Source organism: Mariniflexile sp. (assembly GCF_052728615.1).
In genome coordinates this window covers 1-57,671 of sequence record NZ_JBFVFE010000016.1, presented here as the reverse complement: position 1 = coordinate 57,671, position 57,671 = coordinate 1, and the positions used below count along the sequence as shown (strand labels likewise).

The following is a 57,671-nucleotide window of genomic DNA, read 5'->3' as shown; positions in this document are numbered from 1 at the left end:
GCTGCCCTTACATTCGGTATATGTCATAAGTATATTTAGGAAAAAAAAGAAACAGGACATCAAGATATCCGCAAGCGATATTAAGCCCCAAAAATCAACTACCTATACCCTGCTGATAATTGGTCATAAGCCCATGTCCAAAGGATTGGGAGACTTCATGGACGACCTCTACAACAAGATGCACCAGCGGTGCAGGGTCTATGTAATTTATTATACCTTGGCAAATACCATTAAAAAACTGGATTTTGGGGACAGCTTTTTAAAACGCACCATACATGAAGCATCATGTCTTTATAAAGAGACCAAAGCCTTGTCAAGGTTCATGAACTCCGAGTTGTTCACCCATGAGACTGTCTATACGGAAATCCAGAAAGCGTGGAAGACACGCATGGATCGGGCCGGGTACCTGCTCTCCATTTTGGACAGCATAGAGCCCAAGGAAGATACCATTTCCAGATTATCGACCATGCACCATGCCATGGAACAGATATGCTTGGGGCTGTTATACATATATTGGGAATTCAAGCCACACCATTATTCACTGTCCTATATGTTGCACCTGTGCAGCCACTTTACCAATTTGCCAGAGACCATGTTCCCAAAAAAGAACTATGGGCAGCACCGCATCCACTATATGCTCTGCAATGCGCACCATATCATGCGCTTCAAGACCAGAAACGAGTTCTCGGACAGGGAGGCGGAAAGAGCCTTTGACCGATGCGAACGGTTCTTTTAAGAAGCCAGAATTTTGGGGGATAACCAACTTGAAGTACTTAAAAAAATCCATTGCAAACCCGTTGAACCAATAAAAACTTAAACACAACAAGTCAATGAAAAAAAGAAAACATAAAAATAAAAGCAATAAAGAAACTAATAATTAGCTTTTCAGATGTACAAACCAAACTTCATAGGGATGGATAAAGAAAAACCATTGGTTTATAGATATTTAAAAACGAAGATATCATGAGCAGTATATCAACTCTAATATAAGTGTGCCATTATCCATTGTATGGTAGCAGTAGTTTTGTAACGCCAAAGCATGAAAATATAACCCTAATATCAAGTGTAATAAAAGCATTGGAAATGGTTATTGATATTTTGCAACTGGACTAAATGTATTGCAAAAAAAGCATTACTAAAATAATATCTAAAGATTAAAAAGGTTGCTATTGAAAAGAAAAAAACGTTTTTAAAGGGATGGATTTAGAGGCTGGCTTTTTAAAAATGGTTTTTCTTTTAATTCTACATTGAGCGTTGAGAATCTATCGCTTTAAAAATGAAGCAAGCTCGTCCTAAGCGAGCGCGGTAGATCAAAGAGCATTTTTTTTTCTAATTTTATATTTTATGATGTTGTATACCACAATAGTAATTTAAGAGACTAGTGATTAGATCCAAAAAGCTTTTTTGACCAACCTCATGTCTTCAAGTTCGTATCAAAGATGGGGTCATTTCGTGTTTGATTATGTTAATAGATTCTAGTGTTTATAGGCGTTTTCAAGGGCATTAACATAATATGGTGTTTACAGAATGTAACAAACATGTTTCATGATATTTTAACTAACTGAAATACAGTTGTTTTAAATATATTAAATAACGCAACGCCGCGACAGCGCGTTGCCCTCTTGCTATTCCCTTAGATTCGCAATGTTATTTACATATAGCTTTCTTTCAATAGAAGTTAAGTTATATTAATTAAATTTAGCATATCCAAAGTAGGATTTTAAATGAAAGTCGGGATTTTCAGATTTTATATTGTTCCAAGTGATATAATGAGGTTTAGATAGGTCGTCACCACATTTGTAAAAATTTGCCCTTGCTTTAATGTTTTCAAGAGATTTTATATTACTGTAATAAAAAGTCTTTAACGGAATTTTTATAAATATTTTCCAATTAAATGTCGTTAACTCTTTTTTGTGTACTCGTTTTATTTTAGTTTTAACTTTAATTAAATTTATTATTTGACTGTCTATAGATTGTCTATTATGTCTATCGGGTCCCCATTTAAGGCAACATGTTCCTATGCAATTGAATTCAAAATTATAATAGTTCGTGTCTTCTTCAAAAGCTATGAAAAATTCTACGCAACTGTCTTTACAAACGGGATCGTTGTGTTTTGAATATCTCGCAATTATTTCGGGTTCAATAATATTATAATGTAAATAAATATTATTATTATCGTGAGCAATTTTAAAACGTATTTTTTGGTATCCATCAGTTTTTCCCCATGGATATTGATCTAAATTGTTATAATTGAACAATTTAAAAACCTTTTTAAAGCCTTTTTCTTTGGTTGAAGATTTAGTTGTATTCGGGATTGTTATTTTTTTCACAAAATATTTTTATTCTTATTAATACTTAAATTTGGGGCTTTTATGTTTTTTATTGTTAGAATTGAGTTTCGTTACCGTAAATATAATTAAATTTAATGTTTTAAATTAATCTCATAGAGATAATTAATTATATAATGATTAATTTTCGGGTTAAAAGTAAATTTTACAATCAATTTAAAGCTTTAAATTAATTTAATGAAACATCTGTGTGATTTATTTGTGGTCTAACATAATACAAGTTTTTAAGATGTGTCTAGTCTGTTTGTTTTAACAGATAAAATGAATTCAGTATGGATAATGATGAACGAATAATTGGAATTAAAGATGTCGCTAAAGCAGCAAATGTTGCCTTGGCAACGGTAGATCGTGTAATTCATAATCGATCAGGGGTAAGTAAAAAAACAAAAGATAAAGTCCTAAAAGTGATAGAAAAAATGGGTTATCAGCCTAATATAATGGCTAGTAGCCTTTCAAAAAGCAAAAAAATTGTTTTAGGTGTTTTGTTACCTAGCATTTCAGAAGGATCTGGGTATTGGGAGTTTCCTATGAAAGGCATTATAAAAGCCCAAAGGGAATTAGCACAATATCGTATCAAAATTAAAACTTACACCTTTAAACAAGATAATAACAAAGAAATTAGAAAGAAGATACTTGAATTGATCAATAGCGATATTCACGGGTTGGTTTTGACTTCTAAATTTGCTGATGAGACAGAAATTTTATTGGAGGATTGTAAAGATAAGAATCGTCCCTATGTTTTTATAGATTCAAACGTACGGAAAATAGATTCATTGTGTAGTATCCAGCAACCACTATTTGAAAGCGGAGAACTGGCTGCTCAATTATTTAATTATTGTTTTAATTCAGGTGAAATTCTAATTCTACATTTAAAAGACACTATGGATACAGAAGATATCATAGGGTTGAAAGAAAAGGGAATGAATGCTTACTTGAAGGATAAAAATAATGCCATCGTTACTAAGTCTTTAGTTGTAACCGATTTTAGTAAAAATGGTTTCGAAAGTATTTTAACTCGAACTTTAAAAAATAACCCGAAGATTAAGGGTGTTTTTATACCCAATTCCAAAGTCGCTTATATCGCAAAGTATTTTGATAAAAGAGAGGCTGATAAAATATACCTTATTGGATATGATTTTTTTAATGATGATATAGAATATCTTGAAAAAGACATTATAGATTTTTTAATTTGTCAACGCCCTGAAGAACAAGGGTATCAAGCTATTTTTAAGCTATTTGAGCACCTCGTGCTTAAAAAGGAGGTTGAAAAAGAAATTATCATGCCTTTAGATATAATAACCAAGAAGAATTATAAATATTATTAGCTGTTTTTTTTAAAATTAAATTAGGTTAGTATCTTTTTTTTTATATTTTTGAGGTACGTTACCGTAATTTAGCAACTTAAATAGAGAACAACATGACACTGCAACTATTAGATTGGATTGTAATTATTATATTTTTTTTACTTATGTTAGTTATTGGGGTTTGGGCACATTATAAAAATAAAGACTCTGATGATTATTTTACTGCTGGAGGTAATTTGCCATGGTGGTTGTCTGGTATTTCCCATCATGTGTCGGGTTACAGTGGTGCTGTATTTGTTGCTTATGCCGGATTAGCTTATACACATGGGTTTTCTATATATGTTTGGTGGGCGATGACGGTTGGTATTTCAATTTTAGTGACCATTAATATATTTCCAGTACGATGGGTGCGATTGCGAAAAAAAATAGGGATTCAATCGCCTTTAGAATACCTTTCCATACGATATGGTATAAAAACACAACAAGTTATAGCTTGGAGTGGTGTTATTCTAAAACTATTTGATGTAGCTGCTAAATGGGCAGCCATTGCTATTTTATTAAAAGTGTTTACTGGAATTCCTATACTTTATGGCGTGCTTTTTTCTGGAGGTATTTCCATTGTTTACATAACAATAGGAGGATTGTGGGCGGTAACAGTAAGTGATTTTATACAGTTTATTGTCCAAATAGGGGCAGGTACTGCTATGTTTTTTGCCGCTACGTCCAAATTGGGTGGTTTAGATTCTGTTTTTACCATTTGGGATCAATTACCTGCTAAAAATAGTGAACCTTTTACAGATCCTTATACAGTTGGTTTTGCCTTAGCTTTCTTATTTATAAATATGTTGAGTTATAATGGAGGTACTTGGAATTTAGCAACAAAGTATATTTCTTCGCCTAATGAGTTAAATACAAAAAGGGCCGCCATATTATCGGGTGTTTTATACTTAGTCTGGCCATTAATATTATTTTTCCCAATGTGGGCAGCACCTATTTTATTGCCCAATTTGGAAGACCCCACAGAGTCTTACGGACTTTTAACAATCACCCTCTTGCCTAAAGGGATGATAGGATTAGTATTGGCTTCCATGTTTGCAACCACTATGTCTATGACATCTAGTGATGCTAATACCATTTCAGCAGTAATAACCAGAGATATATTACCACTTCACTTTAAAAGATTTAATGTTTCTAACTCAATAAATCCATTAATAGTAGCACGTAAAGTTACTTTTATTTTCATTTTTTTTACGATAGTTATAGCAACCCAATATGAATCTTTTGGTGGTATTTTAGGTCTCATTGTGGCGTGGTTTGCAGCCTTGGTAGGACCTATTGCGGTGCCTATGTTATTAGGAATGCTTCCTTTATTTAAAAGAAGTGGTTCAACTGCGGCATTGGTTTCTATTTTTGGAGGTTTGATAAGTTTTGCTTTAATTAAAATTTTCTCTTTCAGTCTGCCTTTTGCACTGGAGATAAGTTTGCCTTTAATCGTTTCTGTTTTTTTATACATCTTTTTTGGTTTTATAAATCGAAAAAAAAATGTGTCTCCAGAGGTTTTAGAGTTGCTAGAGGCTATTGATAAAAAATCTGACCATTAATTTTATAATATTGAAATAGAGTAGAATGAAAGAAATAATTAATTGTGTGGACTGTATTTCAAACGAATTAATTCAAATAGTAATTGATGATGATTTAGTAGTCTCAAGAAAAGAGATGGGCATTAAAGATAATGAAACAGTTTTTGTCGGCCCTGGTTTATTAGATCTTCAGATAAATGGTTTTTCTGGAGTCGATTTTAATACGTTTCCCATCATTGAAAACGATTTCCTTAAGGTTATCAATAATTTATCAAAAGAAGGGGTGTTGTCCTTTTTTCCAACGGTTATTACAAATTCAGACGACAATATTATAAATCTTCTGAAAAATATAAATGAACTGTGTTTACAAAATCCTTTAATTGATTCTTATGTAAGTGGTATTCATTTGGAAGGCCCGTTTATTTCACCAGTAAATGAAGCTTCGGGTGCACATTCTAAAGATTACATTAAAGCACCCGACTGGCAATTGTTCAAAATATTTCAAGAAGCATCAGGAAATAGAATCAAAATCATTACAATAAGTCCAGAGTGGGATAATTCTATAGATTTTATTGCTAAGTGTGCTGCCAATGATATTATTGTTTCAATTGGGCATACTGTGGCAAGTAGCGAGCAAATAAATGCTGCAGTTAACGCAGGTGCTAAAATGTCCACACACTTAGGAAATGGTGCACCTTTATCGCTTCATAGAAATTCAAATATTATTTTTGATCAATTAGCTAATAACGATTTAACGCCAAGTATTATAGCTGATGGCTTTCATTTACCTGATAATTTTTTAAAAATAGTACTTGAGGTTAAAAAAAAGAATCTTATTCTAGTTAGTGATTCTACCATGTTTGCTGGAATGGAAGCAGGTGTTTACCAATCTCACATTGGTGGAAAAGTAAAATTAGAAAAAGGAGGAAGGCTTTCTACCTATAACAATGAGAATGTGTTAGCAGGATCGGCTGTTTCTTTGCTGGATTGTGTTAACAAACTTTATTCAAGTAATATGTTGAGTTTAATTGAAGTTTGGTCTTTGGCCTCCATAAAACCCCAGGAATTGGTAAACTTATCAAGTAATCATGATGATTTTGTTTTGTTTAAATTAAAAAAAAATTCCATATATATTTTAAGAGCTTTCAAATCTGGGAAACAGATATATACGACTAACAAAAAATCACATAATACGATATGACAACCGCATCTACCAGCAAGAACAATCTAGTCCCTATAATAATTATAGCCAGTTTATTTTTCATATTCGGGTTTGTCACTTGGATTAACGGCGCGCTGATTCCATTCATGAAAACCATCAATGAGCTAACAGACGCCCAATCTTACCTGGTTGCTTCTGCCTCATATATTTCGTTTGTGGTAATGGCGTTGCCAGCTTCTTATATCTTAAATAAGATCGGTTACCGAAAAGGGATGTCATTAGGGCTTATTGTCATGTCGGTTGGTGCTTTGGTATTTATCCCAGCGGCTGAGGCAAGAACGTATTGGGTATTTTTATCTGGAATTTTCATTCAGGGTATCGGCATGACTATTTTACAAACAGCTGCAAATCCATATATTACCATTTTAGGCCCTATTGAAAGTGGGGCAAAGCGTATCGCCATTATGGGCATTGCCAATAAAACGGCAGGAGCTCTGGGGTCTTTGATATTTGCAGCCATATTATTATCGGGAATAGACGAGGTAAAGGAAAAAGTAATCAATGCAGGGATAGAGGAAAAAGCGGTACTTCTTGATACGATGGCAGACAGTGTATTTGTACCATATTTAGTGATGGCTATAGTATTGTTTTTATTGGGTATTTTAATTAGAAAAGCGCCATTGCCACATGTTGAAACAATGGAAGAAGAAGATATAAAAGTCGGTACAATTACAAAAACAAGTGTTTTCCAGTTTCCACATTTATGGTTAGGTGTTTTAACGCTTTTTGTATATGTGGGCGCTGAGGTAATTGCTGGAGATACCATTATTGCATATGGAATTTCTTTAGGGTTTACGGGCGAGGAAGCCAAGTTTTTTACCACCTATACACTTTTGGCAATGGTTGCCACGTATGCTTTAGGGGTGTTTTTAATCCCAAAGTATATGAAGCAAAAAATGGCGTTGACAATCAGTGCACTTTTAGGGATTGTTTTCAGTCTCTGTATTTTAAACACAACTGGTTTTACCTCTGTGATGTTTGTGGCAGCGCTTGGAATTGCCAATGCTTTGGTATGGCCTGCTATTTGGCCACTGACTTTAGAAGGTTTGGGTAAATTCACAAAAACAGCATCAGCATTATTAATTATGGCAATCTCTGGTGGGGCTATCATACCACCGTTATACGGAAGAATTGTTGACGCCAATAAACATGAATTAATTACAGAAGGGGTGCAACAAGTTGATGCCATGGCAACGGCATCAACAAGAAGTTATTGGATTCTTATTCCATGTTATGCCATCATTCTCTTTTTTGCTGTTTGGGGACATAAATTCAAAAGCTGGACTAAACATTAAATAAACTAATTAAAGCAGTAGTAATTATAAATAATAAAGCATGTTAAAAAGTAATATAGATAAAGCCACAGGTTTCGAAAAACGATTTGAAAATATAGGCACTTTAGTTTATGAAAATTCAACCCAGGCTTCCAAGGCAGTAGCTAAAGAAATTGCAGCTTTAATAAGTGTAAAACAAACCCAAAAGCAACCTTGTATATTAGGTTTGGCAACAGGATCTTCGCCAAAAGGATTATATGCAGAGTTGGTGCGTTTACATAAAGAAGAAGGGTTAAGTTTCAAAAATGTGATATCCTTCAATCTAGATGAATACTATCCTATGGAACCAGATTCCGTAAATAGTTATGTTCGTTTTATGAAAGAACAGCTGTTCAATCATGTAGATATATTACCTGAAAACTATCACGTTCCAGACGGATTATTGTCCAAAGAAGATATAGCTAGTTATTGTGACGCTTACGAAGCAAAAATTGAAGCATTGGGAGGTATCGATTTACAGGTTTTAGGTATTGGAGGCAATGGGCATATCGGGTTCAATGAATCCGGTTCGCTTCAAAACTCAAAAACACGGTTGGTAGCATTGGACCACATTACAAGAGTGGCCGCAAGTGGTGATTTTTCTGGTTTGGAAAACACACCTAGAACGGCAATAACACTAGGTGTTAAAAAAATAATGGAGGCCAAAAGAGTCATTCTTATGGCCTGGGGAGAAAGAAAGGCCAATATTATTAAAGCTTCAGCAGAAGGCGAAGTAACCAATCGTGTACCAGCATCTTATTTACAGGAACATCATAACGCTACTTTTATTCTGGACAAAGCTGCTGCCTCAAAACTGACAAGAATAGATTCGCCTTGGTTGGTTGAAAAAATTGTGTGGACAGATAAGCTTATTAGAAAAGCTGTATTGAGTTTAGCCCTTCATTTAAAGAAACCCATTTTAATGTTGACGGATGCCGATTACATTGAAAACGGTATGAGCGATCTGTTGGCGGATTCAGGACCAGCGTACGATATTAATATTAAAATATTTAATAAACTACAAAATACCATTACAGGATGGCCTGGAGGAAAACCAAATGCAGATGACAGTAAACGACCAGAACGTGCAGAACCATCAAAAAAGCGAGTTATTATTTTTAGCCCGCATCCAGATGATGACATCATCAGTATGGGAGGAACTTTTAAAAGGCTACATGAGCAAGGACATGAAGTCCATATCGGTTATCAAACCTCTGGGAATATAGCAGTAGCAGATGATGAAGCACTTCGTTTTGCAAGTTTTGTATGTGATTACAACGAAAAATTTGGGATAGAAAACACAGAGGCCGAAGCCATTTATAAAAAAGCAGCAACCTTTCTAAAAAACAAAAAATCGAGTGAAATAGATACTCAAGAAGTAAGATATATTAAGGGATTGATTAGAAAAGGGGAAGCACGGGCTACATGCCATTTTATTGGAATTCCTGACGAACAGATTCATTTTATGGAACTGCCGTTTTATGAAACGGGTGCCATAAAAAAGAATCCTATTGGTATAGCGGATGTAAAAATCACGGCAGATTTAATAGAAAAAATAAAACCCCACCAAATATATGCGGCAGGTGACCTGGCAGACCCACACGGTACCCACAAAGTCTGTTTGGATGCTGTTTTTGCAGCAGTAAAGGAACTAAAACCTAAAAAATTCATGAAAGACTGTTGGGTTTGGCTATATAGAGGTGCATGGCAAGAATGGGGCATGGATGAAATAGAAATGGCGGTTCCTATGGGACCAGACCAAGTTTTGGAAAAGCGTAAAGGTATTTTCAAGCACCAATCACAAAAAGATGGTGTTGTATTTCAAGGCACAGATAGTAGGGAATTTTGGCAACGGGCTGAAGATAGAAATAAGGAAACCGCCGAATTGTATGATGAACTAGGTTTGTCACACTATGCTGCCATGGAAGCTTTTGTTAGGTGGAAATATTAAAACAATACATAAAAAGTTTCAGCTTTAGAATAGGTAAATCAATCAGTCTGAAAACGTTTGCATTTTTATTTTTTATTCTTTATTTTTGAATTTTATATTGCACTTATTACTTGAACTCCCCTAACGATAAAAAATATTATGATAAAAAAAATAACATTCGTCTTCATTTTAACTGTTTCTGTGGTTAGGTCGCAAACCCCAACCGTTGGTTTGCTTTTTACTAATAACAACGTAAGCGATGGTTATACTTTGTTTACACCTTTATCAAATACGCAGGCATATTTAATTAATAACTGTGGCGAAAAAATTAATGAATGGACTTTTACAGAATTACCAAATGCGACTTGCTATCTGTTACAAAATGGCACATTGCTGCGAGCAGGTGATACTAATTTGGAAATTAGAGATTGGGACAATACCTTATTATGGAGTTATGATATGACTGCCAACGGTTTAAATCAAAGTCTCGATATTGAGCCACTACCCAATGGAAATATTTTATGTGTTGTAAGAGATACGTATACAAAAGCAGAAATTATTGCGCAGGGCAAAGATCCTTTAAAAGTAGATCAAACTATCGACCTTGATAAAATAGTTGAAATAAAACCCATGGGTACGAATGCTGCTGAAATTGTTTGGGAATGGAAATTTTTTGATCATCTCATTCAAAATTACGATACTACAAAACCAAATTTTGGCATTATTGAAAATCATCCAGAACGAATTGATATAAATTATACAGATCCCAATGTTGAAACTCTTGATATTGGTTTTACTCATGTAAATGCGATTGACTACAATGCAAATCTGGATCAAATTATTATTTCTGCAAGAGATTTAAATGAAATTTATATTATAGATCACAGCACAACAACTCTTGAAGCCGCTGGGAACACAGGCGGTAATTCCAATCTTGGAGGCGCTATTTTATGGCGATGGGGTAACCCGCACGCTTATAAACAAGGTGGTACTGAAAACCAAAAACTATTTTTACAACACGATGTAAAATGGGTAGAATCTGGTTATTTAGATGAAGGCAAAATATCTGTTTTTAACAATGGCGAAGGCACTATTAGGCCATACAGCTCCATCCACTTAATTACACCCGATATAAATAATAATACTTACACAAAAACGAACAATACATTTAACCCAATAGATTTTAATTGGTCTTGGAGTGGTTCTATAATGGGTAAAGTAATGTATGAAGCTAGAAGATCAGGAACTCATGGCCTTCCCAATGGTAACTTTATAATTTGTGAGACTTCTTCTGGTCGAGTTTCAGAAATAACTAAAACTGGAGATCTGGTTTGGACTTATAGAAACCCAACGGGCACTGTTATATTTAATCAATTTGAATCTGTTTCTCAAAATTTTAATGCCATATTTAGAGCTGAAAAATATCCCAGTAATTATATTGGCTTTTCTGGAAAAGATTTAACACCTAAAGGTATTATTGAAAATGAAAACAGTATTTCAAATAATTGCATCACATTAAGTAAAGATGAATTTGAAATTAAAAATCTTAAAATTATAAATCCAGTAACAAATAATACGCTTAAATTCAATCAAATAATTGAACTGGATACCATAAAAATAATTGATATTAATGGAAGAATCGTTTTCACTGCTAAAAACTTTCTAAATGATTATTTACCTATTCATGTAATATCAGGTCTTTATATTATTGAGCTTAAAAAAGATAACATTATTAAGCGCTTAAAAATTATAATTAATTAATTTCTTTTCACGTCAGAAGTAATTTTGGTATAATGTCTACTCATTTTTAAGCCTACTACAACATATAAGCTGTGTTTAGAAATAGTAAATAAATAAAATTTTTATTGTAAATTCTAAAAGTCTTTAAACCACCGCCTTATTGAAATTGGAAGCTTTACTTGATTATACTACATGAAATTGTCAATAAATAATTAAAAAAATACAAACGTTTGCACCTCACATTCTAATATTTTATAGTTTTTGGATAGTAATTATATCAATATGTACTAATATATTATAATAAAAATCACTATTTCTTATAATTTTAAAAAAGCATGCAAACGTTTGCATAAATTATAAATTTTGTATATTTTTGAAAAAACTAACACATATCAATTTATGAAAAAACTTATTTACAAACGCTTTTTAGATGAAATAAAATGCAAATTCCTAAGTAAATCAATTTTCTTATTTATAATTTATTTTTTTGCAACAAATGGGTTTTCACAAAACCTAACTGTTTCAGGTGAAATTACTGATGAAGTTTCTGGCGAAGCTTTATTTGGAGTAAATATAATTGTAAAAGGAACTATTAAAGGTGCATCATCCGGTATTGATGGAAGTTACACCTTACAAAACGTATCGCCAGAAGCTGTTTTGATATTTTCTTACTTAGGCTACACAGACAAAGAAGTTAATGTAGGTGCAAAAAATGTAATAAATGTTACTATGCAATCATCTACAGATGAACTCGATGAAATGATTATTATTGGCTACGGTGTAAAAAAGAAACGAAATTTAACGGGCTCCATAGTTTCAGTTAGCAGTAAGGAAATTAGCGAATCCAATTTACAAGATCCCATTTCTGCCATTCAAGGTAGAGCTGCTGGTGTTCAAGTCGTTTCAAATTCAGGCTCCCCTGGCGGAGGTATGTCAATAAAAGTAAGGGGTAATTCGTCTCTGAATTCTGGCAATACGCCTCTTTATGTTGTAGATGGTATCCCAATAGAATCCAGTTCGCTCTCTACATTAAATGGTACTGAAAATTTTGGGTTGAACCCGTTATCAGATATCAATCCTAATGATATTGAATCCATAGAAATACTTAAAGATGCTGCTTCTACCGCTATTTACGGATCTCGTGCCGCTAATGGCGTTATTTTGATTACAACCAAAAGAGGTTCTTTGGGTAAAGCTCAGTTGGATGTAAATCTTTTTACTGGTATTAGTGAAATACCTAGAACACTTAGTGTGCTAAATGCAAGTCAATATAGACAAGCAATAATTGATGCTTATAGAAACATGGATAATCCTGTGACACCAAATGCCATTGTTTTAGATTCTTTAAATCCAAGAAATAATGGAGATGTAGATTGGCAAAATGAATTATTAAGAGCAGCAACACAATACAAAGTAGATCTTTCTCTACGAGGAGGTACAGATAATGTTAAGTATGCCTGGAGTACATCATTTCTAAATCAGGACGGTGTTATTTTAAACTCAAATTACAAACGGGTTACTTCTAGGTTAAATATTGATATGAAAGTCTCTGATAAGGTGACCTTTGGCCAAAGTTTATCTTATACAAATTCGGTTAACAGAAGAATAAATGCTGGTGGAACAAATAATTTAAGTATTATTAGAGAGTTATTAATCCGTCCGCCAATTTTTGCGATGTTTTTACCAGATGGATCATACAACGGCTATGTTTTTGGTAGAAGAAATCCAGTTGGGTTAGCTGAATTAGCAACAAATCTTAATAAAAGCAACCGTATTATAGGTAACCAATATATTGAGTATAATATTTTAAAAGGACTTAAATTTAGAAGTAATCTTAATTTAGACTTTATAAATATGAAAGAGGATAATTTTATTCCTTCAACTTTAGATTTTCGTCCAGGTTTAAATACAGGTGGTGTTAGATCTATAAATAATTTAACATGGGGAAATGAAACATTTCTGACTTATAATAAAACCTTTAAATCTAACCATAATTTTGGAGCTTTAGCAGGTTTTAGTTTTCAAGAATGGCAAAATGAAAGAACTGGTCTAGACGGCTCATTTTTTGCAAGTGATAATATTAGAACATTAAACGCTGCCAGTATCATTGAAGGTCAGGACGTAAATGGCATTGATATAAACGTAACTACCGAACACTCTTTGCTATCTTATTTTGGGAGATTATCATATGATTACAAAGAAAAATATTTATTTGAAGTAAATATAAGAGCAGATGGTTCTTCAAGATTTGGTCGAGATACTAGATTTGGTTATTTTCCATCGGCATCTCTTGGTTGGAGATTTTCTGATGAAGAATTTTTTAAAAATGTAGAGCTTATAAATGATGCTAAAATGCGCTTAAGTGTTGGACAAACCGGAAATGAGGCCATTGGAAATTATACATCTCAAGGAGAATTTGCTGTAGGAGCAAATTATTTAGATTTTTCTGGTGCAGCACCATCTGTTATGCCAAACTCTGGACTTAAATGGGAAACAACCACACAGTATAACGCTGGTTTAGATCTCTCTTTTTTGAAAAACAGAATAATAGTTAGTACAGATGTATATTTAAAGGTAACCGACGATTTACTTTACAATGTGCCAATACCTAGAACCACTGGATTTTCATCTGTAACTCAAAATATTGGTAAAATAGAGAACAGAGGTGCAGAATTATCGATGAATTCACGAAATTTAGTAAATGATTTTAAATGGAGTACTAATTTCAATATTAGTACAAACCGTAATCAAATTGTAGAGCTTCCAGATAATTTATTAACCAATGGTTTTATTCAAAATGGGAGGTATCATATATTAAGAGAAGGCTCGCCAATAGGTACGTTATATGGCTGGAAGTTTAATGGTGTTTATGCCCGCGATGAGGATAATGTAAATGGAGTCACCTATGGTGCATTGGGTGCTCAATTTAAGGGTGGAGACCCCATTTGGGACGATGTTAATGGAGACAATATTATAGATGGAAGTGATAGACAAGTTATAGGCGATGCTACACCGGATTTCTTTGGAGGTATCAATAATAGTTTCTCATATAAAGGGCTTAGCTTAAGTGTGTTTTTTCAATTTTCTTATGGTAATGATATTTACAGTGAAATAAACCACCAAAGAAATTCAGTAGTAAGATATAACAACCTCTCAACAGATGCACTTAACAGATGGAGAGAGCAAGGAGATGTTACTAATTATCCAAAACCAGTTTTTGATGATCCTTTAGAGTCAGACAGCAGAGTTCAAAGCCGATGGGTTGAAGATGGTTCATATATAAAGCTGAAAACGATAAATCTTAACTACAATTTCCCAGATCAAATGTTAAAAAAATGGGGCTTAAGAAAGTTAGAAATATATACTTCTGCAATAAATTTAATTACATGGACACGATATACAGGTTTTGACCCTGATGTAAATTCTTATAGTGGATTACGAGAAGGTATTGACGAAGGTTCATACCCTCAAAATAGAACTATAATGTTAGGTTTAAATATTGGATTTTAAATAAATAACTATGAAACATATAAATAACTATACAAAAATCATAATAGGAATTGTGGTATTCTTTACCTTTTCTTGTGCAGATGATATATTAGATAAAGATCCCGTAAGTAGTTTCTCTGGGTCAGGATTTTATAAAACATCCAGCGATGCTCAAGCAGGGGTTTACGGTATTTATGATGCTGTACAATCTACCTTTCGTGTAAATTTTGCTTATTGGGGAGAAGGACGTGCAGATGCCGTAGCAACTAATGCATCCGGAGACCCATTAGTACTCCAACAAAACACGCTTACCCAAAATATTTCTTCTGCAAGTTGGAACAATTTATATCAAACCATAAGTAGAGCGAACTACGCTATCAAGTATATTCCAGAAGTATTTCAAACCGAGAGCGAATTTAGCCTTCAGCTTATTGCACAAGCTAGAGCATTAAGGGCATTATCTTATTTTTACGCCGTAAGAATTTGGGGAGATGTGCCATTAATTACTGAACCATACGAAAGCATTAATCAAGATTTTTTTATCCAAAAAACAGGTAAAGAACTTGTATTAGATCAGATAGTTGATGATTTAATTTTTGCAGCCGATAATTGCAGAAATGACTACACTGGTAATAACACTAGAATTCTATTTACCAAAGGTGCTGCCAATGCACTCTTAACGCATGTTTACATGTGGAAAAAACAATATGCAGAAGCAGTTGAAGCTGCCGAAAAGGTTGTTGATAACCCATTATATTCTTTAGTCCCCATTACTAATTGGTCTACAATATTTAATTCTGGATACACTAATGAAAGCATCTTTGAAGTTGGATATAATGAAATTCAAACAAATGCATTAAGAGGACTTTATGCCCTTGGGTCCGACAGTAATTACTTTCCAAGCGTATCTTTCAGAAATTCTTTTGAAGATGGCGACCTTAGAAAAGACTTAATTTACGACGTAACCAATGCGAATCCAAGAAAAATATGGAAATTCTTTGGACGCGGTTTTAACGATGAAAGTTCAGACCCTTCATCCAATAATATTGTATTATTTCGTTTAGCAGATATCATGCTTTTAAAAGCAGAAGCTCATAATAAATTGAACAATCCAGATGAAGCCATAAAACTACTTAATTTAATTAGAAAAAGAGCAAATATTCCAGAACTAACAGAATTACAAGCTATTACTTTATATGGCGATTTAGAATCTGCGATATTACATGAAAGACTTATTGAACTCTCCTTTGAAGGACACCGTTGGTTCGATTTGGTAAGAACAGGTAGAGCTATAAGTGTCATGAATCCTATAAATGGTTTAAGCGCTGAAGGCAATTTAGTATGGCCTATAAGTGAAGATGCCTTAAATACGAATCCTAACCTCATTCAGAATGAGTTTTACAGATAATATTTTAACAAATTTAAATTTAATAAAATGAAAAATAAAAAAATTACATCATGTGCCTTTTTTGGTTTTTTCTTAGTTGTGGCTTTTGGTTTATTTATTAGCTGTGAAATTCAAGATAAGTTTAGTTACGAAAAATCGAACTCTGGTAACCCTTTAGGCATTACCGCTTGGGAGTATATACAAAAAAGTGATTCACTTGTTTTACTGGAAGAAGCCATAAAACTTACAAACACCCAAGATTTATACGATAAAAGTGTAGGCAAAACGTTTATAGCACCTACTAACAATGCTTTTAAGGATTACTTACGAAGCAATTCTTATCAAGATTTATCTGAAATTCCTTTGCCAATATTACGTAATGTGATTAAATATCTTATTGTGAATGCTTATGTATCGTTCGATGATCCAAACATTTCAGTAAGAAATAACCCTATACCCTACCAAAGTTCTAACGGACAAACCATGTTTTTGTCTCGTAGCAGTAACTACACAGGATTAATTAACGAAGGAACGAATAGACAATGGGAAATTGTAACTTCAAATTTAAAGTCGACAACAGGTGTTATACATGTAGTTTCAGCCATTGTATTCTTTTCTGCGAAATCTACCGCTACTGCTGGTCCAGATCCTGAAGTGGTTAGAGATACCATATTTCCAATTGCAGATACTTATATAAATGGCGGTAGTTCCGCAGCTAGAAACTTTGGAACTACAACAACTTTGAGAGTAAAAAATGTAACTGGTAGAGGAGCGTATGACAGAAAGACTTATTTAATGTATGACCTGAAAGATTTTAAAAAAGAAGGTGTTGTTGTAGATTTTAAACTTGAACTTGCTGTAAGTTTCACAGCTGCAAAAGCCATTGAAATATATGTACACAACGTCGCTGATACTTTATGGACAGAACAAGGGCTTACATTTAATAATGCTACAGCTCCAACAACACCACCTGTTTCAACAATCATATCATCTAAGGTAAGTACATTTGAATTTGACATGCTCGATTATTATAAAGGTTTGAATAATAAAGGACGTATTTCTTTAATGATAGATCAAGAGGCTGGTAGAGATGAAACAGACGATTTCCATTCTAAAGAAAACACAAGAGGGTTCTTTGCTCCTATGTTAATTGCAAGGCTTTCATCTGGTAACGTACAATTGATTCTTGAGAGAAATTCTGGCTTTACAGTAGCCTCAGGAGAAACTTTTGTATTCAATAATACCGTGCTACAAGTTACAGGTGCGCCTGTAGGCGATATGAGATTCAAGATAGTTGAAGCTCCTAAAAATGGATGGCTAATAAGAGGTGCCAATATTTTAAAAGTAGGTGATACATTTACACAAGAAGATGTTGATTTTATGAATTTAGTGTACATAAGCAATGGTTCAGGATCACAAGATAGTATCGTAGTTTCTGGAGCAGACAGATCTGGAGCCACCCTAAATAGTTTTAATATACCCGTAACTATTCAATAATATATCTAATTATAATCCAGTAAGAATGTCAATTTTAATAAAATCCGCTTTAAATCTTTTATTGAGCTTACTTTTGGTAATTGGCTTAACCTGTTGTAGTGATGCACAGAATGATGGTATTGACATCATACCATCTACAACCAGGATTATTAATTTCTCTGGTTATGAATGGGTAGTACGTACTTCAGAAGAAGCAAAACAAGGACCTGGCCCAAATTTATTTTCAGATTCTGAAGACAATGTTTGGGTAGATAACCAAGGTAGATTGCATTTAAAAATCACACAAAAAGCAGGTAACTGGTATTGCTCAGGAGTCACATTACGTCGTACTCAAGGTTATAAAAAATATGTTTTTTACGTAGCTAGTAGAGTGGATCAATTGGATGAGAATGTTGTTGGAGGTCTTTTCACCTATAAAAATGATACAGAAGAGATTGATATAGAATTTTCTAAATGGTCAATCTCTGGTAATCAAAGTTCTCAGTTTGCAATACAACCTTCAGATAAAGTTGGCAACAAAACGCGTTACGATTTGAATTTAAAAAGTGATTTGTCAACTCATTTTTTTAATTGGCAATCTAATAGTATTGAATTTGCTAGCTATCATGGGCATACATTAGAGCCAAAAGCAGAAGATATTATTAAGACATGGACTTACACAGGAAGCCATATTCCTCCAGAAAATGATGAACGATTAAAATTAAATTTATGGCTATTTAGAGGTAACGCTCCTTCAAACAATCTGCCAGCAGAAATGATTATTGATCATGTTGAAATATTATAAACGTAATTCCCAATTTTTTTTTTAACCTATAACAAAACGGACTATGGTTTGTTTTAATAATAATTTTTTGATAAATAATGCTAGATTTTAACAAGAATATAAACGTTCTTTCTAACAAAGCTACAGCGGGTATAGCTGCAGGAAAAGCAATAGAAGATTGTATTATTAAATTACAGAAAACAAAAAAACAAATACGAATCATTTTTGCAGCAGCACCTTCACAGGACTCTATGCTCAATTATTTAACAACATCAAAATCAATAAATTGGAATAAAATAGTAGCGTTTCATATGGATGAATATATTGGGTTAAAACCTAGTGCCCCAGAATTATTTTCGTCTTATTTAGAAGATAAACTTTTCTCTAAAGTAGATCTAGTTAAGCATACATTCAACTTAAATAATGATGTTTCAAATGAAATAAAAAAGTACACTAAATTATTAGAAGAAGCTCCTATTGATATAGTATGCTTGGGAATAGGTGAGAATGGTCATTTGGCATTTAACGATCCACATGTAGCCGATTTTAATGATCCAGAAATAGTTAAAGTTGTTCAATTAGACGATGCGTGCCGTTTACAACAAGTAAATGATGGATGTTTTGATTCCATAGATAAAGTGCCTCAAAGGGCTATAACATTAACAATACCAACACTTTTAAAAGGAACTCATTTATTTTGTGTTGTGCTAGGAGCAAATAAGAGCGAAGCTGTAAAAAATGCACTTACAGAACCCGTAAATACGTCATGTCCTGCATCTATACTTACAACACATCCCGATTGCAAATATTATTTTGATAAAGAGGCATTTAAAGATATAAAATCTTTACAAAACGTATAATTAAATAAGTTCATGTACTTTGTACATGAATTTAAGATAAATAAGAACTCATCTTGACTTTTTGTTTTTAACCGAAAATGAGTTCTAAATGAAATTTCCATACTTAAGTTATAAATCTACATAAGGATATGATGAATCATAAAAATATTTTTAAATTTTTATTATTGGCGAGTGTAATGTTTACCGCATCTTTAAGTTTAAGAGCTCAAACATTAACCAAAACAGAAGACTTTAAAGTTAAAGGTTTTCATTTAGATTTAAGAATACAGGTAATGACGCCCCAAGCACTGAAGGAGCTTGCTAACGAGCTTTCAGGTATGGGAATTAATACATTAGTCATGGAATGGGAGGGGACATATCCTTATAAAAAGCATGCCGTTATATCCAACGAATATTCATATACACGGGAGGAAGTAAAAGAATTTATTTCCTATTGTGAAAATTTAGGAATTAAAGTAATTCCGTTACAACAAAGTTTAGGGCACGTAGAATATATTTTAAGGAATCCAAGATATAGTAATTTAAAGGAAGATAGAAAAGATATTTCTCAATTATGCCCCATGGAAGCGTTAGAAAGTAAAGCGCTTTTTAAAGATTTATTTTCTGATTTGGCAGAAACACATAATTCAGATTATATACATATTGGTGGCGATGAAACTTATTTATTAGGTCATTGTGAAAAATGTCAATTAAAGGTAAAGGAAGAAGGTAAATCCAAACTATTTGTAGATTACATGAAAATGATTACAGAGATAGTTATAGAATTGGGCAAGAAACCTGTAATGTGGGCTGATATTATACTAAAACACCCTGAAGCTGCAGCAGAATTACCAAAAGAAACCATTTTTATAGATTGGAATTATGGTTGGAAAATTAACCATTTTGGGGATATTCCTAAACTTCAAGAAATGGGTTTTACCTTTTGGGGAGCCCCAGCTATTAGATCTCATCCAGATAATTGGTATGTTACAGATTGGTCAACTCATTTTAAAAATCAAGTAGAATTCATTCCTTATGCAAGAGAGGCAGGATATGAAGGAATGATTTTAACTTCTTGGTCTACTACTGGCGTTTATGGATTTACTTGGGATGTTGGTTATGATGTTATAGATATGGTTCAAATAAGAAACACATATCCGTTATCTGGTTTTCGAATTTTAATGGCAAGCTACGCTAAAGCCATAGATATGAAAGAACCTATTAATCCTCAAGATTTTGTAGTAGAATATGCGAGTAAAAGGTTTGGTTTTGATAAAAAGGATGCTTTAAAATTATGGGACTTTTTATCTGCAGAGCCAGAACTTATAAGTAATGGTAAGCCTACAAAAAGTGAAAGTATAGCTGAAATAAAAGATAAATATAATATAGTTAGAAACGAATTATTAAAGTTAGAGGCAAAACATAACAAAGCAGAATTAGAACAATTTAAATTAATGGCAGATTTAAGAATTCATTATTTAAATTTTAAAGAAATAGAATCTAATTATAATTCCCCTAATTTCACCAGTTCTCAAGCACCAATATTACTAAAAGAATTGGATGCAATATTATTGAATGCTAAAGAATTAAATAAAAGATTTATAACGCTTAACAAAGGATTTCTTTACGATTCAGAATTAAAGGAACAAAATGAATTGAGAGTGCAAGCGGTTCATGTGCTTTATGATAGGTTACTTAAATTAAAATAATCTGATTAATTTCTTGTACTAGACTCGCGAACAATCAATTCTGTTTTCAAAGTAATAGTTTCAGATGTAATAGAATCGTCTTTTTCTTCAATTTGACGAATTAATAATTTAGTAGCCGCTTCACCCATTTGAAAAGCGCGATCGTTAATAGTTGTCAAATGAGGCTCTATAATTTTAGAAATAGGGTAATTACTAAAACCAACAATAGCTACTTCTTCGGGAATTTTTATTTCAGCTTTTCTAAAAACTTGAATAACACTAACGGCAGTATAATCATTTGCACAAAATATACCATCTGGTTTTTCTGAAATTGCTAAATATTTTTCTGCACATTGTACCCCTTCCTCATAGCTAAGATTATTAGTAAATAGTATTAGTGAAGCCTCTATAGGCAAATTATGTTTTTTTAGAGCAGCTTTATAACCTTCTAAACGAGCTTTAAAAATATTAGTAGTTTGGCTACCAGAAATGTGACCAATTCTTTTACAACCATTTTTAATAAGATGTTCTGTTGCTAAATATGCAGATTCAAAATCATTAATAACAATTTTGTTAGCATCAAAATCGGTAGGAACTCTATCATAAAATACAAGAGGAATACCAAGTTTATTTATTTTTTTAAAATGATCACAGCTTTTGGTCTCAATGCCTAAGCATACTATAATACCATCGACCATTTTATTTTGAAGAATTTTTACAATTTCCTTTTCTCTTTTAAGTAAATCTTTTGACTGAAAGATAGTAACATTATAGCCATTGTTGTATGCAAACTCTTCAATACCACTTATAACAAGCGAGTGAAAATGTATATCAATTCTTGGAACGATTACTCCAATAGTTTGTGTTTTTTTCTTTCTAAAGCTTGAAGCTATCGAGTTAGGTACAAACCCTAATTCTTCCGCTTTTTTTTGCACTTTTTTTTTTGTAGAAGCACTAATAGCAGGATGATTTCCTAAAGCCCTAGATATAGTTGATGCAGATAGGTTTAAATCTTTGGCTAAATCTTTTAGGGTAATTCTGGTGTTCTTCATCTTAAATATAACAAACGTTTGCTTTTAAAGTTAATTGTTTTTAGCTGATGCTAAATAAAAATTATTTAACGTAAGTTTTTTCATTTAACAATTATGATACAAATAAAACAAATAAAATTAATAAATTGTTTTATAATACAACAATTATTATGCAAACGTTTGCATTAATGTGTGATTTGTTTTAAATTTGAAAAATAAGAGTAGTTGTAATTGCTAAAGCAAATTTATATATTAATTACATTTTACTCAAGTCAATAGTTAAATTAAAGCTTAATAAATACATTATGAACACATTTAAATTCTTAAATATTTTTATTCTTTTTTATATTTCTTTAGGAAATGCGCAAGTTAATATTATACCACGTCCTATGGAAGTGAAAATTGGAGACGACTTCTATATGTTAAATAATAAAACATGCATTGTTGCAGATAAATTATCTATAAATCAAGCTAATTACCTAGCTTCAATTTTAGAAAAAGCCTTTGATAAAAAACCTAGTATTAAGCAAAAAGGATCTGGTATTATATTAAAAATAAATCCTGCTATGGAAAGTATATTGGGTAAGGAAGGATACAATCTTAAATCTAATAAAAAATATATTTTAATCGAAGCGGCATCAAATACTGGTTTGTTTTATGGAATTCAATCACTAAGACAATTATTACCAAGTGATTTTGAGTTTTTGAAAGATTCAGAAAAAAAGGTTTTTATTCCAGAAGTAGAAATCACTGATAAACCACGTTTTGTATGGCGATCATTTATGTTAGATGAGTCGCGACATTTTAAGGGAACTGAGGTTGTTAAAAATCTGTTAGACGAAATGGCGCTTCTAAAAATGAATGTGTTTCATTGGCATCTTACTGATGATCAAGGTTGGAGAATTGAGATAAAAAAATATCCAAATTTAACGAAAGTAGGGAGTTATAGAGCCGATACTCAGTTAAGCAGAAAAAGTGAAGAGCGTTATGGATATCCTCATGAAGGATTTTATACCCAAGAAGAGATAAAAGAGATTATAAGTTATGCCGAAGAAAGACAAATTTTAATAGTTCCAGAAATAGAAATGCCAGGACATGCGATGGCCGCCATTGCATCTTATCCTTGGTTAGGAATATTAGGAACATCAAACAAGGTACCTCAAATTTTTGGTAAGTTAGATGATTCGTTTAATATAGCAGACCCTAAAGTTTATGAATTTCTTACAGATGTTCTTGAAGAAGTATTTGAACTTTTTCCAGGTAAAGTTGTTCATATTGGTGGTGATGAAGTGATGTTTGATGTATGGAAAAACTCAGAGATTATTCAAAATAAAATTAAGGAAGAAGGCTTAACTTCTCCAGCTGATCTTCAAATATTTTTTACCAATCAAATGTCTAGTTTCATAGAAAACAATAATCATAGAATGATGGGGTGGAATGAAATATTGGGTGTAAATGTACACGAATGGCAAGAGGACTCGGATATAGAGGTAAAGCAAAAACTAGCAGAATCAACTATTGTTCATTTTTGGAAAGGAAACGTAGACCTTATTAATGAAGCTGTTACTAATGGTTATGACATTGTGAATTCTCTACACTCTATGACTTATTTGGATTATAATTATGATAATTTACCGCTTTCTAAAGCATATTCTTTCGATCCAATTCCTGAAGGTGTTGATAAAAAATATACCAACAAAATATTAGGTATAGGTTGTCAAATGTGGAGTGAATGGATTCCTTCAGTTAAACAAATGAATAACCAAATATTCCCAAGAATTGCAGCCTATGCAGAAGTAGGTTGGACAACTCATACTAATAAAAATTACGAGGTTTTTATAAAGTCTTTAAACGAATATAAAAAACGTTGGGAGTTTTTAGGGATAGAATATCATACAGATTTTAAATAATAAAATTTGTATCTTTATGATATCTAAAGACTAATAAATTTTGCCTTTAAATAGTTCTTTTTGACTTTAGTGTGCAATTCGGTGAGTCACACTAAATTAAAAGTGTTTAAAATACTGAAATATAAAGAGTTACAGAATTTCAATTAATCCTGGCACCCCTACACCTGCCGAAATACAGAAAAATCTTATATACTTTCTCTTAAAAAAGAGGAGGCCGCATTGAGGGACTATTTGATCTTGAATAAAAAATTTCTTGAAGCCGACTATCCTCGAGGCAGAGCGTCGGGGAATTCTTTAGATTAATTTTTTGTCAGGTACTTAAAAAAAACACCTAAAACTAGGAAGAACGCTTTTGTATATGAGCCATTCCGTATGTTGGCAAAAAGCAAATAAAACACAAAACTCCGCTAGAAAATTTGCGAGGTTTTTCCATATAAGCACAAAACTGGCCATGGCTTAAGGTGTTGTGGGCTGGCATTTTCACAAAGTCTGTATTTTTTCTCCTTATTTTTTTGTAAAGAACGTAGTTAAGTGGCCGGCCCAATAATATGCAACAAAAAAGTATGTACGGCAACAAAGAGCACAGATATCAAACTCACGTTAATGCATATAATAAATTTAAGTTAATGTATTTCAGTGCTTTTTTTGTATATTTATCCAACCTACATATTCTCTCCCATCATTTATTAGTAGTATAATCGAGTACGCCCTAAAATCTTAAAGCAGTATTTAATAAACCATTTATATTAACTTTAATTTTTTAACAGATTATGAAAACAACCAACCAATTTTTTAAAACCATGGCAATGGCACTATTGCTATGTATCAGTACCACTATCTTCGCACAAGATAAACCAGAAGGGCCACAGTACCTTACCGTAACCACTTTGCACTGGAATATGGATATGGAAGATTTTGACATGGCCACATGGAAAGCGATCGAGAAAGAGTATTTAGAAAAAGTAACAAGAAAGAACGACCATGTTATGGCATCTTCATTTTACTTGCATCAAATGACACCCGATAACACAGAACTTATTTACGTTCGAGTTTACGGATCTTGGGCAGATATAGAAAAAGCCGCAGAGAAAGATGGTGAACTGGAAACAGCCGCATGGCCAGACAAAACCGCAAGAGAGGCATTCTTAAAGAAACAACAGGCGTATTATTCGCGCTATCATTCCGATGAAATATACACAGCGATGCCTTTGGTTAAGCCTATTCCAGAAAATAACAACAAAGACTTAATTTGCTATGTTCGTACTACGCATTTGGCATTTCCGGAAGATGGAAATATTGATGAAATAAGAGGGTTAATGAACGAAAATTTTGAAAAGCTAGTTAAGCCCAATCCCTTGGTAAAAGGGTATTACCCAAACAGACACGCTTGGGGCAAAGACGGCACAGAAATGATGGAGGCTTTTTTCTTGGATTCTATGGCCGATTTAGAAAAAATGTTTGACGGCCTTCCAGAACTTGCCAAAAAAGCATGGCCAGACGAAGCGGCCCGTAAAGAAAGAGATAAAAAATTCGATAAATACTTTACGGGAGTCCATGGCGATGCCGTTTACAAGTTTGTTGCAGAACTATCTAAATAATCCCATTTTTAAGGGTATAAAAAAGGCACCAAATGGTGTCTTTTTTGCTTTTATAATAAGCAGCAACGCTTGCGGAAACTTATTTTAAATGTATTTTTGCAGTATAAAAACAAACCATGAGCGTATTACAAACACTACAAGAAAGAAGCAAAAACACTTGCGAACTTTGTACAGCAACCAAAGGATCATCACAATACACCATTCCTCCTTCGTTAAACGAAAATATAGATAATAGCCTACTGGTTTGTAAAACCTGTTTGGACCAAATTGAAGGAAACACAGAAATGGATGCCAACCATTGGCGTTGTTTAAACGATAGTATGTGGAGCGAACATGTGGCAGTACAAATTATGGCTTGGAGAATGCTGCAAAGGTTACGAAACGAAGGTTGGCCAAAAGATTTATTGGATATGATGTATTTGGATGATAAAGCTTTGGCTCTGGCAAGAGCTACGGGCGAGCATGAAGATGAAGCCAATAAAATAATACACCGCGACGTTAATGGGATTATTCTTCAAGCGGGCGACTCAGTAGTTTTGGTAAAAGATTTAAAGGTAAAAGGGTCCAGCATGGTTGCCAAACAAGGTACTGCCGTTAGAAACATTCGTTTGGACCATGAAAACGCCGAATATATTGAAGGTAAAGTAGATAATCAGCAAATCGTCATCATTACTAAATATGTAAAGAAATTATAGTATTTGGGCGTTACCACAAGGGTCGGGCTATTCGTTACAATCTTTTTAAAACGTCATAACGAGGACAAAGGACGTGGCTATCTGTCAAATATTAGTTCTGTCCAATATTTGTTTTTACCAATGTTTTAAAAAGGATTTTCACTGCTATCCCTAACGCAATCCATAAACTAATATCAAAACCCAGGTTAAATTAACAAGTAGTATCTACAATAATTTTCCATTTACCATCAATCCGTTTAAAAACAAGCATAAAAATACCATCGGCATTTCCAACTTCGCGCTTTATGTGGTATTCGCCTAAAACATAGTAAACATTGTTGCTTATTTTAGTAATGTCGTTTATCTTAAAACTCAATTTGCCCGTATGGCCCTCGGTTGGGTAGGCTGCTTGATAACGGTCCAAAGTATTGTACCAACCATTAGTGATGCCGTGGCTTCCATAAAATTTAAGCGAGTCACTTTTCCAGTAGCCTTCCATGTATTCTTCTATGTTGTTTTTAGACCAAGCAAGCCGCTGTGCTTTTAAAACCGCCATGATAGCATCTTTATCATCCGCTTCAGTAGTTTGGGAAAAGCTATTAAAAGTAGAAATTAAGCAAATTAAAAAGAGTATTTTTTTCATCTGTTTTAATTTTATTTAAATGGTTTTTGTTTTGTGGTTTTTGTGTCTTCTTTGTGTATTTTGTGTAACAGTTATTTCACAAAGGTTTTCAAAATTTCATACAGAGTAACACAAAGATTCGTAAGTTCCTAAAAGTGTCAACCCTATTGTTTTACGTTCAGATGCAATGCTTTTCCATATTTCGATTTTTTTTCAAATTTTAGAATGGCATTTCATACTGCTTCTGTCATTTTTTTATGAATGGGAGTAAAAATAACGAAAACTTTAATTTAAAAGAGTTACTTACCGATTAATTTGACAACAACAACATTTTCATCTAAAGTTAAAATCCCTTGGTCGATTAAATAATATTCTTGAACTTAAGGTTTATATATTTACCTCAGAATAAACTAATTAATACCAATTATAATTTAAAATGAGATTAAAATAAAATGATGATTTTTTTCTTTATTTGATTTATAAAAATAAAGCATAGCCTTAGTTACGGTTTCTTTTTTTAATGAAAAAGAAAGGAAAAAAGGGCGTTTTATTGATCTTATTTTAAGTTATAATTGGTATAAAAGCCCAAATTTATTGTTTAACCAAATTAATTAACTCATTATGGAATTAAAAATTACAAGCTGCAACAATTTTTTTAAAATTAAAGGCACATTGGACAAAAACAATTTAGGTTTGTTTCAAAGTGAATTCAGAAATATTTTTGAAAAGACAAATACGTTGACCATTAGTATTGAAGCTATTGATAGTATGGACCGTTTTGGTGTAAGTGCTTTGGCAAATCTTCATAAAGAAGCGATTGCAAAAAATAAAAGTTTGTCCATTATTGGGTTAGGCTGTGAAGATCTGTACAATCATTTTAAATCTGAAATAGCTGCCTAATTAAAAATAGTATTTCGGGGCATCGCTTCAAGTTATCCATTGAAAATAGTTATATGCGTTCAAGCAGTTGGCTATAGTACATTTTTTTGTTGTTTATAAAAGGCATCTGCCTGAAGCTGCATAAGCTCCCTCGCTTTTGTACGCTTGTATGCGTAAAGTTCTTCTTCGGTTTCCAAATCGGCATAGATACGGTCGTTCATGGCGAAATCTGTTTTCAGCATCACCTCACGTTGGTTTTTATTTTGAAGCACATTGGTTTTAATGGCGGTTTCCTCGTCTTCCAATTTAAAATCATAAGCACCCTTTGGAGATAATAACTTGGCGAATATAGGCGATGTTTCAATAACCAAAAACAACAGAAATATAAATAACGAAGGCAACCATGGTAATTTGTTCAAGGCGTTAACGCGCGCCATTAAGCCATCAAAACCATTAATAATGGGTTGTGTCGTTACAACTTGTGTTTCGTAATCGCCTTTTAATTTAGCTATTTGCGATTCTGTAGTTGCAATTTTTGCTTTGTTTTCTTCTTTAAGTAGTTGTAATTCTGCCAGTAGTGCATCATGTTTATCGCGTTTTTCTTTGTAAACAGGGCCTTTTCCCAATAATTTGGTCCCGGCAGTTCCTTCGGCCTCTGCAATATACGTGTCGTAAAGCGCATTTACTTCGGCTTCTTTGGTAGCTATTTGCTGTTGTAAATTAGTTATATCCTTATCTAAGTTTTCAATATTAGGGTTGAATTGTTCTGCAATTTGGTTTTTGTTAGCAAGTGTCAATTCGTTTTTTTGTTCCAACAACACCTGATTGATTTCTTTTTCAAAAATTTTGAGTTCCAAGGGTTTTGAGATGACGATGGCAATAATTATCGCCAATAAAATCCTGGGTGATGCCTGGATTAATTCATCCACAACATTTCCTGTTTTTTTAATGGTCGAAACAATATAACGGTCCAAATTAAAAATAAGAAGTCCCCAAATAAGCCCGAAAAAAATAGATGTGTAAAGATTATCGAAAACTGTATAAAGCGCAAAACCAGCGGCGATAAAAGCCATTAAAGCGGTGAAGAAAACGGTAGCGCCAATACCTGCGTACTTATTTTGTTCGCCTTTGGAGCATTGTTCTAAAATATCGGTGTCGGCACCTGAGCAAATAATAAAGAATTGCTTTAACATAATGATTGATTTTGATTGATTGATCCTTCGACTGCGCTCAGGACAGGTTGGCTATTAGAACGTTAAGTGGGGTGTTTTGTTACAAAATTATTGATAAAAATTATTTATTTCTAGACCGCACACTTTCAATAATAACCGTTGCCAATATTAACGAACCCCCAAGGTAAGTATTAAGCGTTGGTATTTCATTTAAGAAAATAAAGGCGATGATAATTCCGAAAATAGGTTGTGTACTGTTTATAATACTTGCGGTGCTTACCGTGAAATGTTTGAGGCTATTAACCAACATGGTGTGTCCCATAGCGGTAGTAACCAGTGCCAGCATGATAACATAAGGGAATTCGGTTTTTATGCCCGAAGTGCCAAAGTAAAAAAGCGTTGGTGCCAAAACAATGCTTAGAATACTTACTTGGTAAAGCATGATGTGCGTGCCATTATAGCTGCTAACCAATTTTTTGGACATAATATTACGGAGTGCAAAAAAGAGCGCGGATAATAATCCAAATAAAATGCCTTTTACATACGTACTTTCCAAATTAAATTCTGGTGCCAAAAGGTAAATGCCAAATAAAACCATAACCCCTAACAGAATATAAACGGGATCGAATTTTACTTTTATAAAAAGGGGTTCAAGAAATGTGGTCATTATAGGAAAGGTAAATAATGACAGCATCCCGATAGCGACATTCGATAATTTTAGAGCGTAAAAATAGGTAATCCAATGCGCCCCCAAAAGAAGACCGCTTATTGTTATGGCAACAGCGTCTTTTCTTGAATGCACTTTTAAATCGAACTTTTTATAATAGCAAAAAGCGTACAAAAACAGCCCTCCCAAAAAACACCGCCACCATATAACCACTGGCGTTGGTAAGTCGATATACTTTCCTAAAGCGCCCGAAGTACTAATAAATAACGTGGCTAATGTAAGTTGAAGTAAGTGGTTGCTGTGTTGGTTTTTCATTTTGAAGTTAGCCTTCTGTGTTAGCGATTGAAGTGAAAATCCTTTTGTTTTTACAAAAGATTGAAACGTAAAGCGCGACCCCCGATTTTTCTTCGGGGGAAACACCCAAAAATTACTTGTGCTGAATTCATTTCAGTATTTAGAAAGCTCTGTAAAATATTTATAAAAATACGGAATGGTTTCGATGCCTTTTAGGTAATTGAAAATGCCGAAATGTTCGTTTGGCGAGTGGATGGCATCACTATCCAACCCAAAGCCCATGAGTATGGTTTTGCTTTTCAACTCTTGCTCGAACAAGGACACTATGGGGATGCTGCCACCGCTACGCTGCGGAATGGGGATTTTGCCAAAAGTCTCATGGTACGCTTTGCTTGCCGCTTGATAACCCAAACTATCTATGGGAGTTACATAGCCCTGACCCCCATGGTGCGGTTTTACTTTTACGGTAACACCTTTTGGAGCGATACTTTCAAAGTGTTTTGTGAATAATTTTGTGATTACTACCCAATCTTGATGCGGTACCAAACGCATGGATATTTTGGCATAGGCTTTACTGGCAATAACGGTTTTGGCACCTTCGCCGGTGTAACCGCCCCAAATGCCGTTTACATCTAAAGTTGGGCGTATAGAATTCCGTTCGTTGGTGGTATATCCCGTTTCGCCGTAAACAGCGTCGATAACCAACGCTTTTTTATAGTTTTCCGAATTGAAAGGTGCCTTTGCCATTTCTGCACGCTCTGCTTTTGAAAGTTCTTCCACTTTATCGTAAAAACCGGGAATGGTAATACGATTGTTTTCATCGTGAAGGGATGCAATCATTTTAGCTAAAATGTTGATGGGGTTTGCTACTGCGCCTCCGTATAAACCGGAGTGTAAATCTCTGTTAGGGCCTGTAACTTCTACTTCCACATAACTTAATCCACGTAATCCGGTGGTAATAGAAGGTACATCTTTGGCAATCATGCCCGTATCGGAAATAAGAATAACGTCATTTTTTAATTTTTCCTGATTGTTTTTCACAAAAATGGCAAGGTTGGAGCTTCCCACTTCCTCTTCGCCCTCAATCATGAATTTTACATTACATGGCAGTTGGTTGGTGGTGGTCATAAACTCCATGGCTTTTACGTGCATGTACATTTGCCCTTTATCATCGCAAGCACCTCGCGCAAAAATAGCGCCTTCGGGATGTAGTTCGGTGGTTTTTATAACGGGCTCAAAAGGCGGGGAGTTCCATAAATTTAATGGGTCTGGTGGTTGTACATCGTAATGCCCATACACTAAAACGGTGGGTAAATTTTTGTCGATTATCTTTTCGCCATAAACGATTGGGTAACCATCTGTTTTGCAGATTTCAACCGTGTTGCAACCTGCTTTTTCCAGGCTGGTTTTAACGGCATCGGCGGTTTTTAAAACATCGTTTTTATAGGCTGAATCGGCACTTATGGATGGGATTTTAAGTAATTCGATGAGTTCGTTTACAAATCGGTCTTTGTGTTCCTTGATATAAGGTTGTATGTTGTTCATGAAGTATATATATAGTTGTTTCAAAAGTACAAAAAAGAACCGTTTTTGATGGTTTCTTTACCAGTGCCAAGAGGAAAGGTTTTAAAATAGTCTTAATATTTATTTAATGCGTTTTTCCCTTTGTGGTTTTTGTGCCCTAGTTATTTCACACCTAACGGCAGGCAGACAGGCTCACAAAATCCTACACGTCCTGATAGCTCCTATCGGGATGGAGTTTATTTTTTTTTGGGATTTTAATATTTACTCAATATCCGGTTTTTGTCTATTCGCCTTTTTATCAGATACGTTACGCTTATTTTTTAAACGTTTTTTTACTACTGACCTTGGGATTTTTGTTGGAATTCGTTTTTTGGGAACCAACAATCCGCTTTCCAATAGCTCAAAAAAGCGTTTTGTTACCAGTTCTTTGTTTTTATGCTGGCTTCTGGTTTCATCGCATTGCATGACAAGAGTACCTTCATTTGTAAATTTTGTTTTAAGCTTATTTAAAAGCCGTTCCTTTTGCCCATCATCAAAAACCAAAGATTCATTAATATCGAAAGTCAGTTCCACTTTAGAAGACACTTTATTCACATGCTGTCCACCTGCACCCGAACTTCTAATGGCTTTAAAAGTCAATTCCAATGTTAATGCGTGTTTATCGAACATAACTATAGTTGGTGTGCTGGTTTTAATAGATCGTTCACTGTTTTTACGGGGTTGAATGTGGAAACAGGAATTTCAACGAAAATAGAATTCCAATGTGCCATACTGCCATTCCATAATCCGGGAAGTTCTAAAGCCTTAATATCAATACCATTTTGTGATTTTATGGTGATGAAAGCTGCCTTTTGGTCTATATAGTTTGTTAAATCAAATTTTTTGCCTTTATAGTTTTTAACGCCACAAACCAAATCGGTTGGGTTAAAATGAGTGGCGTTTTTTGCAATATATTTTTGTTCTTCATTTTCAAAATCAATTTGGGCAAATTCAATAATCTGTAATGAAACACGGCCGTTTTCATCTTTTACCCAAAATGGGCCACCACCAGGTTCGCCTTCGTTTTTAACCATGCCACATACCCGAATAGGTTTATTTAACTTTTTTTGTAAATAACCCATTTTTTCTTCAGGGCTTAACCCATGGTACGCGTTTCCTAAAGCGACATTCAACCTATTAACTACAAACAACTCAATGTTGTTGATTTCTTCTTCTAAAACAGCATCCTCGTCCAGCTTTCTTAAATATTTGAACGTTTGTTCTTGAATTTTCAACAGCACGCCAGCCATCAACTTCTTATGGGGCGACGCTTCTTTGTTTTGCCCAAAAACAACCATGTTATCTATATTCTTGATAAAAATTAAATCAAAATCAAGTGTATTAAGGTTTTGTATTAACGCCCCATGGCCCGATGGTCTAAACAACAAATTACCTGCTTCATCTCTATATAATGCATCTTTTGAAGTGATGGCAATGGTGTTTGTGGATGGACTTTGAAAGGAGAAGGACACCTTATAATGTGTATTGGTTTTTTCTTCTACATCTTCCTTAACATACTTTAGTTCATCATCAAACATTTTAGCATGGGTATCTGATATGGTAAAATGTAAATTTGCTGATTTTTTAGAAGAAGCGTATAGGCTTGCCTCCATTAAATGCTCTTCAAAAGCTGTTGAAACATGTGTAGCATATTTATGGAATGGCAGTAATCCTTTTGGATAAAAACCATAATTCAATCTGTTTTCGTCGAGCATGGTTTTTACAAACTCCTTGCTTCGTTCTGCATAGGACAAACCATTAAAATCAGGAATTACTTCATGGATTTTAAAAACAACATCTTCAAAAAACGGCAATTTTTCCAATCCACTTAAAAACACTTCCAGGTCTTTGTTTTTAGAGATATAGGACTCGATATTTTCCTTATTTGGATCAAAATCCTTTAAAAACTGAAATAAAAAGTTAAACATGCGTGTTGCTGCACCCGATGCGGGAACAAATTTAACAATAGATAAATCATTACACTTGTTATCGAACAAACGGATGTATTCCTCTCTTCGGTTTCCATCAATTTTCAGAATACCGTTACCTATACTGGCAGCTTCCACCAAATGAGCATAAGACATTCCAGATTTTATAAGTTCCATCTGCGATTGTACCTTTTCGACAGTTAAACCAGAATCATTTATTTGTTGGATATCTTTATCTGTAAACATTACTTTTGGTTTTTCAATAAGTTATCAATGTGCTTTACTGCGGTTTCCATACGTGTTTTTTTATCGCCTTTCAGCAAAACATAAGGGCGTTTGTTTACAATCAATGCTTGCTCAAAAGCTTTAAACATGGCCTCTCTTTCTTCGGGTTTATCGCGCAAATCGTCGGCTTCCCAAGGGGTGTCAATATAAGTTAAAAAATACAAATCGTAAGTATTTTCTAAGGCATATTTTTCAATAACGGGGTCGCAGGTTCCTAGATAATAGGTTTCGGAATACACTTTGGTTTCCAATAGATCGGTATCGCAAATTAAAACCGTATCTGTTTTTTTGGCCAGTTTGTTTTCCAATTTTATTTGACCTTTTGCAATGGGCAATAAATCATCTGGCTCGCAGGTTTTACGTTCGTTGTTCCATTTGTTTTGAAGATACTCCCGTGCATATTCTGGCACCCAAACCGAATTGTAATGCCTTGCCAAATGTTTTGACAAGGTGGTTTTTCCGGTAGATTCCGGGCCAAACAACACTACTTTTATACAGTTTGCCGGTAATTGTTTATACTTTTCTTCCATGCCATATATCCTTGAATTGCTAATATAGTAAAGATTACATATTGTAGAGACAATATACCCAACCCTCGGTAGGCATACAGTGGAATGGTAATTAAATCGCCAATAATCCAAAGTGTCCAGTTTTCGAGTTTTTTAATGGCCATGTACCACATGGCTGTAAAAAAGATGCCCGAGGTTACCACGTCTATATAATTTGGTATTTCCAAGGTGTAACCAAACCCTTTGTACACCAAAAAAGTAACTACCATGGTCAATACAAAAAACAAAATCCCTATCTGCTTTTCCTTTAAAGTGGTTCTTGATATGGGCACAACCGGTTTATTTTCCTTTTTCCTGGACCAATTCCACCACCCATAAATACTCATAATGGAATAATAAAAATTCATCATCATGTCTCCAAAATACTCATTTATGTACAGCAGATAAACGGTTATAACGGTACAAACAATACCTGTTGGGTACACTAAAATATTCTCTTTTTTAGCATACCAAACACTTAAAATACCAAATACAAAAGCTACCGCTTCAAGCACTATTTGAAAAGTGGAGGTATGGCAATAGGCGTCTAAAAAGAAATCAAAAATGTGGTTCATAACCGTGTCTGTCCGTTTTTACAATCTTCATGGTTAAAACGCAAATATTTTGGTTTTCAAAAGATATTTTTATTTGCTCGTTTAAAAATGGCATCAAGCTGTCGAAATCCCCATAAATCTGGGTGCTTAACGGATTTTCCAAAACGGTAAAATCTGACTGCCGCAATGCTTTGATAAAATTGATGACGTGTATTTCGTAATCGTCCTGTAATGGTGATAATGTTAGGTCTATTGATACTTTCATGCCCCCTCTTAATCTCCCCTAATGGGAGAAACTGTTATGTGTTAAACTCATCTTATTTCGCCACGTCCCGATAATTATCGGGAACACGAATAATTATTCATTATAATGTTATGCTTATGACAAAAATATCACGTGGCATCAAAATAATTACTCCTATTGACCCCTCCGCCTACGGCATACCGAAAATTCGGCACAAGCACTCCTCCTTAAAAAAAGGGAAGGAATTATTGAAAGCTACTTTTTAACTCTTCAAAAAACGATTCATTTTCTTCAAAAGCGGTGCCTATCACCACCAGGTCTGCTCCCGATTGATAGGCAGTTTCCAATTGTTGTTTAGTTCTAATGCCCCCGCCAACTATCAGCGGAATTTGCAATGCTTGTTTTACGGAATGAATAATGGCTTTTGGAACAGCTTCTTTAGCGCCACTACCAGCTTCCAAATAAATAAGCTTCATTCCCAATAATTCTCCCGCTTTTGCTGTATCCACTATTCTCTGGATATTTTCTCTTGGCATGGGCTGTGTGCCTGTTACATTTTCCACAGCCGTTTTCTTTCCGCTTTCTATTAAAATATAGCCTGTTGGGAGCACTTCTAAGTTGGTTTTTTTCAGTTTTGAAATCGACTCCACATGTTTGCCTATTAAATATTCTGTATTTCTCCCCGAAATCAACGACAAAAATAATATACCATCTGCTTTACTGGTAATTTGTGTAATATCTCCCGGAAACAATACTACCGGAAGTTTTGTTAACTTTTTTATTTCTGAAACCAATATATCCGTAAGGTGTTCCTCAACCCTGCTACCTCCAACAAAAATATGGGTTGCAACTGATTGATTTATTTTTTCTGTAATTATAGTTATACTATCAAGTTTCGTTTTATCAGGGTCAATTAAGACTGCCAATAATCTTTTTTTAATAGACATTGAATTCAATAGGTTTTGATATATGTTATTTACTTTTGCCACGTTTTTTCTTTAAAATCCCAAAAAAATATCCCGATAATTATCGGGACCAATACTTCACAAAATGATTTTATCGGTCTATTTCCTATACTCTATTATCTTCTGTCTATTTCATGGCATACGCACATGTAAACCCCTCGAACTCTAAAAATTGAATGTTATATCGGCATTTTTTGTCTTCATAATCTATCCAAGCCACCGTTTCATAAGCATTATCTGAAACAGGAATAACCAAACAATGCTTTTTAAAACTTAATCCGGGTGTAGCATACAATTTATATAACGATTCCTTTATGCACCAAATAACAGTTAATTTTTTAACAAATTCAGCATCATTCACATCTAAATAAGCAAACTCATAATCAATAAATTTATGGGCAATGATGGTTATTTTTTCGCGTTGTTTTTCAATATCGATACCAATTATGGAAGCACTCACAATAACCGCCGAAAAATGAAACGAATGAGTTATTGAAATGTGCTTGCCATCCTTTAAATGGGGTTTGCCATTTTCATCGTAAAACAAATCGGTATCTTGATATCCAAATTCCGCTAACAAACGGCGCACACTTAAAAATCCTCGCCTGTGCAAATCGCTTTTCATATCTAAAACACGCTCTAAACTTTCTGGTTTTAAGGTTATGGCTTGCATTAAATTGTCGAAAGATTCTGTAATATTCCAGATTTTGACAGTAGTTTCTGGATTTGGAGCAATGGTTTTGTAAAGAGGCATTTAATTTTCTAAAAGTTATTAGTTATCTTTGCACTGCCTAAGGCAGATTTTACACTTAATCAGTTAGCGAATTTAACTATTTAAGTTCTAATCCCAAGAATGTTTGATTTTAAAAACAAAAAGAAAAATTGATATGAGTACAAAAACAATTCCTTATGTAGCCAATAAAGTGAAAGATTTATCGCTTGCAGATTGGGGACGAAAAGAAATAGAATTAGCCGAAGCCGAAATGCCCGGACTTATGAGTTTGCGCGAAGAATACGGAAATTCGCAACCGCTTAAAGGCGCACGTATTGCCGGATGTTTGCACATGACCATTCAAACGGCCGTTTTAATTGAAACGCTACAAGCTTTAGGTGCAGAGGTTACTTGGAGTTCTTGCAACATATTTTCAACACAAGATCAAGCCGCTGCTGCCATTGCTGCTGCAGGAACTTCGGTTTACGCTTGGAAAGACATGACCGAAGAAGCTTTTGATTGGTGTATTGAGCAAACTCTTTTCTTTGGAGAAGACCGTAAACCGCTTAACATGATTCTTGATGATGGTGGCGATTTAACCAATATGGTTTTAGACCGTTACCCAGAACTGATTTCAGGAATAAAAGGTTTAAGTGAAGAAACCACTACGGGTGTTCACAGACTATACGAACGTGTAAAAAATGGCACCTTGCCTATGCCAGCTATCAATGTTAATGATTCGGTTACAAAATCGAAATTCGATAACAAATATGGTTGTAAGGAATCTGCTGTGGATGCTGTTCGTCGTGCTACCGATATCATGCTTGCAGGAAAACGTGTGGTTGTTTGTGGTTATGGTGATGTTGGTAAAGGTACCGCCGCCTCTTTTAAAGGTGCAGGAAGTATTGTAACCGTTACCGAAATAGACCCGATTTGTGCGCTACAAGCCGCTATGGACGGTTTTGAAGTTAAAAAATTGGAAACCGTTGTTGGTAATGCTGATATTATTATCACTACTACTGGAAATAAAGATATTGTACAAGCACGTCATTTTGAAGCCGTAAAAGACAAAACCATTATTTGCAATATTGGGCATTTTGATAATGAAATTGATATGGCTTGGTTAAAGAAAAACCATGGGCACACCAAAAACACCATTAAACCACAAGTAGATAAATATACGGTTAACGGAAAAGACATCATCATTCTTGCAGAAGGACGCTTGGTAAATTTAGGTTGCGCAACGGGCCACCCAAGTTTTGTAATGAGCAACTCGTTTACCAACCAAACCTTGGCGCAATTAGAGCTATGGAATAACAACGAAGCCTACGAAAACGATGTGTATATGTTGCCAAAGCATCTGGATGAAAAAGTAGCCAAATTACATTTAGCAAAAATTGGTGTAGAGCTTACCGAACTTCGTAAAGACCAAGCAGATTATATTGGCGTAAGCGTGGAAGGCCCTTTTAAACCAGAATATTATAGATATTAAGAATTCCTGCGAAAGCAGGAATCTCATTAATTGAAACTCAAAATACGTTAAATCCCAAGCAACTCGTTTGGGATTTTTTTTGTGAAATTTAAATTTAGTTTACCGTGAATCTTTATTACAGAAAAAAAAAGCTAATTATTATTTAGGTAGCTTATATCATTGACCCCTCCGCCTTAAAAAAGGAGAGAAATTAAACCCCTCTGCCTAAAGGCATCTTCCCTAAAAAAAGGAGAGAAATTAAATAGTGTTGATATAATTTTTTTATTTTAATTTTTTTCCATTGTTGTCCGGTTAAAATATTTTGTGATGACATATCGTATAGGTTTCATTTACTTTACAGGAATTTATATTAAAACAGCTTGTCTTTTTTTGAAAAAATTATAATTACGTTGTTTATAAAATCATCAATGTGTTTTATATTGTTTTTCAATTAGTTAGAATCAAGTCTATTTTCTTTTCCCGATAGCCATCGGGACTAACAGCGAAGCGGTCTATAATCTTTAGTCGGACAATAATGATTTTTTTCATGTATTAAGGTTGAATCCTTAAAGTTTTAATTTCAAAGGGTCTAAAAGTTAAAGTGCTCTTTCCATCGGCTGAAATTTGCAGTTTTTTAGAAAAATCCTCGTTCAAATTTGTCTCTTCAATAGAAGCAGGATGTGTTGGGAAATCAACTTCCGCAACCGTCGATTTTTGATTGGTTTCGTAAAGTCTGATAATAATTCCTTTGCCATTTTCTGCTTTTTTTATGGTTTGAAGTACAATATTGTCAGGCAAATCTTTTATGAAAATTTCAAGTTTAGAGGCTGTTGAATTTTTAGAAGCACTTTTCGAAATTAAAGTACTATTAAAGGCTTTTGCTTTTTGCACAACCCCTGCACTCGAATGGGCACCAGTATGAGGAAACACCGCATAGCTAAAGTTTTCGCCGCCATCTTCAGCAGCGCCTTTAACCGTATAATCCACTTTGGCCAATTCTTCATAAGTTTGTTTGCGTTGCCCATAAGAAAGAATCAAACGGATGCCATTCTTTTTCAAATCGTAACCATAACGTACATTGTCAAAAACGGCTACGCCATAATCTTCATCCGAAATATCCGTCCATTGGTGGGCGCAAAATGGCATTTTCAACGAATCGGCCGCTTTAAATTGCGCGCGGTTTATTTCCTCTTCCCCAAATTGAATCCCATGGTGCGCTTTAGTGGTGGTGAAATTAAGAGGAAAATCGACTTCCAGACGTTGTGGTTCTTTCCAATCGATGGTGGTTTTAAAGGATAATAGCTTACTTCCTTTTGTTAAATAAGCTTCTTGCTTGATGGTTGAAGTATTATAAGTGATGTTCATATTAAATGACGCTTTTAAGGCATCGAATGTTACGTTTGATGTTTGAACATTCGCTTCCCCGTTAAAAGGTTTTTCGCTGATGGCCGTGTCGCTATCTGCCGTAACCGCGTAGAACGTATTCCATTTTTTATCCCTTGGAACCAATTCCCTGTTTTCTTTTTTATCAAAATAACTGCTGATTTCCCCTTTTGCGTTAAAAGTGATTTTTACCAAATCATTCTCCAAAGTGTTTTGGGTCGCTGATAATTGAGTTGCATCTGTTGCACTATTTTGTTGCGGTTTCCAATAAAGCGTTATGAACGACATCGGGTCAAATTTTTTCAAATCCACAAATAATTTGCTGTTATGTGATACAAATGGAATGGCATTGCCTTTATCATCTACCAATTGCATGCCTACAGGAATTTTAGCGTTGGGAACTTCCACAACACCCGACATATTGACGCCCGACGGATTGAAAACCACCAAGGCATTATCATCGGTTGCCATTTTGATCAAAAGGAAATCCAAAGCCTTATCCCGAAGCACTTTTGTTTGCGCTTCCACATTGTGGATGCTGGCATTGGCTTCCAAAAGAACTTCTGGAACCGCCATTCCGGTAAGGATATCATGGAAATGATGAATCAACAATTCTTTCCATAAACGCTTTAAATCTTGTTCAGGATATTTAAATCCGTATTTCATGGCCATGGAAGATAACGCTTCGGTTTCCCTTAAACGTTGTTCCGCAGCACGGTTTCCTGTTTTTAAACCATTGGCATAAATATAGGTACGTTGCACAAAACGATCTGCTATAAGACGTTGATCGAATTCAGCAAATTTGTCAATGTTTTTCTTTTGGTTGGTAATATAATCGTACATATTGGTCCATTCCACTTTGGGGAAAGATGGTAAACTGCTCCCTTTTTTTTTCAGTTCCAATTGGTCTTCGGTGCCGCCGCCGCCGCCGTCGCCCCAACCAATCAACATAATTTGGTTATTGGTTGCTGCTTTGTCTTTAAACTGGTTATAAGTGCCCAATAATCTGCGTGGTCCAGGATCGGGGGCGTTATATGTGGTATATTTTTCTGGATCTGAAATGCCATAACCATGTACCGCACTCACAAATGGATATTCCCATGCCGGGGTACTCAAACCATTTACCAATATTTCGGTACCGTCAATGCCTTTCCATTTATAAATGATATGTTCGCCAATTTCTGGGGTATTAACACGCATGGCGACAAGATGGTCAATTCCAAAACCTTGTGCAATCTGTGGAAGGAACCGAGGGTAACCAAAAGTGTCGGGTAAAAAAAGGGAGTTTTTGGTAACGCCTAAAGTATTACGGTAATAATCCAAACCATATAAAAATTCCCTAACAATGCTTTCGCCCCCGGGAAGGTTCATATCCGTTTCACAATAGGTACTGCCATCTGCAACCCATTGGCCGGTTTTAATTTTTTCTTGAACCCTTTTGAATAATTTTGGAAACAATTGGCTCATTCGTTCGTAATGGTAAGGAGTTGTGAAAATGTATTTATATTCAGGATACCTATCCATGAGATACAAATTGTTCAAAACCAAGCGTTCTATTTTTTCATCGGTATTATCCAAGGTCCAGCGCCAAGCACTATCCAAATGGCCGTGGTCGAGCATTTTAAGGGTAAATTTGCTATCGGACATGGCTTCAATGTCCTTAAACCTCGATCTTACTGATGGCATAAATGCTTTCAGTTGGGTTCTAAACACGGTTGTTTTGGCAATATCCAAATTCAATTTTGCCATAATATCATTCGCCAATCCGCTGATTTCGGCAAACCCTTTGTCTTTTTCCGTTAATATGGATTTGGCTTCAATAAGAACGCGCATGTACCAATACAATTCATCAATATCTGGATCGCGCTCCACAACGCTTATTTCTTTGTAACCTCGTTTATTATCGTAAATTCCAAAAGATTTTAAGGTTATAAAATTTGGTTTCGTTTCGTCCAACAACTGGTTCAATGACCAATAAAAGTGCTGGCGCATTAAGGCTGCTTTAGACTCGCCATTCACATAAATAGTGGTTTCTGGCCACCCTGGTAAGGTCAATTCCATGGGTTGCAGGCAGAAAAAACGTTCCCATCCGGTTTCACTTTTTGGAAGTTTAGGAAGCTGTAACCAATAGGTTTCATGGCTTAAACGTTCGCCATTCAATACATTGGGGGAGATTTTTTTTGCAGAAGCAGGAATGGATTTTTTGGATTGATTGCCTTCTTTCCAACCTTCTTCATAATACACTTCATCTGCCTTCCAAACCACACGATGCCTTAATTGACTCAAGCGGTACAGATAGAGCACTTCGTGGGTTTCAAAAAATGGGTAGGGCATCACATGGCCATCCAATTCCAAATGGCCTCCCTCAAGTGCCAGATGGTCACCATCTGCGGCACGTTTAATGTAATCGAGCGTGTTTTGCTGTACGGCGGTTGGTGTTTGGGAAACCCCAGCACCAACAATGCAAAAGGTTGTTATAAAAAATACAATAATCTTTTTTTTCATCATTTAAAAATTAAAGGTTTTAGTTTAATCCAATTGTCTTTTCCAAGCGCCTGCACCCGCTGTTGATACAAATACATAAGGGACGCCATTTTGGTTGGCAATAACTGTAGATGTTAAACCGCCAAAATGCAAATTGTCTGTCCAGTCTTGCCAAGTTACCGTACCATTTTTTTGGATGGTTCCTTTAAAAACACCATAGGCTTTTTGCATGGTATGGTCATAAAAACTCATGATAATTTCATTTTTGTATCCCAAAGCCCCGCCTTTGTTCATAAATCTGAAATCATCAGCAATGGCATTATACCAACTATTTGCACGGAGTTTTTTTGCGGTTTCTTTAGTAATGACTGTTTTCCAAGTTTTACCTTCATCTAAAGAAAGCGCGCCTACAAAATTGGATCCATCGCCGCCTTTTTCTTTTGAAGCGCCAGAGAAAAACAGATATACTTTTCCCTTGTTTTCCCATGCTACAATTTCAGAATCCCAGTTGGCACCGTCATAGACTTTTGTCCACTGCCATTTTCCGTTTGTAGCTTCGCCTCTAAAAACACCTTCCTTGTCGCCTCTGGTTCCATTTATAAAAACAATGTTTTGGTTGGTAGGATGCGGTGCGATTTTTTTAACTGCATAAATGCCATCTGCAATCCCATTGGATATTTTTACACAGGTTGTTTCCTTACCTTCTTCGGTATTTTTTAAGGTTTGCTCAATATCATCAATCATGTACAAACCATTATCGGTAGAATAGACAAATACCCGTTTGTCATTTACAGGAGATACAGCTATGTCCCTAAAAACACCCGAAGGCAAACCTCCTTTTTGTTGCCAGCCACCGCCTATAAATACCCACTGGTCTTTCGGTGAATTGTTTACCAATCGCTTTGCATATAGGTTTCCGTTTAATGCTCCACCTCCATAACCGCTGGTCATTTGTGCAACCACAATTGGAGTATTACTTCTATTGGCAATATCCACAGCTTGAACATCGGATATGGGCGGAATCGTTAACCTATGTTGCATATTGGACCATGTTTTTCCACCATCCCAACTTTCAACAGCACCATTATCGCCCATACCTTGAACGACGTAGTTATTGTGAACAGCAATATCATAGGTGTACGTGCTTTCTGTACCTCTACTTGCATAAGTGGGGAACTCCATGCCCCATTGGGAAACCTTTATGGATTCATTAGGAATGCAATATTTGTTTTTCCATTGATATGTATCCCCATCTAACAGACCCTGAAAAATGGTTTGATTGGTGGTGGACCACAGAGCTCGCTCCCAATTTAATGGCGTATAATGAACAAATCGTGGATTGGTTGGCGCAAAATCCCAACCGGTATCAAAGCCTTTCGTTCCCACCCAAATAGTGCTCCATGAATAATGGGACAACATATCGCCATGCCATTCAAAAGTGCCTTCAAAAACACCTTCTCTACCACTTTGAAGTCCAAAAGTGACCTTATGTGAATCTGTTTTGGAGCGAGGATCTACTTCCGGATGCCAAAAATCATAATTACCTAAAAACTCGTTGTTCCCAAAGCTTACCTCAATCCAATTAATTGTAGAGGTTGAAGACGCATATAGATATCCTTTGTTTCCATTGGTGCTGTACGCTGCATAAAGTATTTTCCCGTCCGGACTCAATGCTACGCCTCTATTTTTTTCTGTGCTTGAAGGACTTTTAATTTTTTCCCATGTTTGTCCGGCATCGCTACTCTTATAAATGCCCATGCTAGAACCTACATAAACAACGTTGCTATCTGTTTTATCAAACTCAATATTAACAACATTTCTGTCTTCACTTATGTCGGTGTCAAAATAAACCAAGTTCCATGTGTTGCCTGCATCAGTAGACCTGTAAATTTCCCCTTTTCCAGATTGTTTCAGACCAAAAGTATCGGAGAATTCATAATCGTCTCGCCAACCTACACCGGCAATGACTATATTATTGTTATGAGGATTTACAGCAAGGGTGGCAATGGAGGTTCGCTTGGTTTGTTCTATTAATTTGAATGTTTTACCACTATCACTTGACACTTCCAGACCATAAAGCGTCCCAACAAATAGTTTGCTGGTATCCCCTTTGGAATAGGCAACTGAAAACACGCGGTTTTGATGAAGGTCTCCCATAATGTGCCAAGACTCACCGTCATCCAAAGTTTCATATATGCCTTCCATATCGGAGACAAGAATCAACCTACCTGGAGTATTTGGATCGCAAACAATGTCCTGTACCTGCCCTCCAGCGCCCGGGTTTATGGATTGCCATTGTGAAAAGCCACTAAAATTGCTAGTGAAGACTATAAGATATAAAAGTATTTTTTTCATAAAACAAAAACGAATTTTAAGGTTTAGTACCATACAAACTTATAGTCTTGTATAAAAACAACCCTTTTAAATTCTAAATTAAAAGATATATAAAATGTGCTTATTTTGAAAAGGCTTTAGAAAAAAGAAGCCGTCAAAATAATTGTTTGACGGCTCTTTATCTTTATTAAAAATATTTATTGGGTTTTAAACCTCCATACTTGCCCTCTTGTTTTACCTCCCTTTTGGTCGTCTACAACCACCATCCAGTAATAATTTGTGGCAGCATTTACATCTACATTTAGGGATGTGCTTGTTAAAGCACTACTTTTTAATGTAACTGGTGGGTTTTGGGTACCGAAATAGACATCATAAACCAAAGTATCATCTACATCTACATCTTTGGCAGACCAACTTAATGTTGAAGTGGTTCCAGACACCGTGGTATCCATTATAGGCGATACTAATAAAGGGGAGAACGGCAAATAATTTGAAACACCGAACGCTTCGGTATAAAATTGATAAGTAACGGAATACGTACTTGGGTCGTTTTCAACATCCATAGCCCGAACCCTCCAATAATAGGCCTTGTTCCTATCTAGGGATACCGTTGCTGAAGTTGTTGTAATGTCCTTTACATTCTTCACAATTTGGCTGAATTGCCTATCAGAAGCAATCTCCAGCTCATATTTTACCTCATAGCCTTCAAAATCGGTTGAGGCTGTCCATTTAAAAGTTATTGGATTTTCAAGACATAATAAATTATCCGTTGGATACACTTGCTCTGGCACTGTAGGCACAACATTAGCTACAGACCTCCAATTATTTTCATCATCGCACGACCATAAGCCGATAGAAATTATTAACATATAAATACACTTTTTCATTGTCTTATTGTTTTATTATTTTAAAGTTGCTTGGTTTATCCAAAAGTACTCTTGCAAAATAAACGCCAGCAGATTCCTTTTCAATATTGAGTTGAACTTTGCCCGAAATGATTGGATAAGATCTTGAGGAAATCAATTGAGATTGCATGTTATACAGGTCAATAATAACTTCCTTCTTTTCTATTGGTAATTCAATCTCGAATTTACCATGTGTTGGGTTTGGATATGCTGAAATAACACCAATCAAATCAATGGTTTCCATAAAAACACCTTCACATTCTTTCTCTGTTTTTACTTGTACAACATCTCCATGGTCTACTCCTATTGAAAACGAAGTTGATGATGTGATCAAAACGGATATACCATTCACTAATACATTAAAAGGAGATGTTCCAGTATCTATATCAATAGACATCTCACCTTTTTTAACACTAGATTTTCCTGTAATGTTTTTCCCTCCAACTATTTCTGCATTATAACATTGCTTGAAATTTTCCGAGGCAATGGTTATACAAAACTCATAATTCCCTGGAGCCAAACCATCAACCGTTAAATCTTTGGTAAAGTTGTAAGTTATACCATTTATGGTCGTTACAAAACCATAGGTTTTTTTAGCTTTAACGATCACTTGTCCATTTTTCTTGCCAGGACACGTTTCTCCAACAATTTCAATATTGAAATTATCGTAAGGAACGCCACTTTCTTCTAAAGTGGTTGCGGCACTTTCATTGGAATAACCGGAATTTCCTAAACCGTTTTTTGCAGAAACTCTGTAGGTATATTTGGTAAGAGGAACTAAGCCAATATCGGCATATCCAGTAATATTTGCATTAACTGTTGCAATAACCTCAAAATCGCCACTGGATTTCCGCTCAATTATAAAACCAGTTTCTTTATAGTCGCTATCCGTCCATTTTAAATCAATTTGATTATCGGAAGCAGCTGTAGCAACTAAATTTTTAGGTTTTGCAGGAGGTGTTGTAACGATGCATTTTTCTTTTAATGAAACCGCATCCACCCAGACATCGCTATTGTCATTTCCTAAGAAAAAATGAAATTGTGATACGGTGCTTTCTGCCGTCATGGTAAACTCATAGGGTCCATAAGTTGCAGCCTGCGTTGTTACATTAACTTGCTTTTCCAAGAAATTGTTCCAAGGTGCTTCTCCTCTTAAAACAGCTATACGTATTGGTTTTGCTGCCGTTGCTTTTGCCATGAAAGATAATTCGTATGTTACGCCTGCTTTTAATTTTGGCAAGCCACTTTGGTAATATTGGATATCCGAATCTTTAGCTCCAGCTTTCTCAATAGTTATTTTAACGGACATTGTTCCAGATAATTGCGAATCTAGATCTGCTTTAAATGAAGCGGTGCCCGTTGTGTTGTTATAAGGTATCCAATCTGTATCTCCATTATCAAACTCGCCATTTTTAAGCAGATTGGGATTAGTACATCCGGCATCTCCGCCATTGTCATCATCAGTGGTTGCAGAAATTTCATTGCTCCAGGCAGACACTCCTGAAGTATTTATTGCTTTGATGCGATACATATACGCAGATCCAGCAGCTAAATTCATATTTGAATATGAGGTTGTATTGGCACTAACCGTTGCAATTTCTGTATAAGCACCAGTACTTTTACGTTCTATGGTAAATCCACTTTCATCGGTACTGTTATCGCTCCAGGTTAAATCTATTTGGTTAGCCGATATGGCAACCGCGGTTAAAGCAGATGGTGCATTTGGCACAATAACATTACATTTCTCCTTCAAAACAATGGCATCTACCCAAACATCACTGATGTCTTTTCCTAAGAAGAAATGGAACTGGGATACGACACTTTCAGCTGTCATTGTAAATTCAAAAGGCCCATACGTTTTAGCTTCTGTTGAAAGATCAATATTTTTTTCCAAGAAATTAGTCCAAGGACTCTCGCCTTTTAATACAGCAATACGGATAGGTTTCGTTGCTGCAGCTTTAGCCCTAAAGGTTAATTCATAGGTTTTACCAGCTTTTAAAATTGGTAAGCCTGATTGATAGAATTGTACCTGGTTGTCCGTGCCACCCGTGGTGGTTATTGTTATTTTGGTAGATAGCACGCCCGATAAAACACCGTTAGAATCTGGAGCGGCACTACCACTAGCGGGTCCTGCTGCGTCAAAATAAGAAACCCAACCCGATAAACCTGTATCGAATTCTCCGTTATTTATTAAATTAGGATATGCACATCCACCAGTGCTACTTGCACTGGTTGTTGCAGCACTTTCATTTGAATATTCAGAATTTCCACCAGCGTTTTTGGCAACTACCCGATAGGTATATGCTGTAGCACCATTTAATCCTTTATCTGAATAGGTTTTTACATTGGCTCCAACAGAAGCAACGATTTCAAAAGCAGCATTCGATTTTCTTTCAATTGAAAATCCTGTTTCGTTATCGGAAGCATCCGTCCACGATAAATCTATTTGACTAGAAGAAATGGATTTCGCTACCAAATCTGAAGGTTTATTTGGCACTGCGGTGTTACATTTCTCTTTTAAAACAATAGCATCAAACCAAACATCATTGTTGTCTCTACTTAAAAAGAAACCAATACGTGCTACACTTGTATTAGCACTCACCGTAAACTCGAAAGGACCGTAGGCTGTAGAAGTGTCCGTTAAGCTTACATCTTTTGAGAGAAACCCAGTCCACGGTGCTGCACCTAGGAATACGCCCACCCGTATGGATTTTGGAGCTGCCGCTTTTGCTGTAAAAGTAACTTCGTAAGTTTTACCTGTTGACAATGCTGGTAAATTTTGATAAAACTGCACATCGGAATCTTTTGTACCGTCAACTGTTGTAATGGTAATTTTTGCAGAATTCGCACCAGAAAGACCGCCATCGGTTACCACAGTTTGCGTTGCAACTACCCCTGTATTTTTGTAGAACACCCAATTATCTGAATTGGAATCAAATTCCCCATTAACTATTAAATCAGGTCCACCACAAACCCCAGCATCCGTAGTCGCTGTGCTTTGGTTTGAATAGTCTGAATTTCCAAGATCATTTTTGGCAACCACCCGATAGGTGTAAAGAGTTGCAGCAACCAAACCAGTATCAGAATATGACGTGATATTGGCACCAAGGGTTGCAATGGCTTCAAAAGCACCCGTTGATTTACGTTCCACTATAAAACCAGTTTCGTCATCAGAGTTGTCTTTCCAAGTTAAATTTATTTCAGATGAAGAGGTAACCGTAGAAGTAAGTTCTGAAGGCGCATTGGGACCAATGGCAGCGCACTTTTGTTTTAAAACAATAGCATCCAACCATATGTCGTTATTGTCCTTGCTTAAAAAGAAATCCAAACGTGCCACATCACTATTCTGTGTCATGGTAAATTCATACGGGCCATAAGTGGCAACTTGGTTTGTTAAAGTAATATTCTGTGATAAAAACCCTGTCCATGGCGCTTGACCTAACAAGACGCCTAAGCGAATCTCTTTGGTTGCTGCTGCTTTAGCGGTAAAAGTAACCTGATACGTTAACCCGTTTTGTAAGGTTGGCAACCCTTGAAAAAACTGTATATTGGAATCAGAAGTACCCGTAACAGAAGGTATTGTGATTTTCACGGCATTCGCTCCCGAAATAGTGGCATCTGTAACTACCTCGGCAGTGACACTGCTGCCTGTGTTATCATACAGTTCCCAATTATCCAAAGCTGTATCAAACTCATTATTTTTAATAAGGTTTGTGCTAGCACAGGCCCCCACATCTGTAGTGCTGGCACTAACTTCATTGGAATATACTGAATCGCCAAAATCGTTTTTCGCCATAACCCTGAATGTATAGGCGGTATTGGCTTTTAACCCTGTGATGGAATTAGAAGTTACGTTGGCGCCCAGCGTCGCTACCGTTTCAAAATTATCGTTTATTTTTTGCTGAACCACAAATCCGGTCTCGTTATCAGAATTGTCAACCCAACTTAAATCTATTTGGGTTGATGAAAATGGGCTTGCCACTAAAGCGGTGGGTGCTTTTGGGGCACCACATTTTTCTTGCACCACTAAAGCATCAAACCAAACATCGTTAGCATCTTTACCTAAAAAGAAATCCAGACGTGCTGCAGTAGTTGCTGTTGCTACGGTAAAGTCAAAAGGACCATAGCTGGCAGACTGATCTGTTAATGTGATATCTTTAGACACAAACCCAGTCCAAGGTGCTGCTCCCAATAGAACGCTCATACGAATATCCTTAGCAGCAGCAGCTTTTGCCTTAAAGGTTACTTGGTAGGTAGCGCCCGGTGTTAATTCTGGTAAATTGGAATAAAATTGTACATCGGAATCTTTTGTTCCAGGAACGGTAGTAATGGTTACTTTGCCGGCATTTCCTCCAGACATACCCGCATCTGTAACCACTTCTGATGTGGCAACAACTCCTGTGTTTTTGTATAGTACCCAATTATTAAGCGCATCATCAAATTCTGGGTTCGGAATTAAATTAGCATTCTCGCAAACAATAATTTTTTCTGCGGTGGTGCCTATGATGGTGTTTGAATAATCTGAAGAACCTGCCGCATTGAATGCAATAACCCTATAGGTGTAAGCTGTTAACGGATTCAAATCTTTATCAGCATAAGACGTATCATCCGCAGCTAAAGTGGCTACTGTAATATAAGTATTGTCTTTTTTGCGTTCAACTCTAAAACCGTTCTCATTAGTAGCATTGTCTGTCCAACTCAACTTAACGGTAGTACCCAAAATTTCTGAAACTGCTAAGTTTGAAGGTGCCACTGGCATGGTTACCGTACTAGCTCCCAAGGGGCGTCTCCAAGCACCAGCACCCGCCGTAGTGGCATAGATATAAGGTTCGCCTTGAAAATCCCTAACAATAGCAGATGTTAAACCACCAAAAGGGATGTTGGCAGTAAAATCTTCCCAAGTTACATTACCAGAGCCATCAATAGTTCCTTTATAAATGCCAAAGGTTTTTTGTTGTCTATGGTCATAGTAATTCATGATGATCTGGTTTTTATATCCTGCCACACCACCTTTATTTCTAAAGCCAAAGTCGTCTGAAATAGCATCAAACCAACTCGGACTTGTCAAACCTTTGGCAGTTTCTTTGGTGATGACTGTTTTCCAAGTCACACCATCATCTAAGGAAAGTGTGCCAATAAAATTGTTCCCATCGCCACCAACTTCAGAAGAAGCACCTGAGAAAAACAAGTATAATTGCCCTTCATTTTCCCAAACCTGTATTTCAGAATCCCAACCAGAACCCTCATATAACTTAGTCCAAACCCAATCATCAGCAATTTTTTCGCCTTTAAACACACCTTGCTTGCTACCTAATGTACCATTTATATAAACAATATCTGCATTGGTAGGGTGTGGTGCTATTTTTTTAACGGCATAAATACCATCAGCCACACCGTTATTGATTTTGGCCCACCAGGCATTTCTACCTTGCTCCGCCTCACTATAAGCCCATCCTATATCATCCATCATATATAACCCTTGATTTGTAGAGTATGCAAAAACTCTATCTTTCTTTACGGGAGACACAGCAACATCTCGCAATACCCCAGATGGTAATCCTTTCCATTCCCAGCCTCCTGCCAAGAACAACCATTTATCATCAGGTGAATGGCTGTTTAATTTTTTAGCATACAAACTTCCGTTGGCAGCATTGCCTCCATAACCACTCGTCATCTGTGCTACCACCATTGGAGTGCCATTGCCTACCGCAATATCAACTGCCTGAACATCTGCAAGTGGAGGGTTGCCTAGTCTATGTTGAATATTTGACCACGAAAATCCGTTATCCCAACTTTCCATGGCGCCGTTATCTCCTTGGCCTTGCACTATGTAATTGTCATGCACAGCGATGTCATAGGAATAAGTGCTTTCTGTACCACGACTGCTATACGTTGGCCATTCAGTATTCCATTGTGAAACTTTTATGGCCATATTGGGCTTAGAATATTTATTGTGCCAAGTGTACGTATTACCACTTGGTTTGCCTTGAAAAATGGTTTGATTGGTGGTAGACCACATGGCTCTGTCCCAATTGCTGGGTGTATAATGTACATATCTAGGATTTGGAGATGCGTTATCCCATCCATTGTCATAACCTTCAGTGCCTTTCCAAACAGTTTTCCATGAATACGTTGTTAAAGCATCGCCACTCCAATTAAAAGTAGCTTCAAACAGGCCTTCACGACTATTTTGTAAAGCGACTGTTAATTTGTGTTCACCCCCCGTAGATCTAGGATCTACTTCTGGGTACCAAAAGTCTTGAGCTCCAATGGCTACCCCACTACCAGCCGTAACTTGTTGCCAGTTAATTGTTGATGTAGGCGAAGCATATATATTACCGTTGTTTCCGTTGGCAGTGTAAGCAGCGTATATAACTTTGCCATCTGGACTTAAGGCAGCACCTTTGTTTTTTAAAGTACCTAAAGGTGCATTTATTTTGGTCCAAGTTAATCCAGCATCTGTACTTTTAAAAAGCCCTTTTCCCGAACCTATATATACTACATTACCATTAGTGGCATCAAACTGGATAGAAAACACATTCCTGTCTGATCCAGCATCTGTATCAAAATTGACCATCGTCCAGGTTGCACCGCCGTCGCTAGACCTATATATTTCACCATTTGCATTTTGTTGTAAGCCAAAAGTGTTTGAAAAATCATAATCATCTCTCCAGCCAATTCCAGCAATAACAATATTTTCATTATTAGGATCCACAGCGATGGCTCCAATAGATTTTTTCTTAGTTCCTGAAACAAGAGTAAAGGTATTCCCACCGTCATTGGACACTTCCAAGCCATACAAAGTTCCCACATAAAGCTTATTTACATTTCCTTTAGCAAATGCTACTGCATAAGCACGGTTTTGATGCAAGGATCCCTTTACGTGCCATGATTCTCCATGATCTACGCTTTCGTAGATTCCTTCCATATCAGAAGCCAAAATAAGTCGACCATCAGTATTTGGATCTGGAACAACATCTTGCACCTGACCACCAGCGCCTGGATTTATTGATTGCCATTGCCCATAACTGATAGAGCAATACAATAGTAATACAGCAATTAAAGTAATTTTCTTCATCGAATATTAAAGTTTAAATTATAAAGTATGAAATTGACATTTAAATTGCTCCGAACTTAATGAGAGTAAATAATCTTACCCTATTAATTTTGAAATCAGAAGTAAATTGTTTTAAGTAATTCTCAATTTATAGCGTGTTTTTATATGTATTGTTAAAAAATGGCTTTGCGATTTCACAATTTCATAAAATGCCATCACAACCTATAAACACCTCACTTCTTGTAATGTTTATTCTCTTTGAAATTATCAATCCGAAGAATTTAAAGGTGGGATACATTTACTTTTTCTGGGAAATTAAAAAAGTTCAAAAAAAACGCTTCACACATCATACTAAGTGTTCATGTATTTTTGGTATAAGAGCAAGGATGCAAATAAAACCATCATACGGCCAAAAGCAAATTAAGTGGGCAAATATTGTGTTTAGTATGCTCGCTAAGCAAACCATTATTTATTAAAACCAACTTTAATATGTATATCATTAACAACTACCCATTAGCTGTATTTTTCTGCTTCATTACCATGCTCTGCTGGGGGTCGTGGGCAAATACTCAAAAATTATCCAGTAAAAAATGGCCATTTCAATTATTTTATTGGGATTACTCTATAGGTATTTTACTAATTACCCTACTCTTGGCATTTACCTTAGGCTCTACAGGAGAGGAAGGACGAAGTTTTTTAAAAGATGTACAACAAGCAGAGAGAACCTATATTTGGTATGCCCTAATAGGAGGTGCTATTTTTAATTTTGCCAATTTGTTATTGGTCATTGCAATTGATATTGCAGGTATGGCCATTGCCTTTCCCATTGGCATTGGTATTGCGCTTGTTTTAGGTGTTATTACCAATTATATGGATACTCCAGAAGGCAATCCAATATACTTGTTTTTGGGTGTTATATTTGTAGCATTTGCTATAATTCTTGATGCTTTAGCTTATAAAGCGATTACGAAAGAGGATAAACAATCTTCTTCAAAAGGTATTATAATTTCTTTATTAGCAGGTATTGCGATGGGATTTTTCTATAAATACGTTGCCCTATCCATGGCTTCTAATTTTGTAACACCAGAAGTTGGCAAATTAACCCCATATACTGCATTAGTAACATTTTCGCTAGGTTTGCTTCTTTCGAATTTCCTATTCAATACATTTAATATGTACAAACCCATTGCAGGAAAAGCAGTAACTTATAATGATTATTTTAAAATTGGAACACCAAAACTACATGGCATTGGAATTTTAGGTGGCATTATTTGGGGTATTGGCATGTCATTTAGCATTCTAGCCTCTGAACAAGCAGGCCCTGCAATTGCCTACGGATTGGGGCAAGGGGCAACTTTAGTTGCCGCCATTTGGGGGGTGTATATTTGGAAAGAATTTAAAGATTTACCCAAAAGTAAAAATTGGTTACTAGCCCTCATGTTTCTATTCTTTATCTTAGGAATCGGACTCATTATCTATGCGAAAATTGCCTAAAAATAAAAAAATTCCTGAAACCGACTATCCTCGAGGCAGTCCCGATAGCTATCGGGACATAGAGGTATTTCGCCGTCCCGATAATTATCGGGATTATATTTTGCCCCTCCCGGAATTGCGAAAAGGCAATCCCGACCTCCCCAAAGGGGAGGTAAATTCGGAAACCCCGAGGTAGAACCGTCGGGGAATTATTTAGATTAAATTATTAAAACAAACATATATGGATTTAGTAGTAGTTGGAAGCTCTAACATGGATTTAATTATTAAGGTTCCTCAGATACCAAAAATTGGAGAAACAGTTTTGGGCGGAAAATTTGCTTCCGTATTTGGTGGAAAAGGTGCTAATCAAGCTATTGCGGCACAACGCTTTGGTGGCAACATTACTTTTATTACGAAAATTGGTGCTGATGCCTTTGGAGAAAATATGAAAAATCATTTTATAGCCGAAGGATTATCTCCAAAAACAATTTTAACCGACCTTAAAGAACCTACTGGTATTGCTCAAATTTTAGTTTCGGAAAAAGGAGAAAACTCCATTGCCGTGGCTCCAGGTGCCAATATGAATTTGACCATGGAAGATATTCATAGTTTAAAAGACATTATCAAAAACGCAAGCTATGTTTTGGTACAACTGGAAATTCCTATTGAAACAGTTAATAGCATTATCGAAATTGCATACCAGAATAACACGAAAGTTATATTAAACCCTGCCCCGGCACAAAAAATACCTAAAGAAATACTACAAAAAGTTTGGTTGATTACGCCCAATGAAACAGAAGCTGAACTACTTACCGGTATAAAAATTTCTGATTTAAAAAACACGAAAAAAGCCGGAAAAATCTTATTGGAAAAAGGAATAAAAAATGTAATTATAACTTTAGGATCAAATGGTTGCTACCTCGTTAATAAACATAAAACCACCCATTACAAATCTTTTAAAGTAAAAGCTGTAGATACCACAGCTGCAGGCGATGTTTTTAATGGAACTCTCGCCGTTGCTTTATCCCAACATAGAAATTTTGAAGAATCCATCCCTTTTGCTTGTGCTGCAGCGGCCATATCGGTAACAAAAAACGGCGCACAACCTTCTATTCCTAATTTTGAAGAAACACAAGAGTTTCTCAAACAAGCTAACAAAAACGGATGAAAAAAGAGCTATTATTAATTCTTACAATACTGTTTTTTAATCCCAGTCTTTTTGCGCAACTAAAATCCTTTGAAACGGAAGTAACCAGCAAAGAGAACATGAAATTTTATTTGTATACGCCTATTGAGAAACAAGATGTTTACCCATTAGTGGTTTTTTTACATGGCGGCGGTCAAAGTGGTTCAGACCTTAATCTTGTTAAAGAACATGGTTTACCTAAGTTGATTAATGAGGGCAAAAACTTTCCTTTTTATGTATTTGCACCCCAAAACCCTAATAAAAATGGGCTGTGGGACGATAAAGTCATTAATAAAATGGTTGACCATTTAGTGGATTCCTTGTCCATTGACACCAAACGAATCTACCTTACAGGACTCAGCAGAGGAGGCGATGGTATTTGGAGAATGGCCGTTAACAACCCTAATAAATACGCAGCGATGCTTTCTGTTTGCGCAGCCAATATCCCAATGGTATATATCAATTGGGTGCCTAATTTGCCTGTATGGTTTTTTCATGGCGAAAAAGATAGCATAGTTCCTGTAGAACAAACTATTCAGGCTTATGAAAAATTAAAACAATTCAATCCAGATGCGAAACTTACCCTTTACCCAAATGCGGATCATGATAGTTGGACGGAAACTTTCGAAAATGATGCCATTTTTATTTGGCTACTCTCTCACAAATTAAAATAGTCAACCAGACTTAATATTAAAATTTCGGTTAAAGAAGAACGCTATTGGTAAGTTAACGTGAATAATGGATAACCCTATTGAGCCGAAAATGTCCCTTCCCCAACCCTAAAGGGTGATACATTTTCTATATTTCAGGAATTTTTCCACCCTTTAGGGAGGGGAAAAATAAAAATTCAATCTTAATTTTCTTATTATTCAGGTTAAGTTAGAGAAATATTCCAATCAATCTAAGCTATTCTTAAACTATAAATTTTATGATTCCCTTTTTTGGTTATGAATTCTCAGCAAGACTTGAATGTCTTAAGTATTTAAATGAGTTCCATCATAATTGCATATTTCAAAATATTGTTTTTTGGAAATTAAGGCCGACCATCCACCTATATTGTGTGTACGACAAATCTTTTTTTTTTCGAAATTTATCCGATAACAAATATGGTTTGCACTCAGGATTTGCCGTTAAATACCAACAAGAGGTTTTCGAAACCTTATGGGTCAAGATTCCAGTTTAGGGAAATTTATCGTGTACCCGCTCCAAAAGGCTTCTACCTATTTTAAAAAATTAACCTAGGTGCATGCTGGGAGTACTGCTTTGGTAGCATGAACTGTTATTACCATCGTAATTTATGCTATAAATAAGCTTTGATACGTTTAGCTACTTCTTGAAATTCCTCTGCGGAAAGTTTTACTTTTTGAATAAAACGGGCATCTTCCATAGTATGCAACGGAATTAAATGCACATGGGCATGAGGTACTTCCAAGCCAATAACCGTAACCCCGACTCTGTTACATGGAATTGCTTTTTCAATAGCTTTTGCAACCTGTCTTGAAAACTGCATCAAGCCTGTATAAGTAACTTCATCCAAATCGAAAATCTTATCAATTTCCTTTTTAGGAATACAAAGCGTATGCCCTTTGGCATTCGGGTTTACGTCTAAAAATGCTAAAAAATCATCGGTTTCGGCAATTTTGTAACAAGGTATTTCGCCATTAACTATTTTAGTGAAAATTGAAGCCATAGAGCCATAGTTTTAATTCAGACCTGTCAGGTTTTTAAAAACCTGACAGGTCTATTTAATTTATTTTTTATCTAGAAATCTCAATAACATCAAATTTCATAACACCATTGGGCACCTGTATTTCGGCTACGTCGCCAACCGATTTTCCCAAAAGCCCTTTTCCTATGGGTGAATTCACCGAAATTTTTCCCGAAGCTAAATCCGCTTCACCATCGGCAACCAAGGTATAGACCATTTCTTTTCCGTTGGTTTGGTTTTTTATTTTCACTTTAGATAAAACCAAGGCCTTAGAATTATCCATTTGCGATTCGTCAATAATTCGCGCGCCAGCCAAAGCATCTTCTAATTTGGCAATGCGCATTTCCAACATACCTTGTGCTTCTTTGGCAGCATCGTATTCGGCGTTTTCACTTAAATCGCCTTTATCCCGAGCTTCAGCAATGGCTTTGGACGCTTTTACACGCTCCACATCTTTCAATTGCTTTAGTTCGTCCCTTAATTTTTTTAGTCCTTCAGGTGTATAGTATGATACTTTACTCATAACTTCATCGTTTTATTAATAGTAAAATGCTGAAACCTACTTCGACAACGCACAGTACAGGAGTTCAGCATAAAAAAATCCCGTTTACACGAGATTGCATAACAAAAGTACAAAATTTTAGTCAACTATTTATGGATACCTTATAAAGTACTTTCCCTCTTACCTTAAATAAAAAATAAAAATGTTAAGAGGAAATATACAAAATATTCAGCTCATTTTGTTTAATGTTGTAAATTGAAACGCCCATGATTGAATTTTATCCTTACAGAGAAATGATTATCAAGGCGTTCCATACCTGTACTGAGCGCGGTCGAAATATAACTTATAAAAAACAAATAATATAAACACATGAAACGAGCATGTTAAAAGCATTATCACCCAACGAAATGATTAATAGCGAA

General features: G+C 35.4%; 40 protein-coding genes (1 of these 40 running past the window's edge). 21 read left to right on the top strand and 19 right to left on the bottom strand.

What is annotated here, in order from left to right; all coding sequences use genetic code 11:
• On the top strand, window positions 1–736 hold the 3' portion of the coding sequence (locus ACU1LP_RS08350) for a hypothetical protein (protein WP_445736028.1). Its footprint begins 71 nt before the window's first position; the window shows 736 of its 807 coding nt (coding positions 72–807); the start codon falls outside the window, past its left edge; its stop codon occupies window positions 734–736.
• A 952-nt stretch (window positions 737–1,688) separates the two neighbouring features.
• Here ACU1LP_RS08350 and ACU1LP_RS08345 read toward each other — a convergent pair.
• Complete coding sequence (locus tag ACU1LP_RS08345; protein WP_445736027.1) at window positions 1,689–2,330, bottom strand: carbohydrate-binding family 9-like protein; 642 nt, start codon at window positions 2,328–2,330, stop codon at window positions 1,689–1,691.
• A 290-nt stretch (window positions 2,331–2,620) separates the two neighbouring features.
• Here ACU1LP_RS08345 and ACU1LP_RS08340 point away from each other — a divergent pair, with 290 nt between their 5' ends.
• The 12 genes from ACU1LP_RS08340 (at window position 2,621) to ACU1LP_RS08285 (ending at window position 21,121) form a co-directional block, all read left to right on the top strand.
• Window positions 2,621–3,673 (top strand): substrate-binding domain-containing protein, encoded by a 1,053-nt coding sequence (locus ACU1LP_RS08340; protein WP_445736026.1) that lies wholly within the window; start codon window positions 2,621–2,623, stop codon window positions 3,671–3,673.
• A gap of 92 nt (window positions 3,674–3,765) precedes the next feature.
• Window positions 3,766–5,253, top strand: a complete 1,488-nt coding sequence (locus tag ACU1LP_RS08335; protein ID WP_445736025.1) for a sodium:solute symporter family protein — start codon at window positions 3,766–3,768, stop codon at window positions 5,251–5,253.
• 25 nt (window positions 5,254–5,278) lie between these two features.
• Window positions 5,279–6,433 carry an N-acetylglucosamine-6-phosphate deacetylase gene (locus ACU1LP_RS08330; protein WP_445733364.1) on the top strand — a complete coding sequence of 385 codons (1,155 nt, stop codon included), beginning with the start codon at window positions 5,279–5,281 and terminating at the stop codon, window positions 6,431–6,433.
• Window positions 6,430–7,749 (top strand): sugar MFS transporter, encoded by a 1,320-nt coding sequence (locus ACU1LP_RS08325; protein WP_445733365.1) that lies wholly within the window; start codon window positions 6,430–6,432, stop codon window positions 7,747–7,749. The genes ACU1LP_RS08330 and ACU1LP_RS08325 overlap by 4 nt, the downstream gene beginning before the upstream one ends.
• A gap of 40 nt (window positions 7,750–7,789) precedes the next feature.
• Window positions 7,790–9,718, top strand: coding sequence for a glucosamine-6-phosphate deaminase (gene nagB / locus ACU1LP_RS08320; protein WP_445733366.1), 1,929 nt, complete (start codon window positions 7,790–7,792; stop codon window positions 9,716–9,718).
• Window positions 9,719–9,856: 138 nt separating this feature from the next.
• On the top strand, window positions 9,857–11,458 hold the full coding sequence (locus ACU1LP_RS08315) for an aryl-sulfate sulfotransferase (protein ID WP_445733367.1): 1,602 nt from the start codon (window positions 9,857–9,859) through the stop codon (window positions 11,456–11,458).
• A gap of 378 nt (window positions 11,459–11,836) precedes the next feature.
• Window positions 11,837–14,947: a SusC/RagA family TonB-linked outer membrane protein gene (locus ACU1LP_RS08310; RefSeq protein WP_445733368.1), complete on the top strand. Its 3,111-nt coding sequence runs from the start codon at window positions 11,837–11,839 to the stop codon at window positions 14,945–14,947.
• Between the two features lie 10 nt (window positions 14,948–14,957).
• Window positions 14,958–16,334, top strand: a complete 1,377-nt coding sequence (locus ACU1LP_RS08305; RefSeq protein ID WP_445733369.1) for a RagB/SusD family nutrient uptake outer membrane protein — start codon at window positions 14,958–14,960, stop codon at window positions 16,332–16,334.
• 27 nt (window positions 16,335–16,361) lie between these two features.
• A complete protein-coding gene (locus ACU1LP_RS08300) occupies window positions 16,362–17,810 on the top strand; it encodes a CBM96 family carbohydrate-binding protein (protein WP_445736024.1) in 1,449 nt (482 codons plus the stop codon).
• Window positions 17,811–17,835: 25 nt separating this feature from the next.
• Entirely contained in the window at window positions 17,836–18,594 is a 759-nt protein-coding gene (locus ACU1LP_RS08295) for a glycoside hydrolase family 16 protein (RefSeq protein ID WP_445733371.1), read from the top strand.
• Between the two features lie 77 nt (window positions 18,595–18,671).
• Window positions 18,672–19,433, top strand: coding sequence for a 6-phosphogluconolactonase (locus ACU1LP_RS08290; protein WP_445733372.1), 762 nt, complete (start codon window positions 18,672–18,674; stop codon window positions 19,431–19,433).
• A 128-nt stretch (window positions 19,434–19,561) separates the two neighbouring features.
• A complete protein-coding gene (locus ACU1LP_RS08285; protein WP_445733373.1) occupies window positions 19,562–21,121 on the top strand; it encodes a family 20 glycosylhydrolase in 1,560 nt (519 codons plus the stop codon).
• Window positions 21,122–21,126: 5 nt separating this feature from the next.
• Here ACU1LP_RS08285 and ACU1LP_RS08280 read toward each other — a convergent pair whose 3' ends face one another.
• Window positions 21,127–22,152, bottom strand: coding sequence for a LacI family DNA-binding transcriptional regulator (locus ACU1LP_RS08280; RefSeq protein ID WP_445733374.1), 1,026 nt, complete (start codon window positions 22,150–22,152; stop codon window positions 21,127–21,129).
• 284 nt (window positions 22,153–22,436) lie between these two features.
• On the opposite strand from ACU1LP_RS08280, the gene ACU1LP_RS08275 reads away from it, so the two are divergent.
• The 3 genes from ACU1LP_RS08275 (at window position 22,437) to ACU1LP_RS08265 (ending at window position 26,334) form a co-directional block, all read left to right on the top strand.
• Window positions 22,437–24,041, top strand: a complete 1,605-nt coding sequence (locus ACU1LP_RS08275) for a beta-N-acetylhexosaminidase (RefSeq protein ID WP_445733375.1) — start codon at window positions 22,437–22,439, stop codon at window positions 24,039–24,041.
• 770 nt (window positions 24,042–24,811) lie between these two features.
• Complete coding sequence (locus ACU1LP_RS08270) at window positions 24,812–25,639, top strand: hypothetical protein (protein WP_445733376.1); 828 nt, start codon at window positions 24,812–24,814, stop codon at window positions 25,637–25,639.
• Between the two features lie 116 nt (window positions 25,640–25,755).
• Window positions 25,756–26,334, top strand: a complete 579-nt coding sequence (locus tag ACU1LP_RS08265; RefSeq protein WP_445733377.1) for a PhnA domain-containing protein — start codon at window positions 25,756–25,758, stop codon at window positions 26,332–26,334.
• Window positions 26,335–26,524: 190 nt separating this feature from the next.
• On the opposite strand, the gene ACU1LP_RS08260 is transcribed toward ACU1LP_RS08265, so the two are convergent.
• Window positions 26,525–26,956, bottom strand: coding sequence for a YybH family protein (locus ACU1LP_RS08260; protein ID WP_445732719.1), 432 nt, complete (start codon window positions 26,954–26,956; stop codon window positions 26,525–26,527).
• 600 nt (window positions 26,957–27,556) lie between these two features.
• Between ACU1LP_RS08260 and ACU1LP_RS08255 the strand changes: the two genes are divergently transcribed.
• On the top strand, window positions 27,557–27,835 hold the full coding sequence (locus tag ACU1LP_RS08255) for an STAS domain-containing protein (RefSeq protein ID WP_445732718.1): 279 nt from the start codon (window positions 27,557–27,559) through the stop codon (window positions 27,833–27,835).
• A 71-nt stretch (window positions 27,836–27,906) separates the two neighbouring features.
• Here ACU1LP_RS08255 and ACU1LP_RS08250 read toward each other — a convergent pair whose 3' ends face one another.
• From ACU1LP_RS08250 to ACU1LP_RS08205, 10 genes are all read right to left on the bottom strand, one after another.
• Entirely contained in the window at window positions 27,907–29,007 is a 1,101-nt protein-coding gene (locus tag ACU1LP_RS08250) for a DUF4407 domain-containing protein (RefSeq protein WP_445733378.1), read from the bottom strand.
• A 100-nt stretch (window positions 29,008–29,107) separates the two neighbouring features.
• On the bottom strand, window positions 29,108–29,968 hold the full coding sequence (locus ACU1LP_RS08245) for a DMT family transporter (protein ID WP_445732716.1): 861 nt from the start codon (window positions 29,966–29,968) through the stop codon (window positions 29,108–29,110).
• Between the two features lie 132 nt (window positions 29,969–30,100).
• Window positions 30,101–31,492 carry a dipeptidase gene (locus ACU1LP_RS08240; RefSeq protein WP_445732715.1) on the bottom strand — a complete coding sequence of 464 codons (1,392 nt, stop codon included), beginning with the start codon at window positions 31,490–31,492 and terminating at the stop codon, window positions 30,101–30,103.
• Between the two features lie 240 nt (window positions 31,493–31,732).
• Window positions 31,733–32,140 carry an alternative ribosome rescue aminoacyl-tRNA hydrolase ArfB gene (gene arfB / locus ACU1LP_RS08235; protein WP_445732714.1) on the bottom strand — a complete coding sequence of 136 codons (408 nt, stop codon included), beginning with the start codon at window positions 32,138–32,140 and terminating at the stop codon, window positions 31,733–31,735.
• Window positions 32,141–32,142: 2 nt separating this feature from the next.
• A complete protein-coding gene (locus ACU1LP_RS08230; RefSeq protein ID WP_445733379.1) occupies window positions 32,143–33,684 on the bottom strand; it encodes a DUF4301 family protein in 1,542 nt (513 codons plus the stop codon).
• A complete protein-coding gene (locus ACU1LP_RS08225; protein WP_445733380.1) occupies window positions 33,684–34,253 on the bottom strand; it encodes an AAA family ATPase in 570 nt (189 codons plus the stop codon). Before ACU1LP_RS08225 ends, ACU1LP_RS08230 begins: the two co-directional genes overlap by 1 nt.
• Window positions 34,214–34,846, bottom strand: a complete 633-nt coding sequence (pnuC, locus tag ACU1LP_RS08220; RefSeq protein ID WP_445733381.1) for a nicotinamide riboside transporter PnuC — start codon at window positions 34,844–34,846, stop codon at window positions 34,214–34,216. The genes ACU1LP_RS08225 and pnuC overlap by 40 nt, the downstream gene beginning before the upstream one ends.
• On the bottom strand, window positions 34,830–35,090 hold the full coding sequence (locus tag ACU1LP_RS08215; RefSeq protein WP_445733382.1) for a hypothetical protein: 261 nt from the start codon (window positions 35,088–35,090) through the stop codon (window positions 34,830–34,832). Before ACU1LP_RS08215 ends, pnuC begins: the two co-directional genes overlap by 17 nt.
• A gap of 224 nt (window positions 35,091–35,314) precedes the next feature.
• Window positions 35,315–36,040, bottom strand: coding sequence for a geranylgeranylglyceryl/heptaprenylglyceryl phosphate synthase (locus tag ACU1LP_RS08210; protein ID WP_445733386.1), 726 nt, complete (start codon window positions 36,038–36,040; stop codon window positions 35,315–35,317).
• A gap of 121 nt (window positions 36,041–36,161) precedes the next feature.
• On the bottom strand, window positions 36,162–36,788 hold the full coding sequence (locus ACU1LP_RS08205; RefSeq protein WP_445736023.1) for a 4'-phosphopantetheinyl transferase family protein: 627 nt from the start codon (window positions 36,786–36,788) through the stop codon (window positions 36,162–36,164).
• Window positions 36,789–36,921: 133 nt separating this feature from the next.
• On the opposite strand from ACU1LP_RS08205, the gene ahcY reads away from it, so the two are divergent.
• The gene (ahcY, locus tag ACU1LP_RS08200; RefSeq protein WP_445736022.1) at window positions 36,922–38,238 is read left to right on the top strand and encodes an adenosylhomocysteinase; all 1,317 of its coding nucleotides are present in this window, start codon (window positions 36,922–36,924) and stop codon (window positions 38,236–38,238) included.
• A gap of 531 nt (window positions 38,239–38,769) precedes the next feature.
• On the opposite strand, the gene ACU1LP_RS08195 is transcribed toward ahcY, so the two are convergent.
• From ACU1LP_RS08195 to ACU1LP_RS08180, 4 genes are all read right to left on the bottom strand, one after another.
• Window positions 38,770–42,108 (bottom strand): alpha-mannosidase, encoded by a 3,339-nt coding sequence (locus ACU1LP_RS08195; RefSeq protein WP_445736021.1) that lies wholly within the window; start codon window positions 42,106–42,108, stop codon window positions 38,770–38,772.
• A 21-nt stretch (window positions 42,109–42,129) separates the two neighbouring features.
• Window positions 42,130–44,439: a WD40/YVTN/BNR-like repeat-containing protein gene (locus ACU1LP_RS08190; RefSeq protein ID WP_445736020.1), complete on the bottom strand. Its 2,310-nt coding sequence runs from the start codon at window positions 44,437–44,439 to the stop codon at window positions 42,130–42,132.
• 176 nt (window positions 44,440–44,615) lie between these two features.
• Entirely contained in the window at window positions 44,616–45,305 is a 690-nt protein-coding gene (locus ACU1LP_RS08185; protein WP_445736019.1) for a hypothetical protein, read from the bottom strand.
• 4 nt (window positions 45,306–45,309) lie between these two features.
• Window positions 45,310–52,401: a fibronectin type III domain-containing protein gene (locus tag ACU1LP_RS08180; RefSeq protein WP_445736018.1), complete on the bottom strand. Its 7,092-nt coding sequence runs from the start codon at window positions 52,399–52,401 to the stop codon at window positions 45,310–45,312.
• A 468-nt stretch (window positions 52,402–52,869) separates the two neighbouring features.
• On the opposite strand from ACU1LP_RS08180, the gene ACU1LP_RS08175 reads away from it, so the two are divergent.
• The 3 genes from ACU1LP_RS08175 to ACU1LP_RS08165 all read left to right on the top strand — a co-directional run bounded on the left by ACU1LP_RS08175 (window position 52,870) and on the right by ACU1LP_RS08165 (window position 55,713).
• Window positions 52,870–53,874, top strand: coding sequence for a GRP family sugar transporter (locus tag ACU1LP_RS08175; protein ID WP_445733954.1), 1,005 nt, complete (start codon window positions 52,870–52,872; stop codon window positions 53,872–53,874).
• A gap of 220 nt (window positions 53,875–54,094) precedes the next feature.
• The gene (gene rbsK / locus ACU1LP_RS08170; RefSeq protein WP_445733953.1) at window positions 54,095–55,021 is read left to right on the top strand and encodes a ribokinase; all 927 of its coding nucleotides are present in this window, start codon (window positions 54,095–54,097) and stop codon (window positions 55,019–55,021) included.
• Entirely contained in the window at window positions 55,018–55,713 is a 696-nt protein-coding gene (locus ACU1LP_RS08165; protein ID WP_445733952.1) for a carboxylesterase family protein, read from the top strand. The genes rbsK and ACU1LP_RS08165 overlap by 4 nt, the downstream gene beginning before the upstream one ends.
• 626 nt (window positions 55,714–56,339) lie before the next feature.
• On the opposite strand, the gene ACU1LP_RS08160 is transcribed toward ACU1LP_RS08165, so the two are convergent.
• Complete coding sequence (locus ACU1LP_RS08160; RefSeq protein ID WP_445733951.1) at window positions 56,340–56,729, bottom strand: HIT family protein; 390 nt, start codon at window positions 56,727–56,729, stop codon at window positions 56,340–56,342.
• Between the two features lie 67 nt (window positions 56,730–56,796).
• Window positions 56,797–57,270, bottom strand: a complete 474-nt coding sequence (greA, locus tag ACU1LP_RS08155; RefSeq protein WP_445733280.1) for a transcription elongation factor GreA — start codon at window positions 57,268–57,270, stop codon at window positions 56,797–56,799.
• Window positions 57,271–57,671: the final 401 nt, after the last annotated feature.

Bases quoted from the DNA above. Each gene is read 5' to 3' on its own strand.
- ACU1LP_RS08340 (WP_445736026.1), top strand. From the start codon at position 2,621: ATGGATAATGATGAACGAATAATTGGAATTAAAGATGTCGCTAAAGCA.
- ACU1LP_RS08335 (WP_445736025.1), top strand. From the start codon at position 3,766: ATGACACTGCAACTATTAGATTGGATTGTAATTATTATATTTTTTTTA.
- ACU1LP_RS08330 (WP_445733364.1), top strand. From the start codon at position 5,279: ATGAAAGAAATAATTAATTGTGTGGACTGTATTTCAAACGAATTAATT.
- ACU1LP_RS08325 (WP_445733365.1), top strand. From the start codon at position 6,430: ATGACAACCGCATCTACCAGCAAGAACAATCTAGTCCCTATAATAATT.
- nagB (WP_445733366.1), top strand. From the start codon at position 7,790: ATGTTAAAAAGTAATATAGATAAAGCCACAGGTTTCGAAAAACGATTT.
- ACU1LP_RS08315 (WP_445733367.1), top strand. From the start codon at position 9,857: ATGATAAAAAAAATAACATTCGTCTTCATTTTAACTGTTTCTGTGGTT.
- ACU1LP_RS08310 (WP_445733368.1), top strand. From the start codon at position 11,837: ATGAAAAAACTTATTTACAAACGCTTTTTAGATGAAATAAAATGCAAA.
- ACU1LP_RS08305 (WP_445733369.1), top strand. From the start codon at position 14,958: ATGAAACATATAAATAACTATACAAAAATCATAATAGGAATTGTGGTA.
- ACU1LP_RS08300 (WP_445736024.1), top strand. From the start codon at position 16,362: ATGAAAAATAAAAAAATTACATCATGTGCCTTTTTTGGTTTTTTCTTA.
- ACU1LP_RS08295 (WP_445733371.1), top strand. From the start codon at position 17,836: ATGTCAATTTTAATAAAATCCGCTTTAAATCTTTTATTGAGCTTACTT.
- ACU1LP_RS08290 (WP_445733372.1), top strand. From the start codon at position 18,672: ATGCTAGATTTTAACAAGAATATAAACGTTCTTTCTAACAAAGCTACA.
- ACU1LP_RS08285 (WP_445733373.1), top strand. From the start codon at position 19,562: ATGATGAATCATAAAAATATTTTTAAATTTTTATTATTGGCGAGTGTA.
- ACU1LP_RS08280 (WP_445733374.1), bottom strand. From the start codon at position 22,152: ATGAAGAACACCAGAATTACCCTAAAAGATTTAGCCAAAGATTTAAAC.
- ACU1LP_RS08275 (WP_445733375.1), top strand. From the start codon at position 22,437: ATGAACACATTTAAATTCTTAAATATTTTTATTCTTTTTTATATTTCT.
- ACU1LP_RS08270 (WP_445733376.1), top strand. From the start codon at position 24,812: ATGAAAACAACCAACCAATTTTTTAAAACCATGGCAATGGCACTATTG.
- ACU1LP_RS08265 (WP_445733377.1), top strand. From the start codon at position 25,756: ATGAGCGTATTACAAACACTACAAGAAAGAAGCAAAAACACTTGCGAA.
- ACU1LP_RS08260 (WP_445732719.1), bottom strand. From the start codon at position 26,956: ATGAAAAAAATACTCTTTTTAATTTGCTTAATTTCTACTTTTAATAGC.
- ACU1LP_RS08255 (WP_445732718.1), top strand. From the start codon at position 27,557: ATGGAATTAAAAATTACAAGCTGCAACAATTTTTTTAAAATTAAAGGC.
- ACU1LP_RS08250 (WP_445733378.1), bottom strand. From the start codon at position 29,007: ATGTTAAAGCAATTCTTTATTATTTGCTCAGGTGCCGACACCGATATT.
- ACU1LP_RS08245 (WP_445732716.1), bottom strand. From the start codon at position 29,968: ATGAAAAACCAACACAGCAACCACTTACTTCAACTTACATTAGCCACG.
- ACU1LP_RS08240 (WP_445732715.1), bottom strand. From the start codon at position 31,492: ATGAACAACATACAACCTTATATCAAGGAACACAAAGACCGATTTGTA.
- arfB (WP_445732714.1), bottom strand. From the start codon at position 32,140: ATGTTCGATAAACACGCATTAACATTGGAATTGACTTTTAAAGCCATT.
- ACU1LP_RS08230 (WP_445733379.1), bottom strand. From the start codon at position 33,684: ATGTTTACAGATAAAGATATCCAACAAATAAATGATTCTGGTTTAACT.
- ACU1LP_RS08225 (WP_445733380.1), bottom strand. From the start codon at position 34,253: ATGGAAGAAAAGTATAAACAATTACCGGCAAACTGTATAAAAGTAGTG.
- pnuC (WP_445733381.1), bottom strand. From the start codon at position 34,846: ATGAACCACATTTTTGATTTCTTTTTAGACGCCTATTGCCATACCTCC.
- ACU1LP_RS08215 (WP_445733382.1), bottom strand. From the start codon at position 35,090: ATGAAAGTATCAATAGACCTAACATTATCACCATTACAGGACGATTAC.
- ACU1LP_RS08205 (WP_445736023.1), bottom strand. From the start codon at position 36,788: ATGCCTCTTTACAAAACCATTGCTCCAAATCCAGAAACTACTGTCAAA.
- ahcY (WP_445736022.1), top strand. From the start codon at position 36,922: ATGAGTACAAAAACAATTCCTTATGTAGCCAATAAAGTGAAAGATTTA.
- ACU1LP_RS08195 (WP_445736021.1), bottom strand. From the start codon at position 42,108: ATGATGAAAAAAAAGATTATTGTATTTTTTATAACAACCTTTTGCATT.
- ACU1LP_RS08190 (WP_445736020.1), bottom strand. From the start codon at position 44,439: ATGAAAAAAATACTTTTATATCTTATAGTCTTCACTAGCAATTTTAGT.
- ACU1LP_RS08185 (WP_445736019.1), bottom strand. From the start codon at position 45,305: ATGAAAAAGTGTATTTATATGTTAATAATTTCTATCGGCTTATGGTCG.
- ACU1LP_RS08180 (WP_445736018.1), bottom strand. From the start codon at position 52,401: ATGAAGAAAATTACTTTAATTGCTGTATTACTATTGTATTGCTCTATC.
- ACU1LP_RS08175 (WP_445733954.1), top strand. From the start codon at position 52,870: ATGTATATCATTAACAACTACCCATTAGCTGTATTTTTCTGCTTCATT.
- rbsK (WP_445733953.1), top strand. From the start codon at position 54,095: ATGGATTTAGTAGTAGTTGGAAGCTCTAACATGGATTTAATTATTAAG.
- ACU1LP_RS08165 (WP_445733952.1), top strand. From the start codon at position 55,018: ATGAAAAAAGAGCTATTATTAATTCTTACAATACTGTTTTTTAATCCC.
- ACU1LP_RS08160 (WP_445733951.1), bottom strand. From the start codon at position 56,729: ATGGCTTCAATTTTCACTAAAATAGTTAATGGCGAAATACCTTGTTAC.
- greA (WP_445733280.1), bottom strand. From the start codon at position 57,270: ATGAGTAAAGTATCATACTATACACCTGAAGGACTAAAAAAATTAAGG.